Here is a 57,671-nt window from a genome sequence, read left to right on the forward strand (position 1 = left end):
TACGGAGAGATGGCTGAGTGGTTGAAAGCACCGGTCTTGAAAACCGGCATACGTTAATAGCGTATCTAGGGTTCAAATCCCTATCTCTCCGCCACATTTAGAAAAAGCCCCGTCGAAAGACGGGGCTTTTTCGTATGCGTTGGGTTCTGAAGAGGGGATTTGAAAATCCCTCCATGCCTCGATCTGGCTCCACCACATTCGAAGGGCTTGCAGAAATGCAGGCCCTTTTTGCATCTGGGATCTAGGGTTCAAATCCTCTAATCCCAGAGCGCTCCGCCTTATTTTCAGGGCGTTAATACAGTTGAATGCGGTTATTTAGCATCCCATGTGTACGACATTGATTCTACTGGAGCGCCAATAGCGTTGTTGTAAATCGTGTGAAGCACTGCTTCGGTAGATTCAGAGAAAGTGTCACCATTCTCACCAAACCCATCAAAGTGTCCATCATGCTGCATGAAGTAGTGAGCTAGTTCGTGCTTAACAATATTGGTGTCAAAGCCACAGTTGTCGTTACCTAGGTTTAGCCAAACCCAACCTTTATCACTCTGTAGTACACCGTTTGTGTCAACAATCATGTTTGGAGAGCCTGCAATGTAAGGTGCCGAAGTCACAGAACCACACATGATTTCACCATTTTTGGAAACTTGGTGTGCAGTGCCAACAGAAATGATCAACCCACCTTTGCCGCGTCCAATCGCGTCAGAGTAATCAATTGTAGAAAAGTTTGTTACATCAGCGTCAGAAAAGCGAATGAAACCTTTGTCCTCGAACACTTTACGGTCAATAGCTGCTTCGATTCCTTTCAAACCTTCTGTTACACGCGGGTCGATCTCTTCTTTGGCATCATCACCAATTACAGCATAATAAACAGGAACAAGGTTATCTTCAGATACATCGTGACGCCAAATCACACCTTCAGTCTCAACAGGGTTTTGATCAAGTGAACAAAACCCTTGGCATTTGTATTCATCATTACGCTCAGTCAATCCTGCGTTCATCCAGTGGTTCGATGACTCACGCGGGAAATCATGCTCAGTGTAAACTGTAAAGTTGTCATGACCAGCAACAATGGCTTTTAGAACTGCGCGAGTGTGTGATTCAGATGCCGGATTATTGCCGTAGTTGCCACCATTACCACCACCGTCACTATCACCACCACCACAACCAGTAACTACTGAAATAGATAAAGCCAATAGAGGTATTTTAAGTTTATTCATTTTTATAATTTCGCTTCGGTTTGTAAAATTCGGCGAATTATAATTACATTTCCGCTTCAAAAACTGATCTTTGTCATATGTAATCATACATGTGTAACATATATTTTTATGGTAACTAAAAGCAAAATTCATTGCTTATATATTAGGCAAAGTATGCGTATTAAATCAGTTTGAGTTATTGACTCACACTTGAAATTCATTTGAGTATTCACTGGGTTTAAATTAATAGAACGAACATTGTTGATTAATTCGTATACTGAATTCACGATAGGCATTACCTATTGAATCGATGAGTAAAATCAAAGTGAACTCTATCGTCAAAATGGCATAATGATTCCATCAACAAGGAGCAATGTTGAAAAAGCTCCGGTTGCAACAGCAGCTTTTTAATTTTAGGGAATCTAGTATGTTTGAATCAAAAGAAGGCCAAGCGGTACCTCAGGTCACTTTCCACACTCGCCAAGGCGACCAGTGGGTAGACGTTACAACCAATGAGCTATTTGCTAATAAAACCGTTATCGTCTTTTCGCTACCGGGTGCATTTACCCCAACGTGTTCTTCAAGCCACCTTCCTCGCTATAACGAGTTGGCGCCAGTATTTGCTGAGCATGGTGTTGATGACATCCTGTGTGTTTCTGTAAACGACACGTTTGTGATGAACGCATGGAAACAAGACCAAGAAGCGGAAAATATCACTTTCATTCCAGACGGTAACGGTGAGTTCTCGAAAGGTATGGGTATGCTGGTAGCTAAGAACGACCTTGGCTTCGGTGACCGCTCATGGCGTTACAGCATGCTGGTGAAGAATGGCGTTGTTGTAAAAATGTTCATCGAAAACGACGAACCGGGCGACCCGTTCAAGGTTTCTGATGCAGACACCATGTTGGCCTACGTTGCACCAGAGCACAAAGTACAAGAGTCAATCACGGTATTTTCCAAGCCGGGTTGCCCATTCTGTGTCAAAGCTAAGCAGAGCCTGATCGATGCTGGCCTGAACTACGAAGAAGTGGTACTTGGCAAAGATGCAACTACGGTTAGCCTACGCGCAATTACCGGGCGCAGCACGGTACCTCAGGTATTCATCGGTGGCCAGCACATCGGTGGTAGTGAAGAGCTGGACGTTTTTCTAGCCAAGTAATGGCTACAGCTTAAAATCAGCCTAAAGAAAAGCCAAGTAGGGTGAACCTTACTTGGCTTTTTTGCTATTGGTGCAAATGGAGCTGTTAGCGGCGCTGACGGCGGCCGCGAGACGATCGCTCTTTGTGGGCAGAGGCTGCCTTTGCCTGTGACTTCAAAATTGACTCTACGGTCAGTTCCATCGGCTCTTTGGGTTTGAGGCCATGCGGGAAGGTACGGGCACGTGGCGGCAAGTCGTATTCTTCTGCTGAAGCACGTGGCATGCGCTTGAAGCGGTAGAGGTAAAAGTTCTCAAGCTTCTCACGCGCCCAGTTCGTCTTCTTAAGGTATTTTACACTGCTCGCAATGGATGGGTTGGTGTGAAAGCAGTTGATACGCATGGCGGTATCAAGGATTTCCCATCCGTAATAGTCCACCAATTCTTGCAGCAAGGTTTCTAACTTAAGACCGTGTAATGGGTTGTTTTGTTGTAATTCAATTCTTTCTTCATCTGTCATCATAACAAGTTCCTAAGTATTCAACTCAACCTAGACAGGTTGGACAAGGTGGCTTGAGGGAGCGGGATTCTAACAGAGTAAACCAATCTTCCCTATATTTATCGACTTATAGGTAACTAAATGAGACGCTATCTTTGTAAACGAAGCAGACTCACGCTAACTAACAGTTGGGAAGGTGTGTATCTAGAATGACAAGGAGGGTCGATTGAAAACCACAATTCGGTTGGCAACAGAGGCTGATGCCGAGGGGATCAACCAAGTCTCAAGCTATTTAGGCTACTCTGAACTGTCAGGTGACGAGGTGAAGGATAAGCTTTTTCAAATGTGCACTTCTACATCCGATGAAGTCTATGTCTGTGAGGTGAGCGGCAAAATTGTCGGGTGGCTGCATTTGTTTTATGCCCGGAGACTAGCATCTGATGATTTTTATGAAATCGGCGGGCTTGTCGTTAATCCTGAGTTTCGCGGCAAAGGTATTGGTCGTGCTTTAGTTGCGTATGTTGTGGAAACACACAAGGGAAAGATCAGGGTACGCTGTAATGAGAAAAGGCTAGAGTCCCATCAATTCTATGAGGCTATCGGGTTTGTGAGGAAAAAAGCCCAATGTGTATTTGAAGCCGGCTAGTCGCAGGCATTGAAAGTGTTCAGGGAAATTGAAGAAAAGGTTCAGGATGAGCGAAAAAGTAAAAAATGCGCTGTTGTGGTTAAAGGGTACCCTTGATTCTCAAAAGGTGCAGTACCAGATAGTTGGCGGCTTGGCGGCAACTATTCATGGTGGGAGCCGTGAGGTGGCGGATATAGATCTGTATATTCGAAAAGCCGATGCCGACAAGATTTTACCACAAGTGAAAAGCTATATCTCGAAACCCTTAACCCATTATGTTGAAGGCTCATGGGATTTGGAATATTTTCAATTGATATATAAAGGACAGAAAATCGAAATCGGTTTGTCACCCGGAACCAAAATCAAAGCAGCAGGCAAGGGGGACTGGGTTGAACTCAAAACGGATTTCTCCCAGTCTGTTGTTGGCAGTTATCAAGGCGTTGAAGTGCCCACAATCCCAGTGGCCGAGTTGATAAGTTACAAGCGGGTGTTGGGCCGGGAGGTCGACCTGATTGATATCGAGGAACTGGCGGACAGGTAAACCTCAAAAAAACCTTAAACCATAGCTATTCGCTGCTGGTTGGCTATTGCAGAACGGATACGACAAGGAAAAGGAGTGATAGCATTGTTTGGAATAGAAAATCTTTGGCTGTTTGTGGTATCTGGCATTGTACTTAATATGCTCCCTGGGCCTGATTCTGTGCTTATTGCAGGACGTGCGGCGAGCCAAGGTTTCAGGGCGGGTTCGGCTGCTGCGCTGGGTATCGGTACCGGAATATTTGTCCACATTGTTGCAGCGTCTTTGGGATTGTCGGCAATCTTATCAACATCGGCAACAGCTTTCACAGTGGTGAAAATTATCGGTGGGGCGTACCTGCTTTATATGGCGTATTGCATGTTCAAAGACAGCAGTTCGCAGGTGGGAACGGCTAACAAGTTACAACCAATAGTAGCGACAAAGACTTCGTTGCTTAGTATCTATAGCCAAGGGCTGATAACCAATGTGTTCAATCCAAAGGTTGCGTTGTTTTTTCTTTCGTTTATGCCTCAATTTATATCAAGCACCAGCGACAATAAGGCTATCGCCTTTCTGGTGCTCGGGCTAATTTTCAATTTTACCGGAATGATCTGGTATCACTTTATTGCTTGGGTGTCGGCATCAATGAGCCGTAAGCTGTCAGCAAGCCAATCTGTCCGAAAGTGGTTTAGTCGGCTTGCTGCAAGCTTGTTTGGTGCGTTCGGCGTGAAGTTGTTGGTTTCCACCCAGGGTTAAGTTTTCCTTGTCCCAGAGCCCAGAGCCCAGAGCCCAGAGCCCAGAGCCCAGAGCCTTGAATCTATATCGCCATTGATAGCTTATGCAGCCGGCTAGATTTATATGCCAATCCAGAGCCGCACAGTAAAATCAATCCACCGATGCCGAGAAAGATTGCGGCATCGCGCCACGTATCGGTAGACAATGCAATTAAGCTTACAAGTATGCCCAACACTGTCAACGCACGGCCCATAAACATCCCGTTGGTATGATCTATTGGGCTTTGCTCCTCAATACTCATCGGTGTGGTTAAGCGGCGGCTGATTTCACGGGTGTCTTTCTTCACTCTTGATAGCCAAGGCGTCAGCATGAAGAAACCACCGGTAAAGATGACATGGGAGATAAAGGTCGCGGCAATTTTCAGGTCTACCTGCTCACGCGCTGTCAATGTATAGTCGAACAGAGCGGCAAACCACTCGGCGTTAAAGCCAAAATGGATGATGAAGGAAACAACAAGGCCAACCAATATCGTTGCCCAACCGGACCAACCCGGGGTGCGAAGGTTTAGCAATGCCAGAAAGGACGGGATTGATAGTGGCATTTGAATCATGGCGGTGAACAGCATCATGATATCGAATAGGCTGTAGCCCTCAAGCCGGGAGAAAAACAGAGCCACGGTACAAGCCATTACGCCGGTTAACAGCGTTGCCGATTTGCCCCATAGCATCTGCTGCCGGTCTGTCCCTTTCGGGTTGATCAAAGACAAGTAGATATTATTCACCACGATGCCTGCATTGCGGTTGAGCGCTGTTGTCATGGGCGAAACTGTGGCTGCTAGCATGGCAACCATGACCAAGCCGAGAAGGCCACTAGGCATATAGTGGTCGATGTAATAGAGGTAAGCGGCATTATCAGCACCGGCTCCAAGGTTTGGATAGCTGTCGATGAGGCTGATATCTAGCGAAGCAACAAACCAAGGGGGCGAGAACCATAGTAGGGGAGCAAACAAGAACAATACACCAGCCAAAGTTGCTGCTCGGGTCGCTTCTTTTTCATTGCTGGTAATTAAAAACCGGTAACTGCTAAGGGCATTGTTGGTGTTGAGGGTCTGGCTCAGCAGCATGGCACCTATCCACAACACGAAGACCTGCCAGATGGCAATGCCTTCACCCATGATGGTATGGGATAACGACTCAACCGGCTGTGCCACGACTTCACTGGCCGCAGTGAAACCGACAATCATGGTAATGCTAATGAGCAGGACAAGCTGAATGACATTGGTTGCTGAGACTGTCCATACACCGCCGGTAACGGCAATGAAGGTGACCAGCAAGCTGATGCCGATGATAGTGATATCGATGCTGATCCCGAACGTTGCCGACAAAAAGGCTCCAAGTCCGTTAAGCCAAATGCCGGCACCGATCAGTGTGATAGGAAAGCTCAACCAAGTAAACGTCTGCTCCGATGTTTTGTTAAAACGCAGTTTTATAACGTCCATTGCCGTATCGACACGTAAGCGGCGGTAACGCTTTGCAAAGTAGAGCGCCGAAACAAAGAAACCGAGCGCATTACCCCAGAAAACAAACATCACACTGAGTCCGTCGGCATACGCTTTTGCTGCTGCACCGGTAAAGGTCCATGCCGAGAACTGAGTCATGAACGCCGTCGCACCTGCCATCCACCAGGTCATGGCTCCACCGCCACTGATAAATCCGCTGGCATTGGTCGCCTTGTGTCTAAATGCTTGTGTCACTTTGATAATAAAAACAAAATATAAGCCAATCATGGCCCAGTCTAGATATGTCACGCCAATACCTGTCAGCAGAACGATGTTTCAGTATTGAAATTTTATTTCATTTTTAACGGTCAGCCAATTCAATTATTGTTGGTATTTTTACCTGACGTGGTGCCAAATAGCAAAAGCCCTACTCTGGTGAGCAGGGCTTAAGAATTGCTAATTACAAGGAGGGAAGTGTATTAAAACTTCCAGACTAGGCCCACTTTGGAGAAGAAGATATCCTGATCGGCGACATTGACACCTTTGCTGGTTTCTAGTTTCTTATACTGGATATCAGCAAGGACTGAGAAGGTATCGTTGATAGGCAGTTCAGAATAAAGTGCATAGATGTCATAGTCATGGCGCTGGTTGCCACCATTGCCTTCTAACCAACCATTTTCGTAGCGGAGTTCAAGGTAGTTGCCGTTATCGAAGTTGAACTGCACGAGAGGTTTGACGGCAAATTCGCGGTAGTTCCAGTCATTGTCGACATTGACATAGATAACCTTGGCACCTAGGTTAACTTTATCGTTAAGTCGGTATAGGTAAAGCGGTTCAGTTTCGAGGAATGAACCATTATCACCGTGGTTATCTTCGTAACCTAACTCTAAGTTTACGTGTAGGAAGTGTTTACCAAAGTCAAAGTCAAGACCTGGCTTCACCATGTATTTGTCATAATTCCAGCCTTCACCATTTCCGATCACTTTTTCATACGACATGAATACATTACCGCGGATGTTATCGGTAATCGGGAAGAAGAATGCCGGTATTAACTCAGAGTAGTTCGCTTGCCCAACCGAGTCACCATCCCTATAGAAGTGAATCTCCTTGAGCACATAACCCATGCTGAAATAGTCAGTTACCCTAGTGAAACCATCAGCATAGATAAAGTGGAGGTATTCCATATCACCGCCACCCTTGAAGTCGATATTTTCATACTCAATACCGGTCAGGGCACGGGTTCGCTTTGGAAAGTCTCGATTTTCCACACGTTCTAATTGTGACTCATTATTGAAGCTCTCTGCAATGTAGCGACTTTCTAGTTCATCAGTGGACGCTAGGAGAACAGGTTTAATATCGATAGGTTCAATCCCTGGATTGCCTTCCTGCTCTTCTGCTGCAGCAGCCAATAGTGGGTTGTATAGCTCAGGTTCTGTCTGTTGGGTATCCTCAGCAAAAGAGAATGCACCACTTGGGTACTATGTTGACCGTAAGGCCAACGAAAGCCGCTTAGCACCGGTTTGGGCTCATCTGGTAACAAAGGGGTCTGAAAAGGAAGTTCCTAAAACAGCATTTAGTGATATGGAACTCTATACTGGAAACTACACAATTGATGAGCGAAATTACTATCCAATGCTGACTTGGGATGGGGCTTATTTCCAAGGGATGTTGCCTTCAATTTTATTAAATGAAAGAAAGTTGATTCCTGACTATTCAATTATTGAAGATATGACCAAAATGCAGAAGATGCACTCTGAAGACAACGACATTCCATTTGTTTCTTCGGCTGCGACAACCGATGATGGCTATGCGGCTTTCGGTATTAATAAAATATCTGAGGCTTATGTACGATTCGGCCATGAAAGCCCGGGTGAAAAGACCGGTACACCTCATGCCACTGCATTGTCTTATATGGTTAATCCATGGGATGCAGTGAACTTGCTTAAGACCATAAAAGAGCAGCATCCAGAGATAGAATCACCGTACGGTTGGTATGACTCTGTTGATACTGAAGGTAAGATTTCAACGAAGATATTATCACTTGATCAGGGAATGATGATTGGCTCTTTCTTGTCTCCAAGCATCAACGAGAAGGTTGATAATTACCTTAAACATAAAGATTATTATGATCATGTCGTCGAGATGTACCAATCATTCACTCCTGATAGTGAATAAGTAAAGTGAAAGCCTTGCTGAGCAAGGCTTTTTCTTGCCTACAAAATCAATATTAATGAAACATCATAAAGTATACTTTCGATTGATGCAGCATTAATACATGATGCATTGCGAGTGTTTTATTGCTACATTGTTCAACGCTCAACTGATAGTATTCAATGCGGTTAATCAAATTATCAATTTGATGACAGTACACGCTTTTACTATTTAATTTGTTGTTTAGTAATGACATTTTATGATTTATCAATTGACCTTCGTTAAACAAAACATAAAGTTCATTAACCAATCTATTTCTTGCTTGCATAGAAGTCGCTGTAGTATTAATTAATTTAATATTTCACTTTTTTATTATTTAACTTGTACAGGTCATTTTACGACACTTGTTTTTTGATTGTTAAACTTGCAAGCTGGCTAACAAATATTGTCATTGTTGCTAGATCATATTTGAGCAATAAGTAGTATTCCCTTCGTCGATAAATTTGCCTTTTATTATAAGTTGTATGGCTATCAATATTATTAAACGATGTGTAGCGATAGGTGTCGCTTCTGTGCTGTTAAGCGGTTGTGTAGGCAGTAATGTGGCTACCACTAAGTTAATGGAATATAACGTAAAAGCAGTGGATAATCGGTATGCCCGTGGCGGACTGAACATGGCGATGTCGCCATTGTATGCGGTAACGGTAGGGGCGGATTACTTGGTGTTGAACTCATTGGAATTTTGGACCGGTGAGAACCCGATTAGCGGTCAGTCTCATATTTTTGATACTGATACGGATACGTGGTTGGAAGTCAATAGCAGTATTGACGAGTCGCTTCATTCTGCTCCTATAAAAATAAGCACATCAGAATAAAATTGGCACTCTAATTATCTTAGTACTTACATTTTAGAGGGTTAAGTTATCTTTGATAATTAGTGTCAATTCTTTTGGAATAATAAAGTAGTACTCTTAGGTCCTTTTGCCCTTACATATTATGTAAGGGCATTTTTTTATTTTTCTAAGTCTTTGACAAAGTTGCGAACGAAGCCTGCGACATTGTGTTTTTCAATTCGATTACTGAACCATACAGCCACTGTGTCTTTGGCTGGTGAGATATAAATCCCTTGTCCTCGCATCCCGCCTTTGAACATATCGCCGTCGTCCCATATAGCATCAAATTGGTAACTGCCCCCGATAGGCTCATCAGCAGTCATGGCAATGAATTGCTCTGAAGCAGGACTTACCGTATAAACACCGGGTGTTACTGATTGCTGGATGGTTTTGACAACGCTTGGTGAAATTATCCTTTCATCCGAAGTCGCCTGCCAACTGTCGGTGTAGAGCATGGCGTATCGGGCCATATCTTCGGTGTTTGATGTCATCAAACCGTGGATCACTTCATGGCCGTCAGGTGTCAAAGTGATATACCCATTATCGGACATTCCTGCTTTGGCCCAAATCCTTTCATTCATAACCTGATACAAAGGCTTTCCTTCGACTTTTGCAATCAGCAACCCCAGAATTTGGGTATTGGCGGAGCTATATTCAAATGCTTTGCCCGCATCGCTCTTGCGTGGGATATCCAACAAAGTCTGGTAGTAATCACCTTCGGCTTCAATTTCAGCAAAAAAGAGTTGGGTGATGTGGGAATCTGGATTGGCCCGAGCGGTATCATTTTCCTCTGCATCCAAACCAGACTGCATATTCAAGATATCAATAACTCGAGTTGATCCCCAACTCGTATCCGCAAGCTCTGGCATATAGGTCGACAGGGGCTCTACAACATCGAGTTTGCCTTCTTCTTCAAGTAATGCCACCAACAAGCCTGCAATAGACTTAGCATTGCTCATCCAGACATGTTGGCTGTCATAGGGCATATTGAAGTGCTCAAAAATGACCTTGCCGTTTTGGATGATCATCATCGAGTTTATAGAAGGGTTGCTACCTGTCAGCAGCGAGCCCAAGCTTTGGTCATTGAAGCGGGTTTGGTGGACATTTTCTGGTGCAATCAGGTTTCTTTCTAACGGTTTGGATTGAGAACCTTTTGTTAGCGTGGCATAGGGAAGCACTTTGTCTAAGTTCTGCCAATACCATGAAGCCTGTTCACTGGGATACATGAAAGTCTGCAGGGAGAAATCTGCGATGTATTCTTGTTCTGTCTCAGCGGAAATGTCCGCCGTAGCTGCTGTGCTGGCGATTGCCAGGGCGATGAGACTGTGTTTTACCATCTCAACCTCGCTATAGTGTTATTGGAAACAGCAATATAACGAGGTGGAAGCAAAATTAACCTATCACATTACGACATTTCGAGTGGTAAAACCGCTAGCTTTAACTAGATAGGGACAGGCTCTTCAAGTATTGGGTCGGGGTCTGTTTGAGGTGCTTCTTCATCGCCCGAGAGAAGTTGGACGGATCTGAATAATTCAGCTTTTCCGCCACGGCTTGAACACTGTGCCCTTGTTGGAGCAACACCATCGATTTTTCGATTTTCTTCTGGTTGAGATAGTCCCTAAATGAAGAATTGTGTTGGATAAACAACCGCTGCAGTGTTCGCTCTGAGACCCCAAACAGGTGGGCAACAAAATCGATCCCAAAGTGCTCCTCCTGCCAAAAAGTATCAACTACGCCCTTTACCCTTGCCATTGAGCAGCAGTGCCTTTGATTGGGTTGGCGTCTAAACGGTTGTAAATCCTCTACATTCAGGCTCACAGGGACGTAACTATAGTCAGCGCCGTAAAACACTTTCTTTTCTGCAGTCTGTCCGACAATTTTGGCCTTGGGTGAACTTTGATGGTCGAATGCCAAATAATTTGGTTGCCATGAGTCACCCAAGTGCTCCTTTAAAAGTTTGATGATAAGGAAAGTCGTGAATTCATTAGCATGTTGATAGCTTTTGTCGGTCGCTTTTAATGAACTCTGATGGCATATCTTGAACTTTCCATTGTGGCATTCAAACCATAACCTGAAGTGAGAGCCTTGCAGGTGCTGGAACGATATCAATGTATCAAGGAAATCAGATACCCCCAGGCTGTTAGCTAATTGTTGCTGGGTCTCAGGGTGAAGGGCTTGCTTGCCTACGCATTGAGCGGCATAGAAGCCGATATCATCATGACCTGTGGTTTTTGAAGCCGAGTCGACAATCAAGCTGACAACATGAGAAGGCAGATATAATGTTGGGTTCTCCAGCGTTTTCCGATCAATACGTAGCCGTTTTAGTAGCGGTGAAGGGTCACGGTCATTTTCATCGAGGAACGTTAAAAAAGGCGCACTAAGCGCGGCTCGGCAAACAGGTAGAGAACTCATGATCCATTTAGGTGGTGAATGATGCTGGCACTGTATGCTATCTGACCTTGAAGATAACTGAATGGTGAATGGCTATTCACGAAATCGGTTGTTTTGCGAATGATTTGCGAGTGTTAGTTCAATGAGACGAAAATTTTTATCTTTTTTTCGTCTTTTCCTGATGGTGCCCGTCTTACGGGTATACAAACTATCAGAGAGTGTTAGACATGCTTAAAGTTGTTAGCTTCAAAATTTGCCCATTCGTCCAGCGTGTGACTGCAGCATTGGCGGCCCGCAATATTCCCTACGAGATTGAATACATTAGCCTTAAGGACAAGCCTCAGTGGTTTTTGGATATTTCACCTAACGGCCAGGTGCCTTTGCTCATCACCGACTCAGGTGCCGCCCTGTTCGAGTCTGATGCGATCATTGAATACATTGAAGATCAATATGGCCCGCTCGAGGCTGGGGTGTCTAATGAACAACGAGCGTTTGATAGGGCATGGAGTTACCTCGGAGCCAAGAACTATATGACCCAATGCGGCACCATGAGCAGCAAAGATAAAGCAACGTTTGAGCAGCGGAACGAGAAGTTTGTTACTGCCTTTGCCAAGGTGGAAAAACAATTGTCGGGTGAGTCCCGCTACTTTAAATCAGACAGCATCAGCAATGTTGATATTGCTTGGCTGCCTTTACTGCATCGGGCACACATCATCAAACAGCACACGGGGTTTGATTTCCTGTGTTGCTTGCCTAAAACTCAAGCTTGGCAAAAGGCAGTTATGGCGTCAGGACTGGTGGAACAATCGGTTGCCGAAGATTTCGAGCAGCACTTCACCCATTTTTATCTGTCAGAGACCTATTTGTCAGATAACACTCTTAAAACGTGCAATGAGCTGAAAAACAGCAAAAGATGTACCACAAGCAGTTGTTGCGGCTAACGGTTAGTCATATCTTAATTTACTATTTACAAAGGTTATGGGGATGCCCATAACCTTTTTGCGCTGGAGAAAGAAATGCCTGACAAAGTATTGCCGGAAAATACCCTTCGTATTGAGGATGTGTGGCAGCAATACCAGACGAGCCTAAAGCGATTTTTGCATTCGAACGTCTCGTGCCCGGATGATGTGGATGATTTGCTGCAGGATATCCTTATCAAAACCTACCAGCAGATCAGCACGGTTAAAGATAAGAACAAGCTCAAGTCTTGGTTGTTCCAGTTGGCTAACAACACCATTATCGATTTCTACCGCAAGCGGGCACGTGGCAAAGGGGTTACCGAAGACGAACTTTGGTACACCGAAGGTGGGGAGAGTATCCATCGTCAGCTTTCCCACTGTATCTTGCCGTTTATCCAAGCCTTGCCAGAAGAAGACGCACAACTGTTGAGCGCGATTGAAATCAATGGCACCTCCCAGAAGGACTACGCCGAACAACATGGGATGAAGTACTCGACGTTGAAGTCCCGGGTGCAAAAAAGCCGTGAAAAGCTCAACCGTTTGTTCAACGAATGCTGCGAGATGAAGCTCGACAGTCATGGTAATATCATCGACTTCGAGCAAAAGGCGAGGTGTGGAAAAAGATGCTAGATCCGAGGAGAAATTGGTCCTAGGAAAAGCGGGGCCTAGTTCCTGGGAGAGCAAAAGCAGAAGCAGAAACAGGCCCTTGGTCCTTGGAGGAGCAGGTCCTAGGAAATGCGAAAATCAAAAGCAAGAGCTTGACGTATCATTGCTTTCGGTAAATTCTGCCTGCAGAACCCAGAACCCAGAACCCAGAACCCAGAACCCAGAACCCAGAACCCAGAACCTGATTTTAACCTATGAACATCCCAACAAAAATTATTGAGAAAGTCGCTCTGTCAGTTGGTGCTGTCGGAGTAGCAAGCGTTGAGCATATCCAAAGCCTTTGGAGTGGCTATGGTGAGTTAGTCAGGTTGCATTTGGACGGGGGCGGTCGGCCTTCGGTGATTGTGAAATATATCCTGCTGCCAACCGCTACATCGCAGACAGCCAATCATCCCAGAGGGTGGAACACCTCTCGCTCTCATCAGCGTAAATTGGACTCTTACCAAGTAGAAGTGAATTGGTACCGGCATTATGCCAATCATTGTCAGGCTCCGGTGCCAAAATGCTTGCTGGTGGAACAGCATGACAATGAAATTTTGTTGGTGTTGGAAGATTTGGCGGTAACGGGGTACAGCCATGTACACAAGAGTATCGAGCAACATTCGCTATTGGCTTGTTTACACTGGTTAGCACAGTTCCATGCCCAGTTTATGGTTGGTGTTGGATCAATAGCTCTAGGTAAACCATCAGATCCCGATTGTAGAGGTCTTTGGCCTACTGGGACTTACTGGCATTTGGCTACACGTCCGGATGAGTTGGCTGTGCTTGAGGATCAGACACTCAAATCTGCTGCCGAGCAGCTTGATACCATACTTTCGCAAAACAATTACCAGACCTTGGTACACGGCGATGCCAAACTGGCCAATTTTTGCTTTACCCCTGAAGGCAATGCGGTTGCTGCCGTTGACTTCCAGTATGTTGGTGGTGGCTGTGGCATGAAGGATGTGTGTCTGTTCCTGAGCAGCGTTCTCGACTTCAGCGAGAGTGTGGCAAATAACGAGGCGAAAGTTGAAGCTTATCTTGAAGGGTATTTTTCAGCCCTGAAGCAGGCATTGCTTGAATATCATCCGCAAATTGATGGTAACGATGTCGAGCAGCAATGGCGTCCACTGTATTGTGTCGCTTGGGCAGATTTCCAACGTTTCATGAAGGGGTGGTGTCCGGATCATTGGAAGATTAACACCTACACCGAGCGCCTTAGCCAGGAGGCATTACAAAGCCTCGGAGTCAGTATCAATAAATAATACTGGTTTAAAGTGTGAGTGTGAATGTTCTAGGTTCATCATTCTATTTTATTGCTTCACTATGCGTTGTACCCCCATAACGACGCAAAATGGAGTTTTTAGTGGATACCCTCTCAAAGACAAAACGCTTTAAACATTTTCACGCCTCCGATCTCAGAGGGATCGGCCAACTGGCCATACAAGCGACGATGAGTGCAACACGGATTGCTGAAGGGGTCCACCAGTCAGTATGGCGAACGATGGGAGTTCCGGGGGGCGAAACTCCAGAACGAACTCGGGGGCTGACCGGGTTTGTTTATAAAAGTATCTACAAAATTACCGGGTTGTTGGGGAATGGGGTAGATAAAGTCTTGGAAAAACAACAGCCTTGGCTTGAGTCTTTCGACGAAGGTAAAGAAGAGACTCTGGAGCGTATCTCAATGCTGTCGGCCCTTAATGGGGTAATGGGGGACAGGTTGGTTGAACAAGGCAATCAATTTGCGATCCCAATGAGTTTTTATTACCAGCAAGAACGATTGCCAATCAACGACTTGCGTTCTTTTAATATTCCACAAGCCACAACGAAGGTTCTCCTGATGGTCCACGGACTGTGCATGAATGATCGTCTATGGAAAGGAGAGCATGATGGGGTTGAGGTTGATCATGGTCTTCAATTGTCAGCGGCTTTAGGCTACACCCCTGTTTACCTTAGGTATAATACCGGCCTTCACACCTCGCAAAATGGCAGGCAATTATCTGACTTGCTGGAGCAACTTGTCAAAAATTGGCCTGTTCCCATAGAAGAGCTTTCAGTTATTGCCCACAGTATGGGTGGGTTAGTGTCACGCAGTGCCGTTCATTATGGCCAAGAGCAGGAGATGTCATGGCCCAATGTTGTGAAAAAGATGGTGTTCTTAGGGACCCCTCATCACGGTGCACCTCTGGAGCGTTTAGGAAACAAGTTGGGTGTCATTCTGAGTAAAACACCCTATACAGCGCCTTTTAACCTTCTTAGTAACTTACGAAGCTCAGGTATCACCGACCTTCGTTACGGTTATGTCGTTGATGAAGATTGGCAAGGTGCTGATCGTTTCCAAAACAAGCCTGATGAGCGGTCTGGGGTGCCTCTGCCTGAGGGTGTTGACTGTTTCACCATCGCTGCCACAACGGCGAGTAAAAGAAGTCTGTTAGCGGAAAGGTTGGTTGGCGATGGCCTCGTTCCACTCAATAGTGCATTGGGGGTTCACCCAGTAAATGATAGACACCTGATGTTTGCTGAACCCTCAAAAAAAGTATTTTATGACATGAACCATAACCAGTTGTTGAGTGACCCGAAGATCACCCAACAACTTAAAATATGGCTGGATGCTTAACGTTTATCTGCAGGGTGATTAGCTATCCAGTGCTTGGCGATATCGGTGCGGGTGGTTACCCAGATATCGTCGAAGCCAGCGATGTAGTCGAGGAACTTCTTGAGGGCCTGAATTCGCCCAGGTTTGCCTAGAATCCGGCAGTGCATACCAATCGACATCATCTTCGGTGCGCTTTCCCCTTCCTCATAGAAACAGTCAAAGGTGTCTTTCAGGTACTGGAAAAATTCCTCGCCATGGCTAAAACCGTAGGGAGAGGAAAAACGCATATCGTTGACATCCAAGGTATATGGCACCACTAAGTGTGGTTTTTGGCCAGAAGGGGTATCAAGCGTGGTCCAGAACGGCAGGTCATCGCCGTAGTAATCAGAGTCGAACAGTATTGATGGATGTTCGGCGAGTAGCTGGCGTGTATGCTTTGAGTCTCGGCCGGTATACCAACCGACAACGGGTTTGCCCAGCATGTCTTCAAGACGGGTTAGCGCCTGCGCCATGTGTTCCCGCTCTTCAACGACTGGCATATTTTGGTGATGGATCCATTTCAGGCCATGGCAAACCACATCATAGCCATTGTCGATAATCGCTTGTGTTACCGCCGGATTCCTTTCTAATGCGGTGGTAATGGCGAAAATAGTCAGCGGAAGCTGGCGTTTTTCGAACTCGTTGAATATACGCCATACCCCGCTGCGAGATCCGTATTCATACAGGGACTCTATGCTCATATGGCGGTCAGGGTAGGCTTCCGCTCCAGCGATTTCGGACAAGAATGTCTCGGAGTGGGTGTCGCCATGAAGAATACAGTTCTCACCACCTTCCTCGAAATTCAGCACAAATTGTACCGCAAGTTTGGCATTATTAGGCCAATTGGCATGTGGCGGTTTACCTGCGTATCCGGCCATATCGCGGGGTTTGAGGGTGGCAATTTGCGATAGAAGTGCGTCATCGTTGTTCATGGGTTAGTCCTCCTTGCCTGCAACTGCCGACCAATGCTGGTAACGACCAGTGAACGGTTTGGCGGGTGGCGGGGCATAGGTTGCAACCTTTGATGTTGATAAGGATAGCCGATGGAGCGACTCAGCCAGGCTGACAGCTGCGGTAACACCATCGATGATCGGAACACCCAGTTCACTCTGCAAGTCTGAAACAAGATCTGACATACCCGCACAGCCAAGTACGATGGCTTCTGCGCCATCATAATGGAGGGTTTCCCGACAGGCGGCTAACAACTGCTGGAAGGTGGCATTGTCGGTTTGCTCCAGTGCCAAAACCGGTAACTCGATAGCTCGAATGGCACAGCAACGCTCCGCTAGGCCATAACGTTGTAATAAGTGCTCGGCAGTTGGGATTGTGCGTGCGAGGGTAGTGACTACCGAAAATCGATGGGCGACTAAACTGGCGGCATGAAAGGCAGCTTGTGCAATACCAAGCACTGGAGCTTCGGTGAGTTCCTTAGCGGCATCAAGGGCCGGATCGCCAAAACAGGCAACAATATAGGCATCAGGCTTGTTCGTCTCTTGCTCACACTCTCTGATCACGTCGAGCAACCCTGCTGAAGCTAAGACTTCATCGCGGGCGCATTCGATGGTCTCGGGTCCATGCTCGGGGGAGCAGGCGGTAATTTGGGTGGTTGGCAGGGCAATATGCTGTGCACATAGGGCGATTTTGTCTGTCATTCCCTGGCAGGTATTGGGGTTGATAAGTTGGATCCGCATCCGTGGGCTCCTCTTTGATGTAAAAAAACTGTGCTTAATGGAATAGGGTATCGAAATCGACCGCCTTGCTGTTCTTGTCGAATACAAGGCTGTTTTGAATGATCTCTAAGTGGTGTTCCATCCATGTTTTTCCGGCGTTTACCTCACCGTTATCTAACAGTGAAATGAGCTCGATGTGGCTACCACAATCACAACCGACACTGTGCTTGGTGCCAAATACGGCAATGATCAGTGAGGATCGAAAAGCCAGTTGTTCAACAAACTGGGTTAGGGTGTCGTTGTTGGCAACTTTGGCCAACTCGATGTGGAACAAGGCGGTATATCTGATTGCAGCGGCAAAATCGTTCTCGTCCTTGGCTCTGTCTTCTTGCGCAATGATCTTTCGTAGGTTCTCTGCATGGTGTGGCTGCCAATGGTTGGCAATTGCAGGGATCAAGCCGGTTTCGATCAAAATGCGGCTTTCAAAGACTTCTTGAGCCTCTGTCGCTGAAGGTGTCCTGACTTCAGCCCCTTTGTTAGGCTGGATCGTAATGAAGCGCTCTATCGCCAATTGTTGCAGTACCTTGCGGATCGCTGTGCGGCTGACTTTGAACCTTTCGGCCAGCTTATCTTCTGGCAAGCGAACACCCGGTACTAATTGTTGGGTAACAATCGCATCACGAATTTTGAGATAAATAGCATCGTATTGAATCATGGTTATCAGTCCATAACATCCATTAAATACAATATGTCGTATAAGTGTATACAATTAGCTTAATTGAATTTTCATAATAAAAGCAAATAAACAAATAATAAAATGCGATATGGACATTTTAGTGCGCTAATTTGGGGCAAGCCTGCATCATATTGATGCGCATAACACCTTATTTTTACTTATATAATCCATCTAACCCTTTATTTAAGCGGATAAAAACGTTGGCATGATGATTGTATACATTAATTGTATACAATTGAGAGAGGGAATTATTATGGATAAGGAAATTAAAGGTGTAACGATCAGTCCCAGATTGATTAATGATGATCTGGCCCCGGAGAAAGAGCAGAAATGGGGCTGGTACAGTATTTTTGCTTTTTGGATGTCAGATGTTCACTCCGTGGGTGGTTATGTATTTGCAGCAAGCTTATTTGCACTTGGCTTAGCGAGTTGGCAGGTTTTTGTTTGTTTAATATTGGGTATTTCGATTGTCCAGTATTTCGCTAATTTAATGGGTAAACCGGGACAAAAAGCCGGTGTTCCTTTTCCCGTTGTTTGCCGAATGTCATTTGGTGTGCTGGGGGCGAATATTCCAGCGGTAATACGCGGGTTAATCGCTGTCGTTTGGTATGGTATTCAAACGTTCTTGGCTTCTAGTGCCTTTATTGTTCTGATCCTTTATTTTGCTCCGGAATATGGACGTTATACCGAAGGGTCTTTCTTAGGCTTATCACCATTAGGCTGGTTTGGCTTTGTCTTTATGTGGATAACCCAGGCGATGGTCTTCATGTTCGGTATGGGGGCAATTCGTAAACTGATTGATTGGTCTGGCCCAGCTATTTATTTGGCAATGACATTGCTGACGGCTTGGATGGTCTATAAAGCAGGTTGGCAGAATATCGATTTCAACCTAAGTGACTCATCACTTACTGGCTGGGATGCATTTACCCAGATGGCAGTAGCAACAGCCTTGGTTGCAGGTTATTTTGCAGGGCCTACTTTGAATTTCAGTGACTTCTCTCGTTACTGTAGCTCTTATAAGGCTCTGAAGTTTGGTAACTTCCTAGGGCTGCCGATTAACTTTGTTCTTTTCTCGCTATTCAGTGTGATTATTGTTGCCGCCTCAATGCCGGTATTTGGTGAAATTATTACTGACCCAATCGAAACTGTTCATCGCCTAGATAATGGCCTGGTGATTATTCTCGGTGCTTTTACCTTTATTCTGGCAACCATTGGCATCAATATCGTGGCTAACTTTGTTGCTCCGGCTTTTGATTTTTCCAATGTGTCACCTCAGAAGATCAGTTTCAAAACCGGTGGTTTTATTGCCGCTGTCGGTTCGGTATTAATTACGCCTTGGAATTTGTTCAATAATCCAGAAGTTATTCATTATACGGTTGATGTGCTAGCTGCAGTGATTGGCCCTCTATACGGCATCATTATCATTGATTACTTTAAAATCAGGAAACAAGAAATTGATATTTCTGCGCTATATACCGAAGATAAAACCAGTCGTTACTGGTATCAGGGTGGCGTAAACAAGCAAGCAATATATGCGTTAATTCCATCAACGGTAGCGGCATTGTTCTCCTCATTTATTGTGGTTGAACTGGCAAACTTCTCGCTCTTTATTGGCGGTATTTTAGCTGCGGCGAGTTATTGGTTCCTGATGAGTTACGAATGGCAGTTAAATGTTAAAAAGCGCAACCATGTCAGTCTGAACGAGGTGTAATCAATAACAAGTAATACTTAATCATTATTTCAAACCAAAAGAAAACCCAGCGGCAATGAATGATTGCTGCTGGGTTTGTTGTTTATATTGGCTTATTTTTCCTGCTGGTCTTCAAACAGCAGATTAATAGCGATGCTTACCAATACCAGACCTAGGATAGGAGCCAGAACCGCTTGCGGCGCACGCTCAATGTAAGGCAGGCTTTCGGCTATCAGCAATCCCCACTCTGGATGAGGAGGCTTTGCGCCCAAGCCAATGAAGCTCAATGCTGTCAGGCTTAGTGTGATAGGTGGAAATCGCATGACCGTGTGCCTTAGCAACGGCGGTAAAATATAAGGCAGCTGATAATGTCTCAACATTCGCCAACGACCCACACCCCAAAGTGGTGCTAAACGGATATGCGGCTGTGCCCTTGCCTCAAGTAATAGGCTGGAACAATGGGAAGCCAAAGGTGCCCAGGAAACCAATACCACAGCGATAAGCGCACTGTTTGGATGCATACCAGAAAGCCCTGCAACCAGCAGGCCGGCTACGATATACGGTGTCCCTTTGGTGACTTCAATCAAGCCCTGGCTGAGTTTGGTGTTGAACCCCATGATGATCCCGACCAGTAAGCTGAGGATTGTTGCCAGCACACCCATGCTCAGGGTGGAAAGCATCCCTTGGCCTACTCGGGCCAGCAAGTCACGACCAACGGCATCGGCACCAAGTGGCGCTGCCAAACTTGGTGAGAGCAAGCGGCTAAACTGGCTGGTGTAGGGATCACGCATTTCTGCCCATAAGGCAAAGCCAACCAATAGCAGCAAGATAGAAGCACTGACAATGCGCTTAGTGCGGTTTTTGGTAAAGCCGAGTGGAGGATTACTGGTGATCAGTTTGCCACTCTTCAACCCTTGTCCTAGCCATAGGTGTTGGAAAAGGATGGTCAGGCTACTAATAGCAATTGACATAACGAGAAGGAACAGCAACCCGCCCTGAAGGGTCGGAAGATCCTGAGCAGCTGTTGCCCCCAATGTCAGCCGGCCAATACCCGGAATGGAGAATATATGCTCGACTGTTACCGCACCACCGGTCAAGCCGATGACGATCATAGCAATCTGCGGAAGCAGGTTGCTAAGGGCACGGCGCAGCGCATAACGGCCAATGTGCACAGAGCTTATATTGGCACTGAGCCAGGTGATGACCCAAGGTTCATCCAAAACCCGTTGTAGGCTATCGTTGAGCAGCTTGGTAAACAAGCCTGTAGCAGGTAATGCCAAAGCAAGGCTTGGTAACCAGATGTTTTGCCAACCCTGCCAACCATAAGGAGGTAACAGGTTTAACCAAATAGCAAAGAACAAAATCAGCAAGGTGGCTATTACGTATTCAGGCAGCGTGATAAGTACTGTACTGATACTGCCATTGAGCTTATCCAGTCGGTTCCGTCGCCATTGCCACATAGTGTGCTGGACACTGATGCCACAGAACAACAAGGTCAGGCCGAATGCACAAGCCATCAACAATAATGAGGTGCCAGCGGCACTCATTATTGATTGGCTGACAGGACTGCCGTCAATCCAAGAGACACCGAGGTCACCTTGAAAAAGGGATGTAAGCCAGTCCCAAAGCCTTTCCAAGCTGGTTCGGTGCAGTCCTAGATCCTGACGGACTGCTTCTAGGGCCTCCGGCGTCATCATGCGCTGTTGCCCTGAGCGGGCACGCAAAATCGCTTGGGTAGGATCAATGCCGGCAATATCCGGCAATAAGCCAACCAGCACGACCATGGCCGACAGCGCACCCGCGCGTGACAGCCATGGTAGTGAGCGATTTAGCATAGGAGAACCTGAAAGGTTGGCAAATCGCATTGTGCTTAGTTCACATCCGTAAATTCAGTGACAAGCAGACGTTCGCGAGGGTCACGCTCTGCATTTTGAACGCGTAGGCTTTCACCTTGGATGACACGCTCATGAAGTAGAGGGATCGCTGCGTATTGGCCGAGGATGATCTGCTCCGCTTCAATGGTCGCTTTTTGGCGAGCTTCACCTAGCGGTTGAAGGTCTGCATGGGTCAGTGCTGCATCCACTTCTTCTGAACAGAACTGACCTAGGTTGAATGAGCCTTCACAACCGAAATCACTCATCATATAAGCGACTGGGTCACCTGAATCGAGTACCGTGGCACGTGATAGCATGAAGATATCAAAGTTACCGGCAAGGGCATCGTTTTCGATTTGGGCGTATTCACGGATATCCAGCTCTACATTAAAGCCGGCATTTTCTAGTTGTTGCTTAACTAAAACGGCAACTTCTGGAAGCTCTGCACGGTCGGTAAATGTACCAAGGACAATTTTCTCGCCATTAGCTTTTAGGCCTTGTTCAAGCTCTGGTGCATCAGGGCGGATTGGAGCTGCCCAAGCAAGCGCAGGACCAAGTAGGCCATCGGCTTTGTCAGCACGGTTTTCGTAAACCGTTTTGATGATCTGCTCACGGTCAATAGCAGCAGCAGCAACCTTGCGCATTTCAAGCTTACTGAATACCTCTGATGAGTTGTTCAGGTACAGCGTATTGGTACGAGGCATGCTGACTTCGTGAAGAAGCTCAGGATCAATCATCGCCAACTGAGAAACAGGCACGGCTTCAACGACATCTGCTGTACCGGTACGCAGTGCTGCAGCACGGGCGAAACCATCTGGCACATACTCAGCGGTTACACGTGCGATTTTAGCTTTCTCACCCCAGTAATCATCAAAACGCTCTAGTTTTGCGCTGGTTGCACCGTTAATTTCGGTCAGGATGAATGGGCCACTACCGGTACGGGTCGGGTTAACACTTCCGTTATCTTGGTAAGCACTGGCGGCAAGGATAGAAAGCTGCGGGCTCGAAAGGCGGCTAGGTAAAAGTGGGTCGTTAAACTCGGTTTTAATTTCGACACGCATGCTATCTAAGGCACGAACTTGCCATTCGATACCGTCGATAATACGTGGCTTAGGTGCCGCCGCGAAGGCCTTCTCTAGAGAATTAACGACAGTCTCAGCTGTCAGTTTGCTGCCATCATGGAAAACAACACCATCACGGATAGTAAATTGCCAAGTCAGATCATCAACCTGCTTCCACTCTGTTGCGAGTTTCGGTAAAGCTTCAGCTTGTGGGTTCAACTCAACAAGAGTCTCCGCGGTTCTCCAGCGGGAAAGTTTGAACGCATCATCAGACAAAGGTGAGAGGCCAGTACGTGGCGGCTGCATCATGGCAAGATGAATTTCTGCGCCTTCGTTTGCAGCTGTGTTGTCTGTAGATGAATCGAAACAACCACTTAGGGCTAGCATTAGGCCAGCGGCAACAGTGGTTTTAAGCAGGTTTGAGGGCATGATAATGTCCTTGATAATCATAGTTAGCTCGCAATGGCTTGCGATGGATATTGCATATCTACCAACGATTGGCTGATAGGGTGGGTCGGGTTGTCAAAGATCTCTTCTGCGGTACCGTACTCAACGACTTCTCCTTGAGCGAGTACTAGGATCTCATCACATAATTCTTTGGCGGCACTTAGGTCATGGGTCACTAGAAGTAACCTCATATCCCTTTGCTTTTGCAGATTCTGGAGCAAATCGAGAATGTACCGGCGGCTGACGGGATCCAAGCTACTGGTGGGTTCATCGGCAACTAATACACAAGGTTCAACCACAAGTGCTCGGGCAATAGCAACCCGCTGGGCTTGGCCCAGTGACAGTTGGCTTGACTTGTGCTCAAGCAGGTCAGCACTTAAGTTGACATCAGCAAGGGCCTGCAGCAGACGTTGTTCGCAACCTTCGGTCATACCTACACAGTGTTGTGGCTCTGTCAGAATCTCCCTCACGGTATAATAAGGATTCAGGCTAGTGTGCGGCTCCTGCGGGATAAGCTGGATATGTCGGCACAGTTGCTGGCGTTGTTGCGCCGAAATTTGAGAAAGCGGTTGCTCGCAAAGGTAAACCTCACCTTCGCTGATTTGTCGCAGGCCAAACAGCAATTCAATCAAGGTCGATTTGCCCGCACCGGATGGGCCGACAATTGCCAGGCTTTGCTGATCAACATTTAAGTTCAGTTTGTTAAGCGCGACGAAGGGCTTTCCGCCTAACCAACTTGGCCTTGAGTAGTAATGCACACTGACATTGTCGAAACGAAGTTGGGCCGAGCCACTGTTGTGATGATGCATGTGTGCTCCTATACCATCAACTGGCGCAGTTGAAGGCAAAATGGGTGCTGGCTGTCTAGCAGGGCTTGTTGTGGTTTGCCGTAGGCAATCATTTGTCCCTCATCAATCACAACGAGCTTGTCACAAGCTAACGCACTGTGAAGATCATGGGTGATCAAAACGCCGGCAATGCCTTGCTGCTTGATGCTGCTTCTCAGTAAATCGAGGATTTCCCTCTCGGTCACGGGGTCCAACGCGCTGGTTGGTTCATCGGCGATGAGAACCTGTGCACTACCAAGCAGTGCCATGGCAATACAAATTCGCTGGCGTTGGCCGCCTGAAAGCTGGCTTGGATAGTGCTTGAGAGTTTGTTCTGGCTTTTCAAAACCAAGTTGGCTAAGCAAAGCACAGATCACCTCTTTGCCCGCCTCATTTTTAGGATTCCCCGCACTGAGCGCTAAACTCAACTGCGTGCCGATACGAGCCAAAGGGTTTAAAGCCTGGAGTGGGTCTTGGAAAATAACTGCAGCACGTTGCTCTGGAGTGCGCTTTAGCAAGTTGATTTGGGCAACGTCATTACCCGCAATACGGATTTCACCTTGCGGTTGAATCCCTTTGGGTAGGAATCCAGCAATAGCTTTTGACATCATTGACTTACCGATACCCGATGGACCCATTACCGCCAAGATTTCTCCTGCATTGACTTCGAATGCGATGTTCTTAAACAGCGAGCCTTTGTCGTGATTGAGGCTTAACTGGTTGACGGTAAGTAGTGGTGCATTCATTTGGGTATCAATGTAATGTTATAAAGTAACGATGATAATCATTTTTAAAAGTATGACAAGGGCAGTGAGGAATAAAAAAAGTAGTTTCATGGTAAAAAAATGCATTTATGCAATTTTTTGCCCTCAAAGTAGTGTTTTTTGCAGTTTCATAATTTATGAAAAGATTAGGAGATAATGAGTTTTTGTGGTAATAATTCTCATTTCGCACCGAATAACAGCTCCGACCTGCCTCAATACGGGTAAAAAAGAACCTAGATTATCTCTGAGCGAGTGCCTTTAGGAGCTTGTTGCAGGCCCAATATACGCCTCACAATATTACATCTGAACGATATAAATCATGGCTTTAACAAACAAAGATTATTACAAGATTGCAATCCCGTTTATTATTTCGACCGTCACCCAACCATTGCTTGGTGCTGTCGATACCGCTGTTATTGGCCGCTTGGGTGTTGCCGAATTAATAGGTGGGGTGGCTATCGGTACCGTTATAATGAATACGCTCTACTGGTTGTTTGGTTTTTTCCGGGTGAGTACCACTGGGCAGAGTGCCATTGCCATGGGCAAGAACTGTAATGAAGCCAAAGCCAGCAGTTTGATCCGCCCTTTTATGCTGTCAGGGTTGGTGGGATTGATCTTTGTTTTGACCCAGTCTCTTATTTGGCAGGGGGCATTATGGGTAATAGAACCCGCTGCGGATGTTGCCGTCCACGCCAAGACCTACTTTGATATCCTCATATTTGGTGCCCCGTTGGTACTGCTTAATTATACCGTTATAGGTTGGTTGATGGGGCAGGCGAAGGTGAAGGAAGTCCTGTTTACCCAAGTCTTCGGTAATGTGCTCAATATTATCCTAGATGCCATTTTCGTTCTCTGGTTTGACTTCGGTGTCGCCGGAGTGGCGTTCGCCAGTTTGATTGCCCAGGCAACCACCTTTGCTATCGGCATGGCGTTGATTGTGAAATCAAGTGATTTTTCACTGTGGCAGTACCTTGGCATGGCAAAGATCAGTAAAGCTGATCTGAAGACCATTATTTCATCAAATACCGACTTGATGCTGCGGACTGTTTGTATTTTGATTTTCTTCAACATGATGGCAAGGACGGGTTCTCGTCTAGGGGCGGATGTGCTGGCGACCAATGCTATCCTGATGCAGGTGACCTTTATCATCAGCTATATGTTCGATGGTGTTGCCAATGCATCAAGTGTGTTTTCCGGAAAGGCTGTTGGTGAAAAGAATCCTGGCCTGCTCAAAGACGTGCTAAAGCTAAATTTCCAATGGACTACGTTGTTTGTGGTCGTGATGACCGCTTTCATTGCCCTGTTCAAGGATGACTTGGTCCTGCTGTTTACCCAGATCCCATCGATCATTGATTTGTTCGAGGAGATGTCGGCTTGGTTATTGCTGTTCCCGTTGGTAGCGGGTTATGGCCTGACGGTATACGGCATATTTACCGGTACTGGCACCACCCGTCCGGTTCGTGATTCAAGTATCGCGACTTTGGTTGTATTCCTGATTGTTACTTACCTTACGGTAGACAGTATGGGCAATCACGGTCTATGGCTTGCGTTTACCTTGTTTTATGTTGGCCGTTTTGCCTTCTTGTACCCATTCATTTCTCAAGTTAAACAAAAGTGCCTCCAAGCTTGATGGCCCCTGGCTACAGGCGCACCTAGCAGCCACCTAACATCCTGCTGCTAGGTGTTTATTGCGGTATCCACTGGGCTGTAATAGCCTAAGAAGATAATGATAATCAGCCTAGTGGAAGCCACCGTGAAAATTGTCAGTGTCGATCAGACCAACATGCAAACCTACCTCAACCTGTCGCAGCCCTATGAGGCAGAGTTCTCCGTCTATACCAAGAAAATGCCTGATGAAAATGGGCTGTTCGCTATGGATACCTTGATTGGCGGCAACGTGATGGGATTCCTGCTTTATATCGATAATGCGCCGGCTGGATTGGCAGCGATTGCGGAGACGTCTGCGGGTCATTACGAAGTGTGCGATTTCTACGTCGTGCCTATTTTCCGCAAGAACAAGATGGGGCAGCAGTTTGCCCATCAATTGTTTGCCATGATGCCCGGCGAGTGGGAGAGCAAGCAAATTGATGGCGCGGTACATGCTATCGCTTTCTGGCGCAGGGCCATTGGTGCCTTCACCAATGAAAGCTATGCGGAAGATATCTACCAGGACCCTTATTGGGGACCGGTAACCCGCCAGAGTTTCTCGACACTGCCGGCCTAAGGGCTACCCAACATCTTTCCAGTTCTATCTGTTATCAATCCTCCTGCAATCTCATAGACATGGAGAGGAGGGGGATTGGTCAGAAGCCTGTTTCTTGGCTATGTTTTAAAACTCGCCTCATCTTTAAATTCGCCTAAGTAAAACTGGATGCATAGCATTTTGTTTTAGTGCCATAATTGCGCTTTGTTGCATATCGCCATATCACGAAATAAGTAAAAATTCGTGTCAGGGTGGTGACTATTCCCCTTATTGTATTACAATAGCATTAATTGATTTATACCAATCCCCATACACTTTCATTGATATAAGAGAGTTAGCATGAGCAACCAAAAATCTCTTGATGCGATCAGGAAGATGAAGCTGGAAAATGATACTTCAGCTGGTAACCTTGTAGACCTACTCCCTATCGAAGTACAAAAGCGTGACTTCGACCTTTCTTTTCTAGACAACTTGAGCGAAGAGCGTCCTCGTCTTCTGGTTCAAGCTAAAGATCTAGCAGATTTTAAAGCGAAGGTGCAGGCTGATGAGTCATACTGCATGTTCGACGATTTCTGGAACAACTCAACCGTTAAGTTCCTAGACACAGAACCTTACGCAGAGCCACAGCCTTACCCAGAAGAAACAGTGGGTAAAGCGTCGCTATGGCGTCCTTACTGGCGTCAAATGTACGTTGATTGCCAGATGGCACTTAACGCAACACGTAACCTGGCAATCGCCGGTATCGTAAAAGAAGACGAAGAGCTAATCGCAAAAGCAAAAGCTTGGACTCTAAAACTTTCTACTTACGATCCAGAAGGCGTGACTTCTCGTGGTTACAACGATGAAGCCGCATTCCGTGTTATCGCGGCAATGGCTTGGGGTTACGACTGGCTACACGCTCACTTCACAGACGAAGAGCGTCAGCAAGTTCAAGATGCATTGATTGAACGTCTAGACGAAATCATGCACCACCTGAAAGTAACGGTAGATCTACTGAACAACCCGCTGAACAGCCACGGTGTTCGTTCTATCTCTTCTGCGATTATCCCAACGTGTATCGCGCTTTACCACGATCACCCGAAAGCGGGCGAATACATCGCATACGCGCTAGAGTACTATGCAGTACATTACCCGCCATGGGGTGGTGAAGACGGTGGCTGGGCAGAAGGTCCTGATTACTGGAACACTCAAACTGCATTCCTAGGCGAAGCATTCGACCTATTGAAAGCCTACTGTGGCGTAGATATGTTCAACAAGACATTCTACGAAAACACCGGTGACTTCCCGCTTTACTGTATGCCTGTTCACTCTAAGCGTGCGAGCTTCTGTGACCAGTCTTCAATCGGTGACTTCCCTGGCCTGAAACTGGCTTACAACATCAAGCACTACGCGGGTGTTAACCAGAAGCCAGAGTACGTGTGGTACTACAACCAGCTGAAAGGCCGCGATACTGAAGCACACACTAAATTCTACAACTTCGGTTGGTGGGACTTCGGCTACGACGATCTTCGCTTCAACATCCTATGGGATGCACCTGAAGAGAAAGCACCGTCGAACGACCCACTACTGAAAGTGTTCCCAATCACTGGTTGGGCGGCGTTCCATAACAAGATGACTGAGCGTGATAACCACATCCACATGGTATTCAAGTGTTCACCATTTGGTTCTATCTCTCACTCACACGGTGACCAGAACGCATTTACCCTACACGCATTCGGTGAAACGCTTGCAGCGATCACTGGCTACTACGGTGGCTTCGGTGTTGACATGCACACCAAGTGGCGTCGTCAAACGTTCTCTAAAAACCTGCCTCTATTCGGTGGCAAGGGTCAGTACGGCGAGAACAAGAACACAGGTTATGAAAACCACCAAGATCGCTTCTGTATCGAAGCGGGCGGCCAGATCACTGACTACGACACTGAGTCTGACGTGAAAATGGTTGAAGGTGATGCGACGGCTTCTTACAAGTACTTCGTACCTGAAATCGAGTCTTACAAGCGTAAGATCTGGTTCGTACAAGGTAAAGTATTCGTGATGCAGGACAAGGCGACACTTTCTGAAGAGAAAGACATGACTTGGCTGATGCACACGACATTTGCTAACGAAGTGGCTGACAAGTCGTTCACTATCCGTGGTGAGAAAGCGCACCTAGACGTGAACTTCATCAACGAGTCTGCTGACAACATTCTTTCTGTTAAGAACGTTGAAGGCTTCGGTGAGGTTGACCCATACGAGTACAAGGATCTAGAAATCCACCGTCACGTAGAAGTTGAGTTCGGCGCGGCTAAAGAGCACAACATCCTAACGCTACTTGTTCCTAACAAGAACAACGGCGAGCAGGTTGAGGTGTCTCACAAGCTTGAAGGCAACACGCTAATGCTAACTGTTGACGGCGAAACCGTTACTATCGAGCTGTAATCAGCCGAACAGTTTAAGCCTGTTCTAGATACAGCCAAAAGGCCCTAGGTTGAAAAACCTAGGGCCTTTTTCATTGCTGTAAAAGAAACAGCATCAGAAAGGGTGAGAGCGAAATGTTTGGGTGTGCATCAGGGGGAATTGATGCGGTTAACAATTCGCTCTCGGGGGAACCGTTTAGACGGTAGGTATTAAGCTATTAGCTCAACAGATTTTTCATTTCCTGGGCGACTTTATCAACTTTGCCCATGCCAACGATAACCTGCAGGCCACCAGAACCGATGGTTACCACACCGGCAGCGCCGAGTGCTTTCATCGCCTCTTTATCCGCAATGGAAGAGTCTTTTACCGTCAAGCGTAGGCGGGTGATACAGTTATCAACTTCAAGGATATTATCCTTACCGCCGATTGCCGCAATATAAGCATTGGCCAACTCGCCCATGTCTTCCTTGTTGACGCCTGATTGCTCATCTTCGCCGCGTCCCGGTGTCATTAGGTTGAACTTGGTAATAGTCACTCGGAAGATGCCGTAGTAAAGGCCGAAGAACACAAGACCTTGTACAATTAGCATGTACCATTTGGTTGCTAATGGGTTCTGGCTCGAAAGTACGAGGTCAACCAAGCCTGCCGAAAAGCCGAAACCTGCCATCCATTCCATTGTCGCGGCGATGTAGAGTGAAATACCTGTCAGTACGGCGTGGATCAGGTAAAGCACAGGGGCAACGAACATGAAGCTGAATTCAAGTGGTTCAGTGATACCGGTAAAGAAAGACGCCATTGCCGCTGCCAGCATGATAGAGAAGACTTTGTCTTTGCTTTTCTTGTCTGCGCATTGGTAGATAGCCAAAGCTGCACCCGGTAGGCCGAACATCATGATAGGGAAGAAGCCTGCCTGGTACATACCGGTCTGGCCGACGACTGCAGTACCGTTGGCGATAGATTGCGCACCGCCAAGGAAGTTCGGAATGTCGTTGATGCCGACAACGTCAAACCAGAACACTGGATATAAAGCGTGGTGCATACCGATGGTCAACATCAAACGGTTGAAGAAGCCGAACAGGCCTGCACCCACAGCACCCATAGACTGAAGTTGGGTTCCGAATGCAATCAATGCATCATAAATGACCGGCCAGACAACCAGCAGGATACAGGCCATTGCGATACCGGCGATTGATGTCAGGATTGGAACCAAACGCTTGCCGCTGAAGAAAGCCAGTGCTTTAGGCAATTCGACCTCGTGGAAGCGGTTGTAGATTTCAGCCGAGACAATACCGACAAGGATACCGACAAACTGGTTGGCAATCTTTGAGAAAGCCGCAGGTACCGCATCGGCTGGAATGTGTTTGAGCTGGGCAACCACCGCAGGGGAAAGCAGTGTGGTCAGTACCATAAAGCAAACATAACCGGACAGCGCGGCAGAGCCGCTTTTATCCCGGCTTAAGCCAAAGGCGACACCGATTGCAAACAACACCGCCATATTATCAATGATGGCAGCACCTGATTTAATGAGTAAGGCTGCCGCGACACTTTCCGAACCCCAACCGACGGGGTCCATCCAGTATCCAATCCCCATTAGGATAGCCGCAGCAGGTAGGGTCGCTACGGGTACCATAAGGGCCTTGCCGACCTTTTGTAGATATCCAAGTATGTTCATGATTTACCTTGTTATTTTGTGAGATGAAGAAACTTTTTCAGGCAGCGCAAGCGCGCCCGGCAATCCACTTGCCAGAAATGAACTGTGAATTTAATGGCGCTCATCATCGGTAATTTCAGGGAGACGGACAAACGAAAAGTGCAGTAGAATGTATTAAATATTTTAATACATGCCGATTTAGGCAGCTTAATGACTGGAAGGGATAGTGGAGCGTAAACAACAACTGCTGGCCAATATGCATTCATTCAGCGTGGTGGCCAAATACCTCAGTTTCACCAAAGCTGCGCAGGAGCTTAATCTCACCCAAGGTGCGGTAAGCCATAGGATTAAAAACCTCGAAAAGCAGCTGGGCTTTCCGCTGTTCGTCCGGTTGACCCGCCGAATGGAATTGACGCCGGAAGGGGAAAGGCTGCTTTTGACCTTGAACCAGTCATTCGAAAGTATCTTCAATGAACTTGAGGATATTATCAGCAATGAGTTGAGTGGCGAGTTATATATCGGAACTTCCCCGGCCTTTGCCAGTAGTTGGTTGATGCCACGCCTTGGTAAGTTTCGTGAACTGTATCCGCAGTTAAATTTGCGGGTGAAGGTAAAAGGTTACCGGCCAGATTTTCAATATGAACCCTTGGATGCCGCAATTTTCTATAGTAGCGGCCACTATCCAGATTGTTACAGCTCCCGTTTGTTTGACGAGCGCCGTATCCCTGTGTGTTCCCCTGACTATGCGCAGGAGTTTGAACTCGAAGAGGGAAAAATGAACCGATTGGAGGACGTGACGTTTATCCATGGTGACCGCTCACAAATTTGGTCTCGCTGGTTGGAAAAGATGGATCTGGATATCAATTGTTACCGCCGAACATGTACTTTTAACCTTTACGAGCATGACATCATGGCGGCAAGGCAGTCGCTCGGTGTCGCGATGGGCCGTCTTCGTTTTGTTTTGCCTTATTTACAATCCGGTGAGCTTGTTGCTCCATTTGAGTCGATAAATAACGGTTTGGGCTATGACTTGGTATGCCCGGAAGGGATGCAAAAGCGGCCTAAATTCCAGGCTTTTGCCCGATGGTTGGCACTGGAGGTTGAACAGGAAAACCGCTTCGACCTCGATAGTACGGATTTACTCAAGTAACTTGGGCTTATAAATATTTCCAAATGTTAAATTGATTAGTACATCGTAGGGTGTTTCTGATTGGGCATGAGGCACATTAAATTCTGAAATTTTGAAAGGTGGGCCTGATGGCCGCGCTGATCTTCGATTAAGTATTAAAAATAAAGAGTTTTTTTCCAAATAAGAACAGGATTAAACAGGTTGTAGTTTCATATGGGGGTGGCCTGCTCACTTTGACAGAAATAGTAACGATTGAATTGCACTGTAACACTTTTGAAATAGTGATAAACACCCTAGTTAATAGACAATATAGCGAGGCACCGGACGTCAGTTCGGCGCCTTTTTTTTTGAGCTCTTTTTTAAGTTCAAAGTTTAATGAGCAAGCAAGGATGCTTACTGGTAAATAAGTTTAATTACCGCTTTTTTTGAGGCGGTTTTATTTGGAGTTTTGATGGAAAACTTATCCTATCTAGTGGCTTTCAATCACTTGTTTTTCTCCATGGTTGCTGTCGTTATCATGGTTTTACTCGCTCGTACCGTTGTTGCGGGCACTAAGTATTCAGCAGTATTGATGATCGTTGTTTTCGGTCTGCTAATGGGTACGCTATTTGTAGAAAGTGGGCTTGCTCAACCTGGCTTGGGTGATTTCCCGGTTATTGTGTTGTTGGGCCAGACTACGGTCATTGCGCTTATTGCATCATTCTTCGTCGGTGGACAGGAAATCCGTCGTTTGTTGATGAAACAACTGGGCAGTGTGGAAAGCTTGGTTGAACCGGGTAAACATGAAGTCTTCGTCGGTACCACAAGCACCCAGTTGGTGTATGTGATCCGTGCATTCGTGCTACTGATGAGCATCGAGATGGTCTCTGCGCTGATTTCAGGTCGCAGTGGTTCTCACCCTCTAGGTGAGTCTTACATGGCGCTAGCGTATGTAGGCATGACAATCTCCCTGATCCTTATCGATAGCAAGGCGAAAATTGCCAACAAGCGTAACTACCTTGTGCGTGGTGTGGTTGAAGTCATCGCTATTATTGCTGTTTTGATCATTTCGCTTCGTATTTCCCAGTTGGTATCAGGCTTTATCGGCCTACCGCAAATCTTCTTCGCGATGGTGCTTTCTTCTGGCCTAGGCATGGCAATGCCTAAGTGGAAGTTGGGTCCAACAATGAACGCGCTCCTTTTTGCCGGTATCCCTGTCGTACTAACAGGTAGCTTCTTGGTGGGTGGTTCTCACATGATGGAAGCGTTCAGCATCCCAGGTCTACAGAGCGTAATCGTATACGGCTTTGCCGGTCAGATGTTCTGGATGTTCGGTGGTCTTGCTATCCTAATCTTCCTGGCAAATGCAAACCATGTGCGTAACTTGGCACCGGGTATGGCGGGCGGTCTGTCTCACTCAGGTCTGACAGGCGCATGTACAGCAGGTGACCTTGGTGCAACGGCTGCAGGTCGTGCTCCGATCATGATTAACGTACCTTTCCTTGGCCATATCTTCGTATTCACCATCTTGGCTGCAAGTGCGGAAAGCGGCGTACTTCTAGTGCAGTGGGTTGTTCCTCTTGTTCTAGTCGGTCTGGGCTGTGTTTATCTAGCAACCAAGAACCTGCGTAAAGCTAATGGCAACGATGAGATGGAAATCAAAGGCTTGATGCAATTTTCATTCGGCTGGCAGATTACCGCAGTATTCGGTAGTTTCACCATCCTGCACTTTGCCGGTATGCCAATCGAAAACGCCTCTATGGCAGCAGCGTCTGGCCTATCTCACTTCGGTCTGTTCGCAGCAACCCAGGGCGGTATGTTCGGTGCGGAAGCGGCGAGTATGATCACCTTCATCTTTGCTACGCCATTCCTTGTTCACCCACTGGTATTTGGCCTGTTTGGTAAAGCGGCAGAGAACAATGGCCCGATGGCGAGCAAAGCGGTTATGGCCGTATTCATCATTGGTTCCCTGGGCGTGCTTTTCTCAGCATTCTCAGTGTAAGTACGCGAGTTACCTAGTATCGCGTAATTCAATCGCGGTCTAACCGATTAAAGCCACCGTCAGCAACTCTAAAAAATGAGTTGATGGCGGTGGCTTTTTTTTACCCGCAATTTTCTATTAGTTGTGTTACAGGTGGTTGCGTTATCGGTGGTTGTGTTATCGGTTTCGTTGCTGTGTGATGGTTTGGCTTAACCACTGACAGAAGCATTCAACAGCAGGGTTATTGTGCTGACGATATAGGAAATATCCGGCCTCGGCCTTAATGGCGGGATAGGGGGTGACTAATCGGTTTTGTTCAACTTCGCTGCCCAGCAAGGCTTGGCGAGCAAGGGCTACACCGAGCCCCGCTTCTGCTGCTGCCATCGCCATATCGGTTCGATTGAAATAGTGTCCTTGCGGTAACTGAGCCAACTCTAGCTTCATCGAATCAAACCAGCTAAGCCATTCCTGATCTTTTTGCGCTCCCTGCCATGGCATTGCATCGTGTAGCAAAGTGATCTCTTGCCATATGCTTTCAGATTGCCAATTGAAACTGTTGTAATATGCCGGGCTCATTACTGGGACGAGGTGTTCCTCAAGTAATAATTCGCCGCCATTGGTATCAGTGTCGAACTGGCAGTAATCAATCACCAAATCCACATCATCACACCGGTGATCAACGAGTGCACCATCGGCAAAGGTTTGTACCTTGAGTTCTGGGTACTGGCGGTTAAAGTCATGGAGCTTAGGCACCAACCATTTGAAGGCAAAAGACGGTGTGAGTTTAAGCCGTATTTCCGTACTGGTTAGCGGGGCCTTTAATTCAGCTAATACTTGCTTGATTTGCCCAATACTAAGATCCACCACATCAAACAACTGCTTGCCACTGTCAGTCAAGGTGAGTCCGCGAGAATGGCGGTGGAACAAGGTGATATCCAATCGGTTCTCTAGTTGTTTGATTTGCTGGCTGAGCGCACCAGTTGTTAGGTGCAATTCCTGTGCTGCCTTGGTCAGGCTTTGGTGTTTAGCCACAACGGCAAAAGTGGCGAGGCCGGCGAATGTACTTGTTCTCACATTAATCCTCGAAATGACGTCATTTGATTGTGTTTAGTATTTCTAAACACAGCCCTTAAATAATATCGATTGTTAGCAGAATGTAAATGGAGGATTCTTGCTCGCACAATAATGCGTGCTTCATCCAGATTGGCTGGATGATTTGCTTTAGTTTAGTTTTGAGGATTCAGATGGAAGTTATTGTTTTGGGCAGCGGTGTGGTTGGGCTGACCTCTGCTTGGTATCTGCGCCAAGCCGGGCATGATGTGACGGTCATTGACCGTCAGCCGCGCAGTGCCGAGGAAACCAGTTTCGCCAATGCTGGGCAAATCTCATACGGCTATTCATCACCTTGGGCTGCACCAGGCATTCCGGTCAAAGCCATGAAATGGTTATTGCAAGAACACGCTCCATTGAAGATCAAGCCTTCGGTCTCGCCTGAGTTATATCTCTGGGCCAGCAAAATGTTGGCGAACTGTAATACGGCCCGATATCAAATCAATAAGTCCCGAATGCTGAGAGTCGCCAATTATAGCCGCGAGTGCTTAAAGCAGCTGCGCAACGACTTTGATTTGAATTATGAGGGTCGCCAGCAGGGTACTTTACAAGTGTTCCGCACCGACAAGCAGTTAGAAGCGGTGGCAAAAGATATTGAGTTGCTGGCCGAAAGTGGCACCCGTTATCAGGAGTTGGATGTGGCAGGGTGCATCGCTGCCGAGCCTGCCTTGGCTGCGGTAAAAGACAAGCTGGTGGGTGGTTTGCGCTTGCCTGATGATGAAACGGGCGATTGTTACCTGTTCTGTCAGCAATTGACAGAGCTAGCCAAGCAAGCTGGTGTGAACTTTAGGTTTGATACCGAGATAACCAGACTGGAAGTTGAGGAAAACCGGATTAGCTCGGTGCATACCAGCAATGGCGAGTTCAAAGCGGATGCCTTCGTGGTGGCGATGGGAAGCTATTCACCGCAGGTGTTATCCCAGGCTGGCATTGTTGTCCCCGTCTACCCAGTTAAGGGGTACTCACTGACCATGCCGGTAAAAAATGGTGAGGCTGCACCTATTTCTACCGTGATGGATGAGACCTACAAGGTCGCGATGACTCGGTTTGATGACAGGATCCGGGTTGCCGGTACAGCTGAGTTAGCAGGGTTTGATTTGAACTTGGCAGAAAAGCGCAAGGCAACCATTGCCATGGTGATTCAGGACTTGTTCCCGCAAGGTGGCGAGATAGAAAAGGCGGAGTACTGGACTGGGCTAAGGCCAATGACACCAGATGGCACGCCGGTAATTGGCAAAACACCGATTAAAAACCTGTATACCAACTCGGGCCACGGCACATTGGGCTGGACCATGGCATGCGGCTCGGGCAAATTGCTGGCCGACATTATCAGCGGTGCAGAAACGGATATCGATACCACTGGCCTGGATGTTTATCGTTATATCAACTGATATATAACTTAACAGGCTGTAGTGAAGGTCTTTTTAAAGGAAATGGGAGCTTAAGCTGTGAAGCCGCTCGATTCTGCGGCTTCATGTTTTGCTTTAATTGCTGGATTAGCCGTTGCCTTTTAGCCTAACTCATGGGGTTAAACACAAGGCACCTGCTGGGTAATACAGTGGATGTTACCCCCGCCCAAAAGAATCTCCCTTGCATCGACGCCAGTGACTTTGTAGCCAGGGTAGAGGTCGTTGAGTAAGTCCTCTACCTCGGCATCTAGGTTGTCATCAAGCAATGGATAGACAATCTGATCATTGGTAACGAGGTAGTTGGCGTACGAGCCAGCCAAACGCTCACCCGGAGTACGTTCCATCCCATCAGACACGTCAACCCCGCTGGCTTCATTTTCCGAGATAAACAAAGGCCCCGGCATTGGCAGTTTATGGACTTTGATTTGCCGCCCCTTCGCATCTGTTTGGGTTTCAAGCACATCTAATGCCTGGCGTGAGATATCATACTGCGGGTCATTCTTATCCTCACACCAAGTCAGCACCACTTCACCTGGGCGAACAACATGAATCAGGTTATCGACATGACCGTTAGTTTCGTCATTGTATAAACCACTTGGGATCCAAACGACTTTTTCCACGGAAAGGTAGTCGTAAAGGACCTGCTCGATCTCTTCTTTGGACAAGTCTGGGTTACGGCTTGGGTGGAGTAAGCACTCTTCGGTGGTATAAAGGGTTCCTTCGCCATCGACGTGGATGGAGCCGCCTTCGAGGACGATAGGCGCACGGTAGCTGGCATCACCATGGAATTCACACACCTTTTGTGCGACTGCATCGTCTTTATCCCAAGGGAAGTACAAACCATCGACCAATCCGCCCCAGGCGTTGAAGTGCCAATCGACGCCGCGCCTATGACCTTCCTTGTCAACCACATAAGATGGGCCGATATCGCGCATCCATGAATCGTCGGTGCTCATTTCGACCAAGCGGACGTGGTCTGGCAGCATCTGGCGGGCATTTTCAAATTGCTGGGCACTGACTACCATATTGACCGGGGTTGACTGGGAGATAGCTTCTGCAACTTTGACAAAGGTTGTCTGCGCCGGCTTACCCCCGAAGCGCCAGTTATCGGTGCGCTCAGGCCATGCCATCCATACTGCGGCTTGAGGTTCATGTTCGCCCGGCATTCTGAAGCCGTCTTGTCTTGGTGTTGAATCAATTCGTTTGCTCATGGCTAGACATCCTATATTAATGGCTATGAGAAGGGTGTTGGTTAGGCTGCTCTGTGTGTTCTGCATTTTTCTTGGCAACCGCGAGTTTCAATAGGTATTCACCGATACCCACTGTCAGAATGACCCCGATAAGTACCGGTGCACTGTATGTCCAGTTGACGGTCATATCGATAAGTTCCGGGAAGATAAACAGGATCACTGCCTGGGCAATTACTACGAAGCAGATGATGCTCAGTACCCACTGCACGCCTAGGCCGCCAGGAACACGGAAAGGACGCTCTGTCTCTGGGTCACTGATACGCAGCTTCAGGTATGACGGGAACATAAACAGGTAAGGTAGAAGGAAAATACAGCTGGAGAAGGCAAACACAGACCAGAACAAATCGTCACTGGTTTGGGCAAAGAGGGCGTAGGCCAGAATCACCACAGTTGATAGGATACCGGTAATGTTGTTGGCACCGACCGGGGTATCGTGTTTTTCTGACATTTTAGCGACCGCTTCAGGTAGCTCGCCTTCGTTAGCGGCTTCGGCTGCTGCTCGGCTAGCCCCCATCGTCCATGTCACCATGTTGCCGATAAAGGTAAGCAGTGCCATGGTACCGATTAAGTAAACCATCATGGTGCCAAATGCGCCGGTTCCGAACAGTTTGCGTAACGTGTCGACAATACCCGCAACCAAACCGATATCCTGTACCGGCAGTGCCATCAAGATGCCAACCGTGCCAAAGACATACAGGAATGCTGTGATAGCGGCGGCAAGGAAGATAGACTTTGGCATGTCCCGGACGTCTTTCATCTCTTTGGTCATGGTCGCGACCAGTTCAAACCCCATTAGGTTGAACACCAAGGCTGGAAGGAAAGCCACACCGGTATCTAGGCTTGGCATCATGGCGGAAATGGTAAATTCATTGGCAACACCATGCTTGGCAGCGTAGAAGAAACCACCAAAACCCAATACCGCGATGACAGTGACTTTAAGGATTGCCCCGATGTTGGTTACCCATACGCCGACATCAACGGAAACATTGCAGATCCAGATGGTGAGCCAAGTAAGGGCAATACATATGGCGATTTGCCACATCAATGAAAGGCCAGGGAAGAACAGTTCGGCGAACATGCCGGCAAACATGATATAGACCGCAGGCATCCACAGGCCGACGTTAATCCAGTAGAACCAGGTTGTCCGGACAGCCCATTTGTAGCCGAACGCTTTCTTGACCCAGTCATAAATTCCACCGTCGCCAGGGTAGGTGGTGCCCAGTTCAGAAGTGATTAATCCGTAAGGGATAACAAAAACAATGAGGGTAACCAGCCACCACCCGATAGCACTGACGCCAATGGATGCAGAGGCCGTCAAGGTATCAACGACAATAACAGCACATAGGCTAAAGAGGGCGAGACTGCCTACTCCCATCTTTCCGCCTGAGGTTTGTGTTTCCATAATTATATCTCCGTGATTGTTACACGTTATTTATGCTTGATGTCCAATTCTTTAATTTACGGAAATAATCTTATGCCTACCGCGGGCAGATATTCGTTATTAGAATCACTTATCGGATATCGTTAATATATGACTGCCAAAGGCGTGACTCTTACCATAAATAAAGCGGCTGAATGTGACTAGGATGAGAAAATTGATTCTGGTCAAATAATGCTAATTATTATTAGCGATAAATTGAATGGTAGGTTCTCAATGATAAATAAGACAGGTTGGTAGTATGGCACAGGATAAACCAATTATTGTGGTCGCTGTTGGTGGTAATGCACTATTACAACGTGGCGAATTAATGAGTTACGAAAATCAGGCTAATAATATTGATATCGCATCTAAGGCGTTGGCAGAATTAAGCGAAAATTACCGTGTGGTTGTGGTACATGGAAATGGCCCCCAGGTTGGCTTGCTTGCTCTACAAAATTTAGCTTATACCGATGCACCACCTTATCCACTTGATGTCTTGGGCGCAGAAACCCAAGGGATGATCGGATATATGATGGCTAGGAGCCTGAAGAAATATATGAAAACGGGGCATGTCAGCACGGTCGTGACACAAATAGCGGTTGACCAAGCCGATCCTGCTTTTAATGCGCCAAATAAATTTATTGGGCCGGTTTACGACAAAGAAACGGCACAAGCCAAGTCGGCACAATATGGCTGGAATATAAAACCGGATGGCGATTACTGGCGTCGGGTTGTTCCTTCACCATTCCCGCAGGGAATTATTGAAATTGATAGTATACGCACATTACTCGATGCTGGTCATACAGTAATATGTTGCGGTGGTGGCGGCTGCCCGGTGGTTGAGAAAGAGGGTGAAATGACCGGGGTTGAGGCTGTGATAGACAAGGATTTTTCAGCGGCGACATTGGCCAAGCAGTTGAATGCACAGCACCTGCTTATCCTCACCGACGGTGATTATGTCTGTGTCGATTGGGGTAAGCCAACAGAGCAGCCACTCTATGATGTAACGGTTGAGCAACTGGGGCAATACACCTTTGCTGCAGGCTCTATGGCGCCGAAGGTTGAAGCCTGCTGTGACTTTGCGGCCTATACAAAAGGTGCGGGGATCGGGCATATAGGCTCGCTTCATAAAGCGGCAGAGATCATGGCAAACCGTTCTGGAACACATATACACGGATAGGTAACTCAATGCGAAAAGAGTCGACAGAGAAGAGACTTGAGAGGATCCATTCAGCGGCAATTCGTTTGGCATCACAGCGGGAGGTGAGCGCAATATCTATCTATGATGTTGCCAAGGAGGCTGCGATTGCTGCCTCAACGGTCTATCATCATTACCCGAATATTGAAGCCTTGATTTGCGAGTTAATGAACTCGGTATTTGATGACTTTGAGCAAGTATTAGATGATGCTGTGGTGGCAGAAAAAGTCCACCATTGGTCTGACATTAATCGGATGATTGAGCAGAGTTTCGTTGACTATTACCGTCTGGCGCCATTGGCGCAGCACACGTTATTAGGGCAACATACTTACTCCTCCGTCCGCCAGGCCGATGCACAAAATGATTTGGTTCTGGGCAAGAAGGTAGAGGATATTTACCGGCAGTATTTTACCCTGCCTGAGTTGCCAAGTGATGTTAATATTTTTGCCATCGCGTTGCAGGTGGCCGATAAAGTCTACTCGATGAATTATCGGGAAAATGGCGATATTGCCCCCGAAATGGCGAGGGAAGCGATAGTGATCACCGAAGCCTATTTGGGAACATATTTGCCTAAGCAACTTCCGAGGGCTGTTACTCTCAACTAATTATTTCTATCGATGATTTCACCGTAGCTTTTTATTTATAAGCCTGCTGTTGCCATTGCAATAGCAGGCTTTTTGTTGCCTGAATATATTATTAGAAATGAATATCGAAAAATGGCTGCTGTTTGTTTTAATCAGTGTGACTTGCGTCAATGTGATTATTCAAGTGGATATAACAATACCGATTAGTGATTCTAATTTTAGAATTAATTGTTCTTTTTCCGGATACTGATTTCAACCAAGCAATACACCAAACGTGATTGCTCGATGAATAAATTAACTCTGGTAAAAAGGATACGAAAATGAGACTTCCATCTTCTAGTGCAACCGAACTAAATAAACCAAACCTGCGCCATTTTCTGAAGACTCAGGATTTTACCAAGCAAGAACTTGAAGAAATTTTAGAGTTGATGGCGATGCTAAAGCAGGCTCGCCGAGACAATGCGGTTCCACAGCTATTCAAAGGCAAGTCGGTAGCGATGATTTTCGAACAGCCCTCTACCCGTACCCGAGTGTCTTTCGAAACTGCCGCGACTATTTTAGGGGGGCATGCACTGTTCTTGTCACCGAAGGATATCCATCTTGGTGCCAAAGAGTCGCTTGAAGATACCGGTCGCGTTCTGTCACGCATGGTTGATGTGATTATGGCTCGTGTAGATGAGCATGACACAGTGGCAGGCCTTGCGAAAAACGCCAGTGTACCTGTTATCAACGGTTTGTGTGATTGGCTGCACCCAACCCAGATCATGGCTGATTTGTTCACCATGAAAGAACACCTACCTGAAGGTAAAGCGTTGAGCGATTTGACCGTTGCTTTCGTAGGTGATGCAACGAACGTAGCGTCCTCACTGATGTTTGCCTGTACCAAGTTTGGCATGACCTTCAAGCATATCTGCCCAGAGCGCTTCAAAGCGCCACAGAAGTGGGTCGATATTGCGCTGGGTAATTGTGAAACGTCAGGTGGTAAACTGGTTATCACCGATAATACCGACGAAGTGGCGGGTTGCGATATCATCGTTGCAGATAGTTTCTACTGGTTTGGCCAAGAGGAAGAGAAAGAGATCCGCTTATCGACCTTTATCCCTGAATATGTGGTGACAGAAGAGATGATGGCGAAAGCGGGAACAAATGCCATGTTCATGCACTGTCTGCCAGCTAATGATCAGCGTGAATGTACCCGTGGTGTAATGGAAGCGGATAATTCGTTGATTTTCGATGAGGCAGAGAACCGCCTAACCGCACAAATGGCGCTGTTGGTGTACTTCACCCATAAGGACATGACCATTCCGACCCCAGAGGTTGAAGCGGCCCACAAAGAGAAAATTGACCGTTTCCTCTCTGCATTATAATTACCTTCTATAAATGTGAAACAGCCCGATGCTTGCGTCGGGCTGTTTACGTTTGATGGGCAATGGGGCATAGCTGTTAAACCCCTCACGAATGTGAAAGATGGTTTAAAATTTAATGATAAACCCGTCAAATCGAAATGTCAGGAGGCCCTTATGCTTAGGGTTTTTTACATTAGCGATGACTTAGACGACCTAGAGCTGGTGGAATACGAGTTGGAACTCAGTGGGCTTGGCCCGTCGCAAATCCACGTGCTCACCGACAATGATGCCGAGGTTGCCAGCCATCAACATCTCCATCCGGTGAAATCCTTTATGCGCAATGACGTTATCCACTCCACCGAAATAGGTGCTGTGATTGGCGTAGTTGTCGCTGCACTTGTTTTGTTCTTTGCTTATGCCACTGGCGTGGTGGATACGGTAGGTTGGCTGCCCTTTGTCATGCTGGCAATCATTATGATGGGCTTTATCACTTGGGAAGGGGGCCTGTTTGGATTCCAGGAGCTTCATTACCAGTTCCGTCGCTTCAAGCAGGTGCTGCAATCTGGTCGCCATGTATTGATGGTAGACGTTGAACCCGAACAAGAGATCATGCTGGCCAACGTCACCTTGGCCCATGACAAACTCAAACCCGCAGGAACCGGCAAAGCACCACCACGTTGGTTGGTCTCGCTGCACAACCGCTGGGACCGGATGATGCATACCCTGCCATAGTTAACCCTAGCTATCGGTGAATACTGACGTCATTTTCCGGTACATACCCGGTGATACGCCTTTTAACTGCTTGAAGTTTCGGTTGAAGCTGGAGACGGTGGGAAACCCCACCGTAAAGCCGATATCTGCAATGCCTTGTTTGCCCTCAAGCAGCAGGGTAGAGGCGGCTTCAACCCTGACATTGTTGATATAGTTCATTGGTGAATTGCCTGTTTGGCTCTTGAAGGCCCGGCAGAAGGCATTCTTGTTCATGCTGGTTCTAAGGGCGATGTCTTCGAGGTTGATATCGCGGTGGTAGTTTTCATTGATCCACTCAATCGAGGCATGGATCTTGGTTGTGGCAAGAACCTCGACTTCCGAGTTGGGTTGGGCAGAGATAAATTCAAGTTGGGTACTTTTATCTACTTCGGCGAGCAACTGGAGAAACTTGATAATGGAATTGACGCCCGAGGATTCAATTAATGATTTCATTTGCTGGAACAACTGCTTTGGCGCTTTTCTTATGACCAAACCATGTTTGGAATGGCTGATCATACGTGCTATCCGTGTAAGTTCGGGGGTATTGGTAAACAGTGAGCCAAAACAGCATGGGTTGAATTGCAGGATATAAGAGTCAAGCGGGCTGTGTTTTTGTTCTGCTTCGCAATGAAAACGGTGGGGAATGTCTGAGCCAATAAAAAAGATATCGCCGGTCTCAAAGTAGCTTGCGGTATTGCCGACAAGGACGTGACCGTGACCTTTGGTGATGAAGACCAACTCCGTTTCATGATGGAAATGATAGGGGTGCTCAAACTCCTTGGACTGAAATTCATAAGCAGTAAATGAGCGATCCATACGATCAACGTTTTCAGCGGTAGCCTTCAAACTCCCTCCCAACCAATCCATTGCTTGTTGTCTGAATTGTAAATGGTGCGTTTTTTGAACGGTAGTGATCCATTTCACGGTTCTTCCGATTGCTAATTTTTGGCTATTTTCGGCAAATTTTTGCGCAGATTCTCCTGGTCTCCAGCCCTATGATGATAATCAAAGCGGATGTTGGAGATGCACCATGGAAAACAAAGATATCACTCTGGATGGCGTTGCAGCTGATTTTATCTCAACCCTGATTCCTCAACAAAAAGCCCGTAGCCGGTCTCGGATCGCGTTTGTTTCGGTTGCGATTGAAATTCACTTCAATTGGCAACTGGCCAAGGAAACCACCTTGCAGGTTTCGGAGTTGGTGCGCGAGATGCTGCCACAAGATCACTATGATCTTATTGTTGCCGATGAGCCATTTCAGGATCATAACCAGCTCAAAGCATTTTTAGACGATGCGGCACATCAAGGGTTGGATGGGGTGATTGTGTGTCACTCAGCGTATACCACCGGTGAGGTGGCATCACAGCTAGGTACATGGCTTGCCAAACATCAGACCCCTATATTCAGCCTGGCGATGCCAGAACCAATGGGGAATGGCCTCAATCTCCAAGCAAACCGCTTATGTTCGCAAAACTTTGTACTGGGTATCCTCAATTCATTGGGAGTGAAATACCAGTGGCAGTTCTGCTCTCCGGAAGACCCTCGGGTTAAGGAGGAGATACAGGCTTTCACGCGTGTTTGCCGGGTGCTGGGATACCTACGCGGCAAGAAAGCACTGATTGCTGGTGCGAGTCGGGTACCGGGTTTCTATGATTGCGAGATCAATGAAATTGCCATTTTGAAGAAACTGGAGCTGGGTTTTGACCGAGTCAACCTGGTCGATATCACGGCGCGTATGGCAGAGTTTCGCAGCGAAGATGTTGCCGAAATCAAACGGCAGATCCTCTCTGACGTTAGCTGTAAGTTCAATAACGTTCCTGACAATCAAATCGAGGACACAATCCGCTTGTCACTGGCCCTAATGGTGGTTGCTCGCGAAGGCGACTACGTTGCGGTGAGTTTCAAAAACTGGCCAGAGTTGTTTGATCACTTCCAGATCGCTGGCGATGGTGCGATGGCACTGATGAACGACCAAGGCATAGTGGTGGCCGATGAGGCCGATACCGGGGCCATGATTACTATGCTGCTGTTTAAAGAGTTAATGTCTGATGGAGCGGGGCCGGGCACTATCCCAATGCTTTCCGATATCTCTTACCTATCGGGAGATGGAGAGCGGTTGGGGGTCTGGCACAACGGTTCGGCAGCAACTTGCTTGAGAAATCTAGCGACCGGCTATGAATGCCGCAAGCACGGTATTTTGGAAAACTACGACGAAGATACGGCCTGGGGGTTGTTGTTTGAGTTCCTGGTCAAGCCGGGTCCCGTCACTATCGCCAAATACCAAGCGCCTTCTATTGATACTGTACTGGCTTTCGAAGGTGAAATTGTCCCTTCTGATATGAAATTCCGTGGCACATACGGTGAGGTGATCCCTTCCGGTTACACGGCGGCGCAAATAGTCGGCACTATTATGGACCAAGGCTTGGATCACCATTGGATTGTCGGTCGTGGGCACTTCTTGAGGGATCTCCAAGTACTCAATTACTGGATCGGGGCGGAATCGATAGACGTTGCTAACGCTGGGGAGAGCTGCGGCTTTGGAGGCTAACGATGAAAAGTATTGCGTGCTTAGGGATGGCGGTCGCAGATGTCATTGTGGGGCCATTAGATGGATTTAGTTTTTCAACGGATGTCACTCTGGTAGACAACGTACAGGTCAAGCCGGGAGGTGACGCGGCAAATGTTGCGCTCAACTTGGCTGCAACGCGTACTCCGGTCAGCCTGCATTCTATGCTGGGTGACGACATGTTTGGCCGTTATCTGCAGGAGGTTTATCAGGCCAAGGGGATTGAAAGTGCCGTCAAGGTTTCCAAGCGGCACCAAACCGCAACGGCGGTTGCTTTGGTCAAACAGGACGGCGAACGGGTGTTTATCTATAACGGTGGTGCCATTGACGAAATGACCATGGCCGATATTGATATTGGTAACTTACTGGGCCACGACATGTTGCATGTCAGCGGGTTCTATCTACTCCCTGCCTTGGAAAACAGCGGCTTGAATGAGCTGTTTTATACCGCGAAACAGCAAGGAAAAATAACCTCATTGGATGTCGGCTGGAATGCTGATGAGCAATGGTTAACTAAAATAGCGCCGGTTTTGCCATCACTGACTTACTTCTTGCCGACGCTTAACGAAGCGCTGCAGATTACTGGCTATCAGACAATAGAGGAATGCGCGGCCTTCTTTATCGAGCGGGGTGTTGAAAATGTGGTGATCAAAGCCGGTGCCAAAGGTGCTTATGTCAATGACGGCAAATCGGCTTACTGGGTAAAAGGAGAGCGAGTTGCAAAAGTCGTTGATACCACAGGGGCCGGAGATGGTTTTGTCAGTGGCTTTCTAGCGGCCATCTCGAGGGGGTACCAACTTGAACAGGCTGTAGAGGTTGCCAACCACGCGGGGGCGAGGGTCGTACAGCAATACGGTTCGAGCGGCGCGATTAAAAGTTTCGAGCAAATTGATATCACAAGGAAAGTTTATGAAGACGCTATCTGAGTTGCTGGCACAATATCATCAAACCGGCGATTGCCTGATCGGTTTTAACTTCAATGATGTGTGGGACGTTCAAGCGATTTGCCAGGCAGCACAAGAGAGAAACCAACCGGTTATGTTGATGGCTTACACCAAGGTAGTGGAGGTGTTGGGGCTTGATCTTATCCAAGCGATTGTCGATAGGATGAAAGCACGATACTCAGTGCCGATCTACCTCCACCTTGACCATTGTGATGATGTTGAAATGTGCATGCAGGCGGTCGATGTCGGTTTTGATTCGGTGATGATTGATGGTTCGGCCTTGTCATTGGAAGAGAACATCGAGAGGACAATCAAGGTTGTAAACTATGCCCATGCCAGAGGGGCCGTTGTTGAAGCGGAAATAGGAAAAATTCGTGGCCGGGGAATGACCGATGACGATTACCTTGCAAGCGTAGCGGACGTAAAGCGTCTGGCAGAAGAAACCGGTGTCGATATGATTGCGGTGGGTATTGGTACAGCCCACGGCCACTATCAAGGGAAGCCAGAGATTAACTTTGAACGTTTGCAGCAAATCCATCAGTCTGTCAGTACCCCATTGGTGCTGCATGGTGGTACTGGGATCCCCGAAGAGGATATACGCCACTCCATGACTTTGGGAATCACCAAAATTAATGTAGGGACGGCAATCCACACTGCATATATGCAAAACCTAGGTAAGCAAATAACAAAAGACGGCATCGATGCTTATCCACCAACCACTATTAGCGAAATATTGCCGCAAGTTAAAAATGAAGTCGTTAAATATTTTGAAATGGTAAATCCATCACAAGTTGTTTAACTGCTAAGAGATAAATGCAAATTAATTAAAACTCAAAATAAATATAATAAGTGTCGCTAAGGAAGGATGCGGTCCAAGCTAAATAGTGCCTTTAAAACTATTTAGCTTCCAATAACGTGATAAAAGGACGAATTATGATTATTCCAATCTCATTTGCCTTGGTAACGGGAGCCGTGGCTTTAGGGTCTTGGTACAAGGTCAGAAGAAAAGAGAAACAACAAGAATCAGCAAACTCTTATTTCCTTGCAGGACGAGGGTTAACCGGGGTGTTAATTGCTTCATCCCTGATGCTGACAAACCTGTCTACTGAACAATTGGTCGGTTTGAACGCCCAGGGTTATACCGCAAATATGACACCAATGGCGTGGGAAGTGTGTGCGGCATTGACCCTGGTTGTCGTGGCACTCTATTTGTTGCCGAAATACTTGAGTGGCGGGGTGACAACCATTCCCGAATTTATTGAACAGCGATTTGGCAAAAGTACCATGTATTTTTGTACTTTCCTGTTTTTATTCGGGTATGTGCTGAATTTGCTTCCGCCAATATTGTATACCGGCTCGGTCGCATTGGGCGGTATATTTGATATCTCCGGTATATTTGATGTCTCATACTGGGGTGGAATATGGATTATGGTCGTCTCGATTGGCCTTGTCGGGGCAGCCTATGCCGTATTCGGGGGGCTAAAAGCGATAGCCTATTCTGATACCTTCAATGGTATTGGCTTGTTGGTCGGCGGCGTCGTGCTTATCCCTTTGTTTGGCCTGTCTGCGTTAGGTGATGGCAGTGTCGTTGCCGGGTTCCAGCATTTGATGACGGAACATCCGGAAAAACTCAATGCGATTGGTGGCAAGGACGATCCTGTTCCGTTTTCTACATTCTTTACCGGGATGCTGATCCTCAACCTTTTCTACTGGGGAACGAATCAGTCGATTATCCAGCGTGCGCTGGGTGCACAAAACCTCGCAGAGGGACAAAAAGGGGTGCTTTGGGCGGGAATGCTAAAACTGCTTGGGCCTTTCTTCCTATTGATCCCGGGGATCATCGCATACGCTATGTTTGGGCCGGATTTGCCAAACGGTGAAGTCGCTTATCCTATGCTGGTCCGTGAAGTACTGCCAACACCTATGGTTGGGTTCTTTGCTGCCGTGTTATTTGGTGCAATCCTCAGCTCCTTCAACAGTGTGCTGCATAGTACCTCTACATTGTTTACCCTCAATGTATATAAGCCATTGATTAACCCTAAAGCTGATGATCGTGACTTAGTCAGGGTGGGTAAGCGTTTCGGTGCGGTAATTGGGCTATTTGCCATCTTTGTTGCTCCTTTCATTTTCTATGCACCCGAAGGTTTCTTCCAATATTTCCAGACCATCAATAGCTTTTATATGGCGCCGATGTTCACCATTATTGTGGTGGGTTTGGTAACCCGTAAGGTGCCAGCCATGGCAGCAAATATTGGCATCGTGGTATTTATGTTGGCTTATGCACTGACCAGCTTTGTCTTCCAGCCGGATATTCACTTCCTTCACTTAACAGGCATCTTGTTTGTTGCAGTGGCGGCCTTGATGATATTGATTGGTTATTTCTTCCCACAAGAAAAAGCGGCTGAAACCCAGAAAACCAGTGTGGTTGAATTAACACCATGGAAACATGCCAAGCGTTTTTCTTTGGTGATATGCGTTGGCGTTGTAGCGTTATATATCATTTTCTCACCGATTGGGATCGCGCAATAAGCGAATGTTCCTCTGGATTGCTGGGGCTGAAATACGCCCCTGCAAAATAGGAGATAAATATGTATATAGAAGTTGGCCAATATTTAGGTCAGGACGGCGTTTGGCTTAAAAATGATGAGACGCGGTTATTTATCCAGGCTTTCGGTGGGATGACTCCGGAGTTCTCACGGAAAATGCGCAGCCAAACTCGAGACTATTGGCTTAATGCCCATTGGATGCCGCATTTTAAAGCACCATTTTCCGGCAGGATGGATAACGACGATCCCGAGCAACGGGCTTATTGGCAAGTTGAACTGCTACGCCAGGCTGCCGGAACTTTTCCTTGTGCTCCGGCTTTTGGCCCAGGTACTGACAACATACCTACCCACGGTGACACAGCAAACAATGTTTGGTCTTTAGCGTCAGCAAGATTGGTGGACTCGGGCGGTGAGAGCTATGCCAAAGCTGTTTGGCATCTGGCCGGGGAGTTTGAGCTATTAAAGTACCAAAAAACAGATTACCTGCGCCAAGGTGATAGTAGCCATTATATGGTGATGACGGTTGAAAATAATCATGACGATGCAGTACCGATAAATATGGCCTGGCATACGACCTTGGGGTCACCTTTTGTCGAGCGGGGATGTTGGTTGCTCGATAACTGCCAGCAATATCAGGTATGTCCGCAAGGGACGGAATTCGATACAACGGCAAGCCTCGAACTTGGCGCACGTTTCGAGTCATTGAGTGATATCCCAACCCGCACCGGGGGTAAAAGTGACTTGTCCCTGATGCCAGGTTACAACGGCCATGCAGATTTTATTAGCGGCGTATCAAGTAGCCGGCAATTACTTTGGAGTGCCTGTTATAACCCTTATTACAACCTAGTGTATGTCAGTGTGATCCCCCTCGCTCAATTAGAGGATCAGGTATCGCCTTCTTTTATGAACTATTGGATCCATAGCGGTGGCCGGGAAATGATGCCTTGGGCGGATTATGATGGAGGTTGCGATCGTAATTATGCTTTGGGACTTGAGTGTGCCATTGGAGGCTCTTGCAAAGGCTATGAATGGAGCAGGGAAAATCCACAGCTTCTCAATAAACCGACGTATTTCGAATTAGCCGGAAATAGCACCGCCTCTTTTGTTTGTATCAATTCTTTTTTCTCCCCTGAAGGTTACGGCAGGCCAATAACCGGGGAGTCGCAATTAACCGAAATGATAGAGCAACATATCCGTTCACTGGATATTTCTTTTGACGGCCTGCAAGCCAGGTAATGACTTTTTCATGAATTAAAAACAAATAATAAATAGCACAGGAGTGTTAAATATGACCATCCAAACGCTAGACCCTAAAACCCTTGAATTTCTTGAACCTGCAACACTGCCATTTTATGTCAATGGCCAGTGGAGTCAGTCAGAGCAGACCCTGACGGTAGAAAACCCTGCAACAGGTACTAGAGTAGCCGATGTTTGTCTTGCCGATGCAAAAGCAACGGATCAAGCCGTATTGGCCGCTGATGAAGCGTTCCCTGTGTGGCGTAAGGCTGAGGTAGCGTTTCGCAGTGAAAAGCTTCGCAAGCTTGCCCAATTAATTGAAAGGGACAGCCAGGTATTGGCTGATTTGGAATGTATTGATGTCGGTAAGCCGGTGGCTGCTGCAATAGGGTTCGATGTGCCCTTTGCCGCTCAGTGCTTTGAGTATTTTGCCCAGGTAGCCCTGGACGCCGAGTACGAAGTGGATTTGGGACTGTCGGTTACAGATAGCAAAACGATCAAACGCCCTTATGGCGTGGCAGGTTTCATTTTCCCGTGGAACTTCCCACTCACCTTATGTGCTTGGGGGATTGCCCCAGCCTTGGCAGCAGGCAACACAGTGGTGATAAAGCCGGCTTCTGAAACACCGCTTTCGACCTTGTATCTCGCTAAATTGGTTGAAGAGGCCGGTTTCCCAGCCGGTACAGTCAATGTCATTCCCGGCAAAGGCAGCGTTGTAGGCGAAGCATTGACTAGCCATCCTAAGGTCAAACTGATGTCCTTTACCGGTTCTACCGAGGTTGGCCGCCATATCGGTGAAGTGTGCGGGCGTAACCTTGTTCCGGCTAAATTGGAGCTAGGTGGCAAGGGGGCTGCCGTTATTTGCCAAGACGCGGATATTGACCAAGCGGTCGAAGGGCTGTGCGGTGCTATTTCGTTGAATGCCGGTCAGGTGTGCTGTACCGCTTCTCGCTGGTATATCCACGAGTCTATCTATGATGAGTTTGTCGCCAAGGCCAAAGCAACCCTCGAAGCGGTGGTGGTGGATAATGGCCTCAAAGCTAGCAGCCAGATGGGGCCGATGTGTACCCACCGCCAGATGGCCAAGGTACTGGAGTGCATTGCTGAAGCGCAGGCAAATGGCGCTGAGGTGGTAACGGGCGGTCAACGTTTGATGTCAGGTGAGTTGGATAAAGGCTATTTCATCCAACCGACGCTGTTGGCTGGCAATGATGATAACCCTTGGGCGCAGGAAGAAATCTTTGGTCCTGTGGCCTTCCTACTGAAATTTAGCGATGAAGAGGAAGTCGTCGAGAGAGCTAACCGTAACCCTTATGGCCTGTCGAATAGTGTATGGACACAAGACAGCGACAAAGCACAGTGGATTGCCGCAGAATTGGTTGCGGGTAATAGCTGGATCAATGCCCATAACGTGTTTGAGTACGGTTTGCATTACGGAGCCTGCAACCAGAGTGGTTGTGGTGGTGGGGTAAACAGCAAGGCAACTTTCGAAGGTTACCTGCGTCATCAATCAGTTGCGGCCATCCGCTAAGGTGAAGGCATGGTTCTTGATATCCTGAAAAAACACCAGGTGGTATCACAAGAACATGCCACGGCAACCCCACTGACCGGTGGGGTTAGCTGTGAGATTTATCTTGTCGAAGACCCGAAAAACAAGCTGGTGGCTAAAAGGGCACTGGAGAAACTGAAAGTTGAAAAAGACTGGTTTGCCGATACCAGCAGGAATTTATTCGAACAGCGTTACCTGAAGTATGTGGGTAACCAGTTTCCCCAATATGTGCCAAAGATTTTGCATTCATTTGAGGAGGAAAGGCTATTTACCATGGAGTTTTTCCCTGAACGATTCAAAGATTGGAAGAAGGATTTAATGCGGGGCCAAACGTCGATGGTGGTCTCGCAGAAAATTGGCGATATTCTGGGGGCCATTCATAAAGTCAGTTGGCATGAACCCATTGCAGAGGGACTGTTTAAGTCTGATGAGAATTTTCACCAACTTCGGCTAGAGCCATATTTCGAGTCTATGGTGAGTATTCATCCGCAATTAGCGGGGCAAATTACGGCGTTGTGCAGCCGGGTGGCAGCGACTAAGCACTGCTTGGTACACGGGGACTTCAGCCCGAAAAATATTCTGGTGTCCGGGGAAGAAATCAAAATCGTGGATTGTGAGGTAGCCTGGTATGGCGATCCTTCCTTTGACGTAGCCTTCCTGCTCCATCATTTGCTGCTCAAATACTGCCATTTCAACAATGCGGCTTATCTCGATCTGGCCGTTGCGTTTTATACCCGATACCGCAGAGCCATAGGTGAAGAGAGGTTCCTTGTTGTTGGCGAGGATAACATCGTTGAGCTGACCTTGATGATGATGCTGGCCCGTATCGATGGAAAATCTCCGGTGGAGTATTTATCGGCACAAGAGAAAAGCCATATCCGAGAGCGTGTTATCCGGCTGCTGGGCAAGAATATAACCAAACTGGATCTGTTGATGGAAGGAGTGCAGCATAATGAAAATAAAGTCTGTTGATGCGTATCAGATATTTGATTCCCGCGGGCAGCCAACGGTTGAGGCGGTAGTGGAACTTGAAAACGGCATAAAGGGAGTGGGCATGGTGCCGTCAGGGGCATCAACAGGGCAATTCGAGGCATTGGAACTGCGTGATGGCGACGTGCATAGCTACCTCGGTAAGTCTGTTTTCAATGCCGTTGCCAATGTGCAAAAAGAGATAGGTCCTGTTCTGCAGGGGGTGAGTGTTGATTCACAGGCGGTGATCGACAAGATCATGTGCGATCTCGACGGTACGGCAAACAAGTCCCGTCTTGGGGCCAATGCTATTTTGTCTGTCTCGTTGGCTGTCGCCGATGCGAGGGCAAAGCTATGTCAGAAGCCGATATTCCAGTCACTCACACCAGATGGTGAAGGTAAGTTGCTACCGTTGCCTGAGATTCAGTTGGTAGGGGGCGGTGCCCATGCCCAATGGCGCACGGATATCCAGGATTTCCTACTAATCGTCAATGGCGCTAAAAGTTACCAGGAAACACTGGAAGTGACCTACAACATCTACCGGACGGCAGAGAATTTACTCAAGAGCAGGGGGTTACTGGCTGGTGCTGCCGATGAAGGGGGTTTTTGGCCCACCTTTAATAGCCATGATGAGATTTTTCAGTTTGTCGTGGAGGCGATTGAGAAAGCCGGATATCTAGCCGGTGAGGAAGTATCGATTTCGCTCGATATAGCTGCCAGCGACCTCTATTCCGAGGGCAAATACCATTTACCGCTCGATGGCAAAAGCTATACGCCTGAAAAGTTCTTGGCGCTGATGCTCGATTGGTGTGAAAAATATCCGGTATTGTCGATTGAAGACCCGTTTGCAGATACCGACTTCGAAATGTGGCAGCGCTTCACCGCACTGGTGGGGGATCGTATCCAGGTCATTGGGGATGATTTGTTTACCACCAATATCGATAGGATCAAGCAAGGTATTGAACAGAAACTGGCAAATAGCGTGCTGATCAAATTAAACCAGATCGGAACGGTTTCGGAGACCCTAGCAGCCATTGAACTGACGCAACAAGCCGGTTGGCTACCGGTTGTCTCGGCCAGATCGGGAGAAACCGAGGATGCTTTCATTAGTCATCTTGCAGTGGCAACCAATGCCGGTCAGCTCAAGGTAGGATCATTTACCCGAAGCGAGCGGATGGTCAAGTGGAATGAAGTGATCCGTATCGAAAGGGAACTGGGTAAGGAAGCCAAATTTATAGGGGGAGAGATTTATCACAGCCTGCAGCAATTGGTCGAAACGGCATAAGACATAGTTTTTATCTGAGAGAAAGTCTTTATCTGACAGCAAAGAGCCGCCATTTCGAAATGGTGGCTCTTTGGGTTTATGCCAAGTCGTCTTTGCCTTCAATCAGGAAGTGGTGGCTGACTGACCCTTCGGTGCGGGCTTTGAGGTGCGGTACATAACCGGGATCGCTCATGAAATCCAAGCAGGCCTGTTTTGATGGCCACTCAATGATAATTCGAAGGGCTGCATCTTCCCCTTCGCCTTCCAAACGCTGGTGGCTGTCGGTACGGGCGAGGTATTTACCGCCGTATTGCGCCACTAATTTATTGGCAGGGCCGATGTAATCAGCAACCCAGTCTTGGTTGGTCGGGGTAACAGCTAGAACAGAGTAGTAAGACATGGTGTATCTCCGTAGGGTAATAGTATTTGTTAAAAGAAGTTTGTCTTAGCGGGCAAATCCGCCAAATGGCTTAAGCCAAAGAGGAGCTAAAGCTGCATGGCGAGAGCGCAAATCATCGGGTAAATCACCTAAGTGAACCATGCGTGTTGGCTCGGCGGCGGCGACCCAACGCTCTGCATAATTGTCCCAATTGCTAACGTGGATATGGGCCGATTCAACGTCTTGGAAGCGTTCGTATACCATGACATCGCCGTCATCAGAGATGTAGTACTGGTAGTTCAAGGTGCCAGCTTCCTTCTGTGTCTCTGCAACGATTTCTTTCATGATTGCTTCGAATTCATTGCGTTTGCCGTCTTTCAGTTTTGCTTCAACAATCCAACCAATATTCTCAAACATCATTGACTCCGGTATTACGTTTACTTGCTACTTTGCTGGGAACGAGGACTAGGCGTATTGCCTTGCCCGTTGCTTGGTTTGAATAGTAGTCGTGATGTTCGCTATTGATAATAGCTGTCAGTGAGGAATGACTTTATAGAATTGATTGATAATGAGTTGGTGGAAACCATTATTGCTTATTTATGCTCTAACTATTGCTCTGAAAATATTTGTGAGGAATGTCATGTTTTTTGGCTAATTGGATAAATTATGAAACAGGTGAGGAATCAGAGTGAAACGAATGCATTTCATGGCTAAAGTTGCGGTTAAAATTCATTAAATAAGGAGTAAAAGTTGGTATTTAGCGTTATTTAAACTTTTTCTTGTCACGAAATCGTCATTTCTACACCCTAATCTGCCCTCCATTCCTTGGGAGGGGACATGAATATTAAAGATGTAGCCGCGTTGGCGGGAGTTTCTCCGGCCACAGTGTCGCGGTATTTGAATAATACCGGCACGATTTGCCAGCAGACCCGTGAGCGTATTGGCAAGGTGGTTGAAGCAACGGGGTATAACCCAAAGCAAAAAGCCAAGCGGATAGAAATGAACCACAACCCAACGATTGGTGTGTTGATCCCAAGTTTATTGAATCCGGTGTTTTCAGAGATTGTCGCCGCGATACAAGAACGGGCCCGGTATTTTGGTTATTCCACCATTATTGTGGATACCCAATATGACAAAGGCCGGGAGCAACAGGCGGTGGTGGATCTTATCCGCCAGCGTGTAGGCGGAGTGATCCTGACCGTGGCAAATACCGAGCAAAATGAAGCGTTGGCTTTGCTGAAAGACTTCAATTTTCCCATTTGCCTGCTTTACAACAAATCTGCAGCTCAAGAGCCAGCAGTGTTTGTTGATAACTTCAAGGCAGGTTGGCAGGTGGCGGATAAGTTGATTGGGCTTGGCCACTATCGGTTTGGCGTGGCTGCGGGACACTTCAGTGCCTCCGACCGGGCAAGGCAGCGCTATGAGGGTTTCAAGCAGCGTATTGAACAAGACGACAGGGCTGAACTGGCTCTGCTGCTTCAGGTCGACCCGACTGAAATGGCGCCCTACAGCCAGCATAAAGAAGTCATCAAGGCAGCCATGGCGACAGCTTGGTTCTGCAGTAATGATTTGTTGGCGCTGAAGATGATTAATCACTTTCATCAGGCGGGAATGAAAGTACCCGATGAAGTATCGGTTGTGGGGTTTGATGGTATGTCTCTCGGACAAATCGTCCACCCCCCTTTGGCAACTGTGCGGGTGCCCCATAAAACAATGGGCAGCTGCGCGGTAGACCTTTTATTTAATTCAAAACATAACACAGAACTTTCTCTCCAGCGCGAACTGGATTTTCAGCTGAGCCTGGAAGGTACTGTGTCGGCAATAGATGCGTAGCACCAACTTATTCATTGGATTGGGATGAAATGATGAAATGTAAACACCTTTCAAAAGTGGCATTGTTGACTTTCGGTTTTGCCACCACAGCCGTTCAGGCAGCGGATGCTATTTGTTATAACTGTCCGCCGGAGTGGGCGAACTGGGGCGGGCAGCTTGTTGAAATCAAGAAGGAGCTCGATATCAGTGTTCCTATGGATAACAAAAACTCCGGCCAGGCGCTGTCTCAGTTAGTGGCGGAAAAGAATAGCCCGGTTGCCGATGTGGTTTATTACGGCGTATCTTTCGGGATCAATGCCGCCGAACAAGGCGTGGTTGAACCTTACCAACCGGCCAACTGGGATCAAATCCCTGAAGGCCTGAAAGATCCTGAAGGCAAATGGTTTGCAATCCACTCCGGCACAATGGGTTTCTTCGTCAACGCCGATGCCCTTGATGGGGCCGATGTCCCGCAGTCTTGGAATGACCTGCTCAAGCCGGAATATCGCGGTATGGTGGGATACCTAGACCCAACCAGTGCTTTTGTCGGTTATGCCAGTGCGGTTGCGGTCAACGAAGCGATGGGGGGCGATTTGGATAACTTTACCCCAGCGATTGAATACTTCCAGCAGTTGAAGAAAAACCGTCCTATGGTTCCGCGCCAGACGGCTTATGCCCGAGTCATTTCCGGTGAGATCCCAATTTTGCTTGATTATGATTTCAATGCTTACCGGGCAAAATATAACGATATGGCCAATATTGAGTTTGTGATCCCAGCGGAGGGTTCTATCGTGGTGCCTTATGTCATGAGCGCTGTGAAGAACTCACCGAACCAGGAAAATGGCCGAAAAGTGTTGGATTATGTGTTGTCTGAAAAAGGTCAGCAGCATTGGGCCGAGGCATATCTGCGTCCCGTTATTGCCGGCACCATGAGTGAAGAGACGCAATCCAAGTTCTTGCCAGATACAGATTATGAGCGCGCGGTGACTGTCGACTTCGGCAAAATGGCTGAAGCACAAAATCATTTCGCAGAGCGTTACCTTAACGAAGT

50 protein-coding genes, 1 tRNA gene and 1 pseudogene (1 of these 52 running past the window's edge) are annotated in these 57,671 nt (G+C 47.4%); 32 read left to right on the top strand and 20 right to left on the bottom strand.

Annotated features, from left to right (window positions below):
• The first annotated feature begins 3 nt into the window (after positions 1–3).
• Positions 4–94: transfer RNA gene (locus BIZ37_RS02730), tRNA-Ser, on the top strand.
• Positions 95–311: 217 nt separating this feature from the next.
• Here BIZ37_RS02730 and BIZ37_RS02735 read toward each other — a convergent pair.
• Positions 312–1,217: a hypothetical protein gene (locus tag BIZ37_RS02735; protein WP_187460197.1), complete on the bottom strand. Its 906-nt coding sequence runs from the start codon at positions 1,215–1,217 to the stop codon at positions 312–314.
• Between the two features lie 406 nt (positions 1,218–1,623).
• On the opposite strand from BIZ37_RS02735, the gene BIZ37_RS02740 reads away from it, so the two are divergent.
• Complete coding sequence (locus BIZ37_RS02740; RefSeq protein WP_187460198.1) at positions 1,624–2,355, top strand: glutathione peroxidase; 732 nt, start codon at positions 1,624–1,626, stop codon at positions 2,353–2,355.
• Positions 2,356–2,440: 85 nt separating this feature from the next.
• Here the strand turns inward: BIZ37_RS02740 and BIZ37_RS02745 are convergent, their stop codons facing one another.
• Positions 2,441–2,854 (bottom strand): VF530 family DNA-binding protein, encoded by a 414-nt coding sequence (locus BIZ37_RS02745; RefSeq protein WP_107297282.1) that lies wholly within the window; start codon positions 2,852–2,854, stop codon positions 2,441–2,443.
• 202 nt (positions 2,855–3,056) lie between these two features.
• Between BIZ37_RS02745 and BIZ37_RS02750 the strand changes: the two genes are divergently transcribed.
• The 3 genes from BIZ37_RS02750 (at position 3,057) to BIZ37_RS02760 (ending at position 4,728) form a co-directional block, all read left to right on the top strand.
• A complete protein-coding gene (locus tag BIZ37_RS02750) occupies positions 3,057–3,476 on the top strand; it encodes a GNAT family N-acetyltransferase (protein WP_187460199.1) in 420 nt (139 codons plus the stop codon).
• Between the two features lie 46 nt (positions 3,477–3,522).
• Positions 3,523–3,996 (top strand): MazG-related protein, encoded by a 474-nt coding sequence (locus BIZ37_RS02755; RefSeq protein WP_187460200.1) that lies wholly within the window; start codon positions 3,523–3,525, stop codon positions 3,994–3,996.
• 75 nt (positions 3,997–4,071) lie between these two features.
• A complete protein-coding gene (locus BIZ37_RS02760) occupies positions 4,072–4,728 on the top strand; it encodes a LysE family translocator (protein WP_370577292.1) in 657 nt (218 codons plus the stop codon).
• Positions 4,729–4,789: 61 nt separating this feature from the next.
• On the opposite strand, the gene BIZ37_RS02765 is transcribed toward BIZ37_RS02760, so the two are convergent.
• Positions 4,790–6,514: a transporter gene (locus BIZ37_RS02765; protein ID WP_187460201.1), complete on the bottom strand. Its 1,725-nt coding sequence runs from the start codon at positions 6,512–6,514 to the stop codon at positions 4,790–4,792.
• A gap of 170 nt (positions 6,515–6,684) precedes the next feature.
• The gene (locus BIZ37_RS02770; RefSeq protein WP_187460202.1) at positions 6,685–7,614 is read right to left on the bottom strand and encodes a hypothetical protein; all 930 of its coding nucleotides are present in this window, start codon (positions 7,612–7,614) and stop codon (positions 6,685–6,687) included.
• Between the two features lie 7 nt (positions 7,615–7,621).
• On the opposite strand from BIZ37_RS02770, the gene BIZ37_RS02775 reads away from it, so the two are divergent.
• Both BIZ37_RS02775 and BIZ37_RS02780 read left to right on the top strand, forming a co-directional pair.
• Positions 7,622–8,380 carry a hypothetical protein gene (locus tag BIZ37_RS02775; protein WP_187460203.1) on the top strand — a complete coding sequence of 253 codons (759 nt, stop codon included), beginning with the start codon at positions 7,622–7,624 and terminating at the stop codon, positions 8,378–8,380.
• 500 nt (positions 8,381–8,880) lie between these two features.
• A pseudogene (locus tag BIZ37_RS02780) lies at positions 8,881–9,225 on the top strand (DUF3332 family protein); the annotation flags it as partial.
• 143 nt (positions 9,226–9,368) lie between these two features.
• Here BIZ37_RS02780 and BIZ37_RS02785 read toward each other — a convergent pair.
• Entirely contained in the window at positions 9,369–10,586 is a 1,218-nt protein-coding gene (locus BIZ37_RS02785; RefSeq protein WP_187460205.1) for a serine hydrolase, read from the bottom strand.
• A gap of 100 nt (positions 10,587–10,686) precedes the next feature.
• Positions 10,687–11,661 carry an AraC family transcriptional regulator gene (locus BIZ37_RS02790; protein ID WP_187460206.1) on the bottom strand — a complete coding sequence of 325 codons (975 nt, stop codon included), beginning with the start codon at positions 11,659–11,661 and terminating at the stop codon, positions 10,687–10,689.
• Between the two features lie 206 nt (positions 11,662–11,867).
• Between BIZ37_RS02790 and BIZ37_RS02795 the strand changes: the two genes are divergently transcribed.
• The 4 genes from BIZ37_RS02795 (at position 11,868) to BIZ37_RS02810 (ending at position 15,861) form a co-directional block, all read left to right on the top strand.
• Entirely contained in the window at positions 11,868–12,581 is a 714-nt protein-coding gene (locus BIZ37_RS02795) for a glutathione S-transferase family protein (protein WP_187460207.1), read from the top strand.
• A 75-nt stretch (positions 12,582–12,656) separates the two neighbouring features.
• Positions 12,657–13,229 carry an RNA polymerase sigma factor SigZ gene (gene sigZ, locus BIZ37_RS02800; RefSeq protein ID WP_187460208.1) on the top strand — a complete coding sequence of 191 codons (573 nt, stop codon included), beginning with the start codon at positions 12,657–12,659 and terminating at the stop codon, positions 13,227–13,229.
• Positions 13,230–13,459: 230 nt separating this feature from the next.
• Complete coding sequence (locus tag BIZ37_RS02805) at positions 13,460–14,509, top strand: aminoglycoside phosphotransferase family protein (protein WP_187460209.1); 1,050 nt, start codon at positions 13,460–13,462, stop codon at positions 14,507–14,509.
• A 101-nt stretch (positions 14,510–14,610) separates the two neighbouring features.
• Entirely contained in the window at positions 14,611–15,861 is a 1,251-nt protein-coding gene (locus BIZ37_RS02810) for an alpha/beta hydrolase (RefSeq protein ID WP_370577293.1), read from the top strand.
• Here BIZ37_RS02810 and puuE read toward each other — a convergent pair.
• Genes puuE through BIZ37_RS02825 form a run of 3 tightly spaced genes read right to left on the bottom strand, consistent with a single transcriptional unit; the run spans position 15,858 to position 18,264 of the window.
• Positions 15,858–16,811, bottom strand: a complete 954-nt coding sequence (puuE, locus tag BIZ37_RS02815; protein ID WP_370577294.1) for an allantoinase PuuE — start codon at positions 16,809–16,811, stop codon at positions 15,858–15,860. The two genes, BIZ37_RS02810 and puuE, sit on opposite strands and share 4 nt — an antisense overlap.
• Before the next feature lie 3 nt (positions 16,812–16,814).
• Complete coding sequence (locus BIZ37_RS02820) at positions 16,815–17,570, bottom strand: aspartate/glutamate racemase family protein (protein ID WP_187460211.1); 756 nt, start codon at positions 17,568–17,570, stop codon at positions 16,815–16,817.
• Positions 17,571–17,604: 34 nt separating this feature from the next.
• Positions 17,605–18,264 carry a GntR family transcriptional regulator gene (locus BIZ37_RS02825; RefSeq protein WP_187460212.1) on the bottom strand — a complete coding sequence of 220 codons (660 nt, stop codon included), beginning with the start codon at positions 18,262–18,264 and terminating at the stop codon, positions 17,605–17,607.
• A gap of 274 nt (positions 18,265–18,538) precedes the next feature.
• Here BIZ37_RS02825 and BIZ37_RS02830 point away from each other — a divergent pair, with 274 nt between their 5' ends.
• Entirely contained in the window at positions 18,539–19,996 is a 1,458-nt protein-coding gene (locus BIZ37_RS02830; protein ID WP_187460213.1) for an NCS1 family nucleobase:cation symporter-1, read from the top strand.
• A gap of 92 nt (positions 19,997–20,088) precedes the next feature.
• Here the strand turns inward: BIZ37_RS02830 and BIZ37_RS02835 are convergent, their stop codons facing one another.
• From BIZ37_RS02835 to BIZ37_RS02850, 4 genes are read right to left on the bottom strand one after another with little or no spacing between them, the layout of a single operon-like run.
• Positions 20,089–21,810, bottom strand: a complete 1,722-nt coding sequence (locus BIZ37_RS02835) for an ABC transporter permease subunit (RefSeq protein ID WP_187460214.1) — start codon at positions 21,808–21,810, stop codon at positions 20,089–20,091.
• 35 nt (positions 21,811–21,845) lie between these two features.
• The gene (locus tag BIZ37_RS02840; protein WP_187460215.1) at positions 21,846–23,339 is read right to left on the bottom strand and encodes an ABC transporter substrate-binding protein; all 1,494 of its coding nucleotides are present in this window, start codon (positions 23,337–23,339) and stop codon (positions 21,846–21,848) included.
• A 23-nt stretch (positions 23,340–23,362) separates the two neighbouring features.
• Positions 23,363–24,166 (bottom strand): ABC transporter ATP-binding protein, encoded by an 804-nt coding sequence (locus tag BIZ37_RS02845; protein ID WP_187460216.1) that lies wholly within the window; start codon positions 24,164–24,166, stop codon positions 23,363–23,365.
• An 8-nt stretch (positions 24,167–24,174) separates the two neighbouring features.
• Complete coding sequence (locus tag BIZ37_RS02850; RefSeq protein WP_187460217.1) at positions 24,175–24,930, bottom strand: ATP-binding cassette domain-containing protein; 756 nt, start codon at positions 24,928–24,930, stop codon at positions 24,175–24,177.
• Positions 24,931–25,267: 337 nt separating this feature from the next.
• On the opposite strand from BIZ37_RS02850, the gene BIZ37_RS02855 reads away from it, so the two are divergent.
• The 3 genes from BIZ37_RS02855 to BIZ37_RS02865 all read left to right on the top strand — a co-directional run bounded on the left by BIZ37_RS02855 (position 25,268) and on the right by BIZ37_RS02865 (position 29,569).
• Entirely contained in the window at positions 25,268–26,578 is a 1,311-nt protein-coding gene (locus tag BIZ37_RS02855) for an MATE family efflux transporter (protein WP_187460218.1), read from the top strand.
• Between the two features lie 123 nt (positions 26,579–26,701).
• The gene (locus tag BIZ37_RS02860; protein ID WP_187460219.1) at positions 26,702–27,172 is read left to right on the top strand and encodes a hypothetical protein; all 471 of its coding nucleotides are present in this window, start codon (positions 26,702–26,704) and stop codon (positions 27,170–27,172) included.
• A 318-nt stretch (positions 27,173–27,490) separates the two neighbouring features.
• Positions 27,491–29,569, top strand: a complete 2,079-nt coding sequence (locus BIZ37_RS02865; RefSeq protein WP_107297196.1) for a DUF4962 domain-containing protein — start codon at positions 27,491–27,493, stop codon at positions 29,567–29,569.
• A gap of 196 nt (positions 29,570–29,765) precedes the next feature.
• Here BIZ37_RS02865 and nagE read toward each other — a convergent pair whose 3' ends face one another.
• On the bottom strand, positions 29,766–31,220 hold the full coding sequence (nagE, locus tag BIZ37_RS02870) for an N-acetylglucosamine-specific PTS transporter subunit IIBC (protein ID WP_187460220.1): 1,455 nt from the start codon (positions 31,218–31,220) through the stop codon (positions 29,766–29,768).
• A gap of 235 nt (positions 31,221–31,455) precedes the next feature.
• Between nagE and BIZ37_RS02875 the strand changes: the two genes are divergently transcribed.
• On the top strand, positions 31,456–32,349 hold the full coding sequence (locus tag BIZ37_RS02875) for a LysR substrate-binding domain-containing protein (RefSeq protein ID WP_187460247.1): 894 nt from the start codon (positions 31,456–31,458) through the stop codon (positions 32,347–32,349).
• Between the two features lie 430 nt (positions 32,350–32,779).
• Positions 32,780–34,309 (top strand): hypothetical protein, encoded by a 1,530-nt coding sequence (locus tag BIZ37_RS02880; protein ID WP_107297194.1) that lies wholly within the window; start codon positions 32,780–32,782, stop codon positions 34,307–34,309.
• Between the two features lie 156 nt (positions 34,310–34,465).
• Here BIZ37_RS02880 and BIZ37_RS02885 read toward each other — a convergent pair whose 3' ends face one another.
• Complete coding sequence (locus BIZ37_RS02885; RefSeq protein WP_370577295.1) at positions 34,466–35,362, bottom strand: LysR substrate-binding domain-containing protein; 897 nt, start codon at positions 35,360–35,362, stop codon at positions 34,466–34,468.
• Positions 35,363–35,532: 170 nt separating this feature from the next.
• Between BIZ37_RS02885 and BIZ37_RS02890 the strand changes: the two genes are divergently transcribed.
• Positions 35,533–36,789, top strand: coding sequence for a D-amino acid dehydrogenase (locus tag BIZ37_RS02890; RefSeq protein ID WP_187460221.1), 1,257 nt, complete (start codon positions 35,533–35,535; stop codon positions 36,787–36,789).
• 137 nt (positions 36,790–36,926) lie between these two features.
• Here the strand turns inward: BIZ37_RS02890 and aguA are convergent, their stop codons facing one another.
• On the bottom strand, positions 36,927–38,018 hold the full coding sequence (aguA, locus tag BIZ37_RS02895) for an agmatine deiminase (RefSeq protein WP_187460222.1): 1,092 nt from the start codon (positions 38,016–38,018) through the stop codon (positions 36,927–36,929).
• Between the two features lie 16 nt (positions 38,019–38,034).
• Positions 38,035–39,459: an APC family permease gene (locus BIZ37_RS02900; RefSeq protein ID WP_107297189.1), complete on the bottom strand. Its 1,425-nt coding sequence runs from the start codon at positions 39,457–39,459 to the stop codon at positions 38,035–38,037.
• 277 nt (positions 39,460–39,736) lie between these two features.
• On the opposite strand from BIZ37_RS02900, the gene arcC reads away from it, so the two are divergent.
• The 4 genes from arcC (at position 39,737) to BIZ37_RS02920 (ending at position 43,337) form a co-directional block, all read left to right on the top strand.
• Complete coding sequence (gene arcC / locus BIZ37_RS02905) at positions 39,737–40,657, top strand: carbamate kinase (RefSeq protein ID WP_107297188.1); 921 nt, start codon at positions 39,737–39,739, stop codon at positions 40,655–40,657.
• 8 nt (positions 40,658–40,665) lie between these two features.
• The gene (locus BIZ37_RS02910; RefSeq protein ID WP_107297187.1) at positions 40,666–41,280 is read left to right on the top strand and encodes a TetR/AcrR family transcriptional regulator; all 615 of its coding nucleotides are present in this window, start codon (positions 40,666–40,668) and stop codon (positions 41,278–41,280) included.
• 299 nt (positions 41,281–41,579) lie between these two features.
• Positions 41,580–42,626 (top strand): putrescine carbamoyltransferase, encoded by a 1,047-nt coding sequence (ptcA, locus tag BIZ37_RS02915; RefSeq protein ID WP_187460223.1) that lies wholly within the window; start codon positions 41,580–41,582, stop codon positions 42,624–42,626.
• A 153-nt stretch (positions 42,627–42,779) separates the two neighbouring features.
• The gene (locus BIZ37_RS02920) at positions 42,780–43,337 is read left to right on the top strand and encodes an NAD/FAD-utilizing enzyme (protein ID WP_187460224.1); all 558 of its coding nucleotides are present in this window, start codon (positions 42,780–42,782) and stop codon (positions 43,335–43,337) included.
• A gap of 6 nt (positions 43,338–43,343) precedes the next feature.
• On the opposite strand, the gene BIZ37_RS02925 is transcribed toward BIZ37_RS02920, so the two are convergent.
• A complete protein-coding gene (locus tag BIZ37_RS02925) occupies positions 43,344–44,201 on the bottom strand; it encodes an AraC family transcriptional regulator (RefSeq protein WP_187460225.1) in 858 nt (285 codons plus the stop codon).
• A 184-nt stretch (positions 44,202–44,385) separates the two neighbouring features.
• On the opposite strand from BIZ37_RS02925, the gene BIZ37_RS02930 reads away from it, so the two are divergent.
• From BIZ37_RS02930 to eno, 8 genes are all read left to right on the top strand, one after another.
• Positions 44,386–45,903: an L-fucose/L-arabinose isomerase family protein gene (locus BIZ37_RS02930; RefSeq protein ID WP_187460226.1), complete on the top strand. Its 1,518-nt coding sequence runs from the start codon at positions 44,386–44,388 to the stop codon at positions 45,901–45,903.
• Positions 45,904–45,905: 2 nt separating this feature from the next.
• Positions 45,906–46,847, top strand: coding sequence for a carbohydrate kinase family protein (locus BIZ37_RS02935; RefSeq protein ID WP_187460227.1), 942 nt, complete (start codon positions 45,906–45,908; stop codon positions 46,845–46,847).
• Entirely contained in the window at positions 46,831–47,664 is an 834-nt protein-coding gene (locus BIZ37_RS02940; RefSeq protein WP_187460228.1) for a class II fructose-bisphosphate aldolase, read from the top strand. The genes BIZ37_RS02935 and BIZ37_RS02940 overlap by 17 nt, the downstream gene beginning before the upstream one ends.
• A gap of 134 nt (positions 47,665–47,798) precedes the next feature.
• Entirely contained in the window at positions 47,799–49,394 is a 1,596-nt protein-coding gene (locus tag BIZ37_RS02945; RefSeq protein ID WP_187460229.1) for a solute:sodium symporter family transporter, read from the top strand.
• A gap of 59 nt (positions 49,395–49,453) precedes the next feature.
• Entirely contained in the window at positions 49,454–50,647 is a 1,194-nt protein-coding gene (locus tag BIZ37_RS02950; protein ID WP_187460230.1) for a hypothetical protein, read from the top strand.
• A 52-nt stretch (positions 50,648–50,699) separates the two neighbouring features.
• Positions 50,700–52,178 carry an aldehyde dehydrogenase gene (locus BIZ37_RS02955; protein WP_187460231.1) on the top strand — a complete coding sequence of 493 codons (1,479 nt, stop codon included), beginning with the start codon at positions 50,700–50,702 and terminating at the stop codon, positions 52,176–52,178.
• 9 nt (positions 52,179–52,187) lie between these two features.
• A complete protein-coding gene (locus BIZ37_RS02960) occupies positions 52,188–53,168 on the top strand; it encodes a phosphotransferase family protein (protein WP_187460232.1) in 981 nt (326 codons plus the stop codon).
• On the top strand, positions 53,149–54,450 hold the full coding sequence (eno, locus tag BIZ37_RS02965; RefSeq protein WP_187460233.1) for a phosphopyruvate hydratase: 1,302 nt from the start codon (positions 53,149–53,151) through the stop codon (positions 54,448–54,450). The genes BIZ37_RS02960 and eno overlap by 20 nt, the downstream gene beginning before the upstream one ends.
• A 76-nt stretch (positions 54,451–54,526) precedes the next feature.
• Here eno and BIZ37_RS02970 read toward each other — a convergent pair whose 3' ends face one another.
• On the bottom strand, positions 54,527–54,829 hold the full coding sequence (locus BIZ37_RS02970; protein WP_187460234.1) for a DUF1330 domain-containing protein: 303 nt from the start codon (positions 54,827–54,829) through the stop codon (positions 54,527–54,529).
• 45 nt (positions 54,830–54,874) lie between these two features.
• The gene (locus tag BIZ37_RS02975) at positions 54,875–55,228 is read right to left on the bottom strand and encodes a putative quinol monooxygenase (RefSeq protein WP_222939564.1); all 354 of its coding nucleotides are present in this window, start codon (positions 55,226–55,228) and stop codon (positions 54,875–54,877) included.
• A 417-nt stretch (positions 55,229–55,645) separates the two neighbouring features.
• Between BIZ37_RS02975 and BIZ37_RS02980 the strand changes: the two genes are divergently transcribed.
• Both BIZ37_RS02980 and BIZ37_RS02985 read left to right on the top strand, forming a co-directional pair.
• On the top strand, positions 55,646–56,641 hold the full coding sequence (locus BIZ37_RS02980; RefSeq protein ID WP_107297173.1) for a substrate-binding domain-containing protein: 996 nt from the start codon (positions 55,646–55,648) through the stop codon (positions 56,639–56,641).
• A gap of 29 nt (positions 56,642–56,670) precedes the next feature.
• Positions 56,671–57,671: the 5' portion of an ABC transporter substrate-binding protein gene (locus BIZ37_RS02985; protein WP_237156882.1), read on the top strand. 7 nt of this gene lie beyond the right edge of the window; only the first 1,001 of its 1,008 coding nucleotides appear in the window; the start codon lies at positions 56,671–56,673; the stop codon falls past the right edge of the window.

The sequence above is a fragment of the Photobacterium sp. BZF1 genome, from assembly GCF_014349205.1.
Classification (GTDB): Bacteria; Pseudomonadota; Gammaproteobacteria; order Enterobacterales; family Vibrionaceae; genus Photobacterium.

Bases quoted from the DNA above. Each gene is read 5' to 3' on its own strand.
- BIZ37_RS02950 (WP_187460230.1), top strand. From the start codon at position 49,454: ATGTATATAGAAGTTGGCCAATATTTAGGTCAGGACGGCGTTTGGCTT.
- BIZ37_RS02960 (WP_187460232.1), top strand. From the start codon at position 52,188: ATGGTTCTTGATATCCTGAAAAAACACCAGGTGGTATCACAAGAACAT.
- BIZ37_RS02740 (WP_187460198.1), top strand. From the start codon at position 1,624: ATGTTTGAATCAAAAGAAGGCCAAGCGGTACCTCAGGTCACTTTCCAC.
- BIZ37_RS02955 (WP_187460231.1), top strand. From the start codon at position 50,700: ATGACCATCCAAACGCTAGACCCTAAAACCCTTGAATTTCTTGAACCT.
- eno (WP_187460233.1), top strand. From the start codon at position 53,149: ATGAAAATAAAGTCTGTTGATGCGTATCAGATATTTGATTCCCGCGGG.
- sigZ (WP_187460208.1), top strand. From the start codon at position 12,657: ATGCCTGACAAAGTATTGCCGGAAAATACCCTTCGTATTGAGGATGTG.
- BIZ37_RS02755 (WP_187460200.1), top strand. From the start codon at position 3,523: ATGAGCGAAAAAGTAAAAAATGCGCTGTTGTGGTTAAAGGGTACCCTT.
- puuE (WP_370577294.1), bottom strand. From the start codon at position 16,811: ATGAACAACGATGACGCACTTCTATCGCAAATTGCCACCCTCAAACCC.
- BIZ37_RS02835 (WP_187460214.1), bottom strand. From the start codon at position 21,810: ATGCTAAATCGCTCACTACCATGGCTGTCACGCGCGGGTGCGCTGTCG.
- BIZ37_RS02845 (WP_187460216.1), bottom strand. From the start codon at position 24,166: ATGCATCATCACAACAGTGGCTCGGCCCAACTTCGTTTCGACAATGTC.
- BIZ37_RS02935 (WP_187460227.1), top strand. From the start codon at position 45,906: ATGAAAAGTATTGCGTGCTTAGGGATGGCGGTCGCAGATGTCATTGTG.
- BIZ37_RS02865 (WP_107297196.1), top strand. From the start codon at position 27,491: ATGAGCAACCAAAAATCTCTTGATGCGATCAGGAAGATGAAGCTGGAA.
- BIZ37_RS02910 (WP_107297187.1), top strand. From the start codon at position 40,666: ATGCGAAAAGAGTCGACAGAGAAGAGACTTGAGAGGATCCATTCAGCG.
- BIZ37_RS02785 (WP_187460205.1), bottom strand. From the start codon at position 10,586: ATGGTAAAACACAGTCTCATCGCCCTGGCAATCGCCAGCACAGCAGCT.
- BIZ37_RS02940 (WP_187460228.1), top strand. From the start codon at position 46,831: ATGAAGACGCTATCTGAGTTGCTGGCACAATATCATCAAACCGGCGAT.
- BIZ37_RS02945 (WP_187460229.1), top strand. From the start codon at position 47,799: ATGATTATTCCAATCTCATTTGCCTTGGTAACGGGAGCCGTGGCTTTA.
- BIZ37_RS02850 (WP_187460217.1), bottom strand. From the start codon at position 24,930: ATGAATGCACCACTACTTACCGTCAACCAGTTAAGCCTCAATCACGAC.
- BIZ37_RS02745 (WP_107297282.1), bottom strand. From the start codon at position 2,854: ATGATGACAGATGAAGAAAGAATTGAATTACAACAAAACAACCCATTA.
- BIZ37_RS02825 (WP_187460212.1), bottom strand. From the start codon at position 18,264: ATGATTCAATACGATGCTATTTATCTCAAAATTCGTGATGCGATTGTT.
- BIZ37_RS02790 (WP_187460206.1), bottom strand. From the start codon at position 11,661: ATGAGTTCTCTACCTGTTTGCCGAGCCGCGCTTAGTGCGCCTTTTTTA.
- BIZ37_RS02880 (WP_107297194.1), top strand. From the start codon at position 32,780: ATGGAAAACTTATCCTATCTAGTGGCTTTCAATCACTTGTTTTTCTCC.
- BIZ37_RS02840 (WP_187460215.1), bottom strand. From the start codon at position 23,339: ATGCCCTCAAACCTGCTTAAAACCACTGTTGCCGCTGGCCTAATGCTA.
- aguA (WP_187460222.1), bottom strand. From the start codon at position 38,018: ATGAGCAAACGAATTGATTCAACACCAAGACAAGACGGCTTCAGAATG.
- BIZ37_RS02900 (WP_107297189.1), bottom strand. From the start codon at position 39,459: ATGGAAACACAAACCTCAGGCGGAAAGATGGGAGTAGGCAGTCTCGCC.
- BIZ37_RS02975 (WP_222939564.1), bottom strand. From the start codon at position 55,228: ATGATGTTTGAGAATATTGGTTGGATTGTTGAAGCAAAACTGAAAGAC.
- arcC (WP_107297188.1), top strand. From the start codon at position 39,737: ATGGCACAGGATAAACCAATTATTGTGGTCGCTGTTGGTGGTAATGCA.
- ptcA (WP_187460223.1), top strand. From the start codon at position 41,580: ATGAGACTTCCATCTTCTAGTGCAACCGAACTAAATAAACCAAACCTG.
- BIZ37_RS02875 (WP_187460247.1), top strand. From the start codon at position 31,456: ATGCATTCATTCAGCGTGGTGGCCAAATACCTCAGTTTCACCAAAGCT.
- BIZ37_RS02970 (WP_187460234.1), bottom strand. From the start codon at position 54,829: ATGTCTTACTACTCTGTTCTAGCTGTTACCCCGACCAACCAAGACTGG.
- BIZ37_RS02855 (WP_187460218.1), top strand. From the start codon at position 25,268: ATGGCTTTAACAAACAAAGATTATTACAAGATTGCAATCCCGTTTATT.
- BIZ37_RS02820 (WP_187460211.1), bottom strand. From the start codon at position 17,570: ATGCGGATCCAACTTATCAACCCCAATACCTGCCAGGGAATGACAGAC.
- nagE (WP_187460220.1), bottom strand. From the start codon at position 31,220: ATGAACATACTTGGATATCTACAAAAGGTCGGCAAGGCCCTTATGGTA.
- BIZ37_RS02980 (WP_107297173.1), top strand. From the start codon at position 55,646: ATGAATATTAAAGATGTAGCCGCGTTGGCGGGAGTTTCTCCGGCCACA.
- BIZ37_RS02795 (WP_187460207.1), top strand. From the start codon at position 11,868: ATGCTTAAAGTTGTTAGCTTCAAAATTTGCCCATTCGTCCAGCGTGTG.
- BIZ37_RS02930 (WP_187460226.1), top strand. From the start codon at position 44,386: ATGGAAAACAAAGATATCACTCTGGATGGCGTTGCAGCTGATTTTATC.
- BIZ37_RS02735 (WP_187460197.1), bottom strand. From the start codon at position 1,217: ATGAATAAACTTAAAATACCTCTATTGGCTTTATCTATTTCAGTAGTT.
- BIZ37_RS02805 (WP_187460209.1), top strand. From the start codon at position 13,460: ATGAACATCCCAACAAAAATTATTGAGAAAGTCGCTCTGTCAGTTGGT.
- BIZ37_RS02890 (WP_187460221.1), top strand. From the start codon at position 35,533: ATGGAAGTTATTGTTTTGGGCAGCGGTGTGGTTGGGCTGACCTCTGCT.
- BIZ37_RS02830 (WP_187460213.1), top strand. From the start codon at position 18,539: ATGGATAAGGAAATTAAAGGTGTAACGATCAGTCCCAGATTGATTAAT.
- BIZ37_RS02920 (WP_187460224.1), top strand. From the start codon at position 42,780: ATGCTTAGGGTTTTTTACATTAGCGATGACTTAGACGACCTAGAGCTG.